51 protein-coding genes and 1 riboswitch (2 of these 52 cut by a window edge) are annotated in these 56,944 nt (G+C 67.3%); of the genes, 24 read left to right on the top strand and 27 right to left on the bottom strand.

The annotated features are described in order from the left end of the window. Positions 1-1,023: the 5' portion of a potassium-transporting ATPase subunit KdpA gene (kdpA, locus tag A3M1_RS0119910; RefSeq protein ID WP_018390750.1), read on the bottom strand. The gene continues 687 nt to the left of window position 1, outside the view; 1,023 of the gene's 1,710 nt are visible here — the first part of the coding sequence; its start codon is at positions 1,021-1,023; the stop codon falls past the left edge of the window. A 34-nt stretch (positions 1,024-1,057) separates the two neighbouring features. Then, entirely contained in the window at positions 1,058-1,174 is a 117-nt protein-coding gene (gene kdpF, locus A3M1_RS26040) for a K(+)-transporting ATPase subunit F (RefSeq protein WP_081620328.1), read from the bottom strand. Positions 1,175-1,461: 287 nt separating this feature from the next. Here kdpF and zigA point away from each other — a divergent pair, with 287 nt between their 5' ends. Together zigA and A3M1_RS0119890 are read left to right on the top strand one after the other, a co-directional pair. Beyond that, positions 1,462-2,676: a zinc metallochaperone GTPase ZigA gene (zigA, locus tag A3M1_RS0119895; protein WP_018390748.1), complete on the top strand. Its 1,215-nt coding sequence runs from the start codon at positions 1,462-1,464 to the stop codon at positions 2,674-2,676. Between the two features lie 189 nt (positions 2,677-2,865). After that, positions 2,866-4,554, top strand: a complete 1,689-nt coding sequence (locus tag A3M1_RS0119890; protein WP_018963993.1) for a methyl-accepting chemotaxis protein — start codon at positions 2,866-2,868, stop codon at positions 4,552-4,554. 67 nt (positions 4,555-4,621) lie between these two features. On the opposite strand, the gene A3M1_RS0119885 is transcribed toward A3M1_RS0119890, so the two are convergent. The 3 genes from A3M1_RS0119885 to A3M1_RS0119875 form a co-directional block, all read right to left on the bottom strand. Beyond that, positions 4,622-5,854 (bottom strand): ribonucleotide-diphosphate reductase subunit beta, encoded by a 1,233-nt coding sequence (locus A3M1_RS0119885; protein WP_371258765.1) that lies wholly within the window; start codon positions 5,852-5,854, stop codon positions 4,622-4,624. Positions 5,855-5,886: 32 nt separating this feature from the next. Beyond that, the gene (locus A3M1_RS0119880; RefSeq protein ID WP_018390745.1) at positions 5,887-8,766 is read right to left on the bottom strand and encodes a ribonucleoside-diphosphate reductase subunit alpha; all 2,880 of its coding nucleotides are present in this window, start codon (positions 8,764-8,766) and stop codon (positions 5,887-5,889) included. 107 nt (positions 8,767-8,873) lie between these two features. Beyond that, positions 8,874-9,088: riboswitch (cobalamin riboswitch) on the bottom strand. Positions 9,089-9,178: 90 nt separating this feature from the next. After that, positions 9,179-9,547, bottom strand: a complete 369-nt coding sequence (locus A3M1_RS0119875; RefSeq protein ID WP_018963994.1) for a response regulator — start codon at positions 9,545-9,547, stop codon at positions 9,179-9,181. 356 nt (positions 9,548-9,903) lie between these two features. Between A3M1_RS0119875 and rpsU the strand changes: the two genes are divergently transcribed. The 4 genes from rpsU (at position 9,904) to A3M1_RS0119855 (ending at position 11,167) form a co-directional block, all read left to right on the top strand. Continuing rightward, positions 9,904-10,185 carry a 30S ribosomal protein S21 gene (gene rpsU / locus A3M1_RS0119870; RefSeq protein ID WP_026221415.1) on the top strand — a complete coding sequence of 94 codons (282 nt, stop codon included), beginning with the start codon at positions 9,904-9,906 and terminating at the stop codon, positions 10,183-10,185. A 184-nt stretch (positions 10,186-10,369) separates the two neighbouring features. Next, positions 10,370-10,579 carry a cold-shock protein gene (locus A3M1_RS0119865; protein ID WP_018390742.1) on the top strand — a complete coding sequence of 70 codons (210 nt, stop codon included), beginning with the start codon at positions 10,370-10,372 and terminating at the stop codon, positions 10,577-10,579. Between the two features lie 112 nt (positions 10,580-10,691). Continuing rightward, positions 10,692-10,919: a hypothetical protein gene (locus tag A3M1_RS0119860; protein ID WP_018390741.1), complete on the top strand. Its 228-nt coding sequence runs from the start codon at positions 10,692-10,694 to the stop codon at positions 10,917-10,919. Positions 10,920-10,954: 35 nt separating this feature from the next. Further along, positions 10,955-11,167: a hypothetical protein gene (locus tag A3M1_RS0119855; RefSeq protein WP_018390740.1), complete on the top strand. Its 213-nt coding sequence runs from the start codon at positions 10,955-10,957 to the stop codon at positions 11,165-11,167. 12 nt (positions 11,168-11,179) lie between these two features. Here A3M1_RS0119855 and A3M1_RS0119850 read toward each other — a convergent pair whose 3' ends face one another. Beyond that, positions 11,180-11,776 (bottom strand): TetR/AcrR family transcriptional regulator, encoded by a 597-nt coding sequence (locus A3M1_RS0119850; protein WP_018963996.1) that lies wholly within the window; start codon positions 11,774-11,776, stop codon positions 11,180-11,182. A gap of 141 nt (positions 11,777-11,917) precedes the next feature. Here A3M1_RS0119850 and A3M1_RS0119845 point away from each other — a divergent pair, with 141 nt between their 5' ends. Next, the gene (locus A3M1_RS0119845; RefSeq protein ID WP_371258764.1) at positions 11,918-12,322 is read left to right on the top strand and encodes a RidA family protein; all 405 of its coding nucleotides are present in this window, start codon (positions 11,918-11,920) and stop codon (positions 12,320-12,322) included. A 25-nt stretch (positions 12,323-12,347) separates the two neighbouring features. Here the strand turns inward: A3M1_RS0119845 and A3M1_RS27220 are convergent, their stop codons facing one another. Next, positions 12,348-12,461 (bottom strand): hypothetical protein, encoded by a 114-nt coding sequence (locus A3M1_RS27220; protein ID WP_371258788.1) that lies wholly within the window; start codon positions 12,459-12,461, stop codon positions 12,348-12,350. Positions 12,462-12,678: 217 nt separating this feature from the next. Between A3M1_RS27220 and A3M1_RS0119840 the strand changes: the two genes are divergently transcribed. Genes A3M1_RS0119840 through A3M1_RS0119830 form a run of 3 tightly spaced genes read left to right on the top strand, consistent with a single transcriptional unit; the run spans position 12,679 to position 14,707 of the window. Continuing rightward, entirely contained in the window at positions 12,679-12,960 is a 282-nt protein-coding gene (locus A3M1_RS0119840; RefSeq protein ID WP_018390736.1) for a PqqD family protein, read from the top strand. Further along, positions 12,957-13,874, top strand: a complete 918-nt coding sequence (locus tag A3M1_RS0119835; RefSeq protein ID WP_018390735.1) for a hypothetical protein — start codon at positions 12,957-12,959, stop codon at positions 13,872-13,874. The genes A3M1_RS0119840 and A3M1_RS0119835 overlap by 4 nt, the downstream gene beginning before the upstream one ends. Then, the gene (locus tag A3M1_RS0119830; RefSeq protein ID WP_018390734.1) at positions 13,871-14,707 is read left to right on the top strand and encodes a sulfotransferase domain-containing protein; all 837 of its coding nucleotides are present in this window, start codon (positions 13,871-13,873) and stop codon (positions 14,705-14,707) included. Before A3M1_RS0119835 ends, A3M1_RS0119830 begins: the two co-directional genes overlap by 4 nt. Positions 14,708-14,735: 28 nt before the next feature. Here A3M1_RS0119830 and A3M1_RS0119825 read toward each other — a convergent pair whose 3' ends face one another. After that, positions 14,736-16,607 carry an asparagine synthetase B gene (locus tag A3M1_RS0119825; RefSeq protein WP_018390733.1) on the bottom strand — a complete coding sequence of 624 codons (1,872 nt, stop codon included), beginning with the start codon at positions 16,605-16,607 and terminating at the stop codon, positions 14,736-14,738. Positions 16,608-17,055: 448 nt separating this feature from the next. Here A3M1_RS0119825 and A3M1_RS0119820 point away from each other — a divergent pair, with 448 nt between their 5' ends. The 5 genes from A3M1_RS0119820 to A3M1_RS0119800 all read left to right on the top strand — a co-directional run bounded on the left by A3M1_RS0119820 (position 17,056) and on the right by A3M1_RS0119800 (position 19,654). Then, positions 17,056-17,610 carry a phage tail protein gene (locus A3M1_RS0119820; protein ID WP_018390732.1) on the top strand — a complete coding sequence of 185 codons (555 nt, stop codon included), beginning with the start codon at positions 17,056-17,058 and terminating at the stop codon, positions 17,608-17,610. A 9-nt stretch (positions 17,611-17,619) separates the two neighbouring features. Then, positions 17,620-18,165 carry a phage tail protein gene (locus A3M1_RS0119815; protein ID WP_018390731.1) on the top strand — a complete coding sequence of 182 codons (546 nt, stop codon included), beginning with the start codon at positions 17,620-17,622 and terminating at the stop codon, positions 18,163-18,165. 9 nt (positions 18,166-18,174) lie between these two features. After that, positions 18,175-18,726: a phage tail protein gene (locus tag A3M1_RS0119810; protein ID WP_018390730.1), complete on the top strand. Its 552-nt coding sequence runs from the start codon at positions 18,175-18,177 to the stop codon at positions 18,724-18,726. Then, positions 18,723-19,298 (top strand): GNAT family N-acetyltransferase, encoded by a 576-nt coding sequence (locus tag A3M1_RS0119805; RefSeq protein WP_018390729.1) that lies wholly within the window; start codon positions 18,723-18,725, stop codon positions 19,296-19,298. Before A3M1_RS0119810 ends, A3M1_RS0119805 begins: the two co-directional genes overlap by 4 nt. A gap of 98 nt (positions 19,299-19,396) precedes the next feature. Then, positions 19,397-19,654 carry a hypothetical protein gene (locus A3M1_RS0119800; RefSeq protein WP_018390728.1) on the top strand — a complete coding sequence of 86 codons (258 nt, stop codon included), beginning with the start codon at positions 19,397-19,399 and terminating at the stop codon, positions 19,652-19,654. 14 nt (positions 19,655-19,668) lie between these two features. Here the strand turns inward: A3M1_RS0119800 and A3M1_RS0119795 are convergent, their stop codons facing one another. After that, on the bottom strand, positions 19,669-20,901 hold the full coding sequence (locus A3M1_RS0119795) for an MFS transporter (protein WP_018390727.1): 1,233 nt from the start codon (positions 20,899-20,901) through the stop codon (positions 19,669-19,671). A gap of 103 nt (positions 20,902-21,004) precedes the next feature. On the opposite strand from A3M1_RS0119795, the gene A3M1_RS0119790 reads away from it, so the two are divergent. Next, positions 21,005-21,445: a helix-turn-helix domain-containing protein gene (locus A3M1_RS0119790; RefSeq protein WP_018390726.1), complete on the top strand. Its 441-nt coding sequence runs from the start codon at positions 21,005-21,007 to the stop codon at positions 21,443-21,445. 205 nt (positions 21,446-21,650) lie between these two features. Further along, the gene (locus tag A3M1_RS26765; protein WP_018390725.1) at positions 21,651-21,797 is read left to right on the top strand and encodes a hypothetical protein; all 147 of its coding nucleotides are present in this window, start codon (positions 21,651-21,653) and stop codon (positions 21,795-21,797) included. 89 nt (positions 21,798-21,886) lie between these two features. Here A3M1_RS26765 and A3M1_RS0119780 read toward each other — a convergent pair whose 3' ends face one another. From A3M1_RS0119780 to A3M1_RS0119740, 9 genes are all read right to left on the bottom strand, one after another. Continuing rightward, complete coding sequence (locus A3M1_RS0119780; protein WP_198291147.1) at positions 21,887-22,441, bottom strand: gluconokinase; 555 nt, start codon at positions 22,439-22,441, stop codon at positions 21,887-21,889. A gap of 8 nt (positions 22,442-22,449) precedes the next feature. Continuing rightward, entirely contained in the window at positions 22,450-23,493 is a 1,044-nt protein-coding gene (locus tag A3M1_RS0119775) for an L-idonate 5-dehydrogenase (protein WP_018963997.1), read from the bottom strand. Between the two features lie 66 nt (positions 23,494-23,559). Further along, positions 23,560-24,840, bottom strand: a complete 1,281-nt coding sequence (locus A3M1_RS0119770; RefSeq protein WP_018390722.1) for a TRAP transporter large permease — start codon at positions 24,838-24,840, stop codon at positions 23,560-23,562. Beyond that, positions 24,837-25,418 carry a TRAP transporter small permease gene (locus tag A3M1_RS0119765; protein WP_018390721.1) on the bottom strand — a complete coding sequence of 194 codons (582 nt, stop codon included), beginning with the start codon at positions 25,416-25,418 and terminating at the stop codon, positions 24,837-24,839. The genes A3M1_RS0119770 and A3M1_RS0119765 overlap by 4 nt, the downstream gene beginning before the upstream one ends. Before the next feature lie 104 nt (positions 25,419-25,522). After that, the gene (locus A3M1_RS0119760) at positions 25,523-26,554 is read right to left on the bottom strand and encodes a TRAP transporter substrate-binding protein (protein WP_018390720.1); all 1,032 of its coding nucleotides are present in this window, start codon (positions 26,552-26,554) and stop codon (positions 25,523-25,525) included. 53 nt (positions 26,555-26,607) lie between these two features. After that, positions 26,608-27,378 carry an SDR family oxidoreductase gene (locus tag A3M1_RS0119755; RefSeq protein ID WP_018390719.1) on the bottom strand — a complete coding sequence of 257 codons (771 nt, stop codon included), beginning with the start codon at positions 27,376-27,378 and terminating at the stop codon, positions 26,608-26,610. A gap of 14 nt (positions 27,379-27,392) precedes the next feature. After that, a complete protein-coding gene (locus A3M1_RS0119750) occupies positions 27,393-28,592 on the bottom strand; it encodes a mandelate racemase/muconate lactonizing enzyme family protein (protein WP_018390718.1) in 1,200 nt (399 codons plus the stop codon). Positions 28,593-28,755: 163 nt separating this feature from the next. Further along, positions 28,756-29,577: a FadR/GntR family transcriptional regulator gene (locus A3M1_RS0119745; protein ID WP_018390717.1), complete on the bottom strand. Its 822-nt coding sequence runs from the start codon at positions 29,575-29,577 to the stop codon at positions 28,756-28,758. A 134-nt stretch (positions 29,578-29,711) separates the two neighbouring features. Continuing rightward, a complete protein-coding gene (locus A3M1_RS0119740; protein ID WP_245261768.1) occupies positions 29,712-38,552 on the bottom strand; it encodes an autotransporter outer membrane beta-barrel domain-containing protein in 8,841 nt (2,946 codons plus the stop codon). Between the two features lie 233 nt (positions 38,553-38,785). On the opposite strand from A3M1_RS0119740, the gene A3M1_RS0119735 reads away from it, so the two are divergent. After that, entirely contained in the window at positions 38,786-39,673 is an 888-nt protein-coding gene (locus A3M1_RS0119735; protein ID WP_018390715.1) for a MarR family transcriptional regulator, read from the top strand. Positions 39,674-39,753: 80 nt separating this feature from the next. Here A3M1_RS0119735 and A3M1_RS0119730 read toward each other — a convergent pair whose 3' ends face one another. The 8 genes from A3M1_RS0119730 to A3M1_RS25200 all read right to left on the bottom strand — a co-directional run bounded on the left by A3M1_RS0119730 (position 39,754) and on the right by A3M1_RS25200 (position 48,360). Further along, on the bottom strand, positions 39,754-40,458 hold the full coding sequence (locus A3M1_RS0119730) for a helix-turn-helix transcriptional regulator (protein ID WP_018390714.1): 705 nt from the start codon (positions 40,456-40,458) through the stop codon (positions 39,754-39,756). A gap of 146 nt (positions 40,459-40,604) precedes the next feature. Continuing rightward, positions 40,605-41,600, bottom strand: a complete 996-nt coding sequence (locus A3M1_RS0119725; protein ID WP_018390713.1) for an oligopeptide/dipeptide ABC transporter ATP-binding protein — start codon at positions 41,598-41,600, stop codon at positions 40,605-40,607. After that, positions 41,600-42,598 (bottom strand): ABC transporter ATP-binding protein, encoded by a 999-nt coding sequence (locus tag A3M1_RS0119720; RefSeq protein ID WP_018390712.1) that lies wholly within the window; start codon positions 42,596-42,598, stop codon positions 41,600-41,602. Before A3M1_RS0119720 ends, A3M1_RS0119725 begins: the two co-directional genes overlap by 1 nt. Before the next feature lie 10 nt (positions 42,599-42,608). Further along, complete coding sequence (locus tag A3M1_RS0119715) at positions 42,609-43,496, bottom strand: ABC transporter permease (protein ID WP_018390711.1); 888 nt, start codon at positions 43,494-43,496, stop codon at positions 42,609-42,611. Continuing rightward, positions 43,496-44,512, bottom strand: coding sequence for an ABC transporter permease (locus tag A3M1_RS0119710; protein WP_018390710.1), 1,017 nt, complete (start codon positions 44,510-44,512; stop codon positions 43,496-43,498). Before A3M1_RS0119710 ends, A3M1_RS0119715 begins: the two co-directional genes overlap by 1 nt. A gap of 15 nt (positions 44,513-44,527) precedes the next feature. After that, the gene (locus A3M1_RS0119705) at positions 44,528-46,138 is read right to left on the bottom strand and encodes an ABC transporter substrate-binding protein (RefSeq protein ID WP_018390709.1); all 1,611 of its coding nucleotides are present in this window, start codon (positions 46,136-46,138) and stop codon (positions 44,528-44,530) included. 53 nt (positions 46,139-46,191) lie between these two features. After that, positions 46,192-47,424 carry an aminotransferase class III-fold pyridoxal phosphate-dependent enzyme gene (locus A3M1_RS0119700; protein WP_018390708.1) on the bottom strand — a complete coding sequence of 411 codons (1,233 nt, stop codon included), beginning with the start codon at positions 47,422-47,424 and terminating at the stop codon, positions 46,192-46,194. 288 nt (positions 47,425-47,712) lie between these two features. Beyond that, entirely contained in the window at positions 47,713-48,360 is a 648-nt protein-coding gene (locus A3M1_RS25200; protein ID WP_371258787.1) for a metallophosphoesterase, read from the bottom strand. Positions 48,361-48,729: 369 nt separating this feature from the next. Here A3M1_RS25200 and A3M1_RS0119690 point away from each other — a divergent pair, with 369 nt between their 5' ends. Beyond that, positions 48,730-50,325 (top strand): CYTH and CHAD domain-containing protein, encoded by a 1,596-nt coding sequence (locus tag A3M1_RS0119690; protein ID WP_018390706.1) that lies wholly within the window; start codon positions 48,730-48,732, stop codon positions 50,323-50,325. A gap of 138 nt (positions 50,326-50,463) precedes the next feature. Here the strand turns inward: A3M1_RS0119690 and A3M1_RS0119685 are convergent, their stop codons facing one another. Beyond that, the gene (locus A3M1_RS0119685; RefSeq protein ID WP_018390705.1) at positions 50,464-51,486 is read right to left on the bottom strand and encodes an NADP-dependent oxidoreductase; all 1,023 of its coding nucleotides are present in this window, start codon (positions 51,484-51,486) and stop codon (positions 50,464-50,466) included. Between the two features lie 125 nt (positions 51,487-51,611). Here A3M1_RS0119685 and A3M1_RS0119680 point away from each other — a divergent pair, with 125 nt between their 5' ends. The 5 genes from A3M1_RS0119680 to A3M1_RS0119660 all read left to right on the top strand — a co-directional run. Further along, a complete protein-coding gene (locus tag A3M1_RS0119680; protein WP_026221410.1) occupies positions 51,612-52,196 on the top strand; it encodes a TetR/AcrR family transcriptional regulator in 585 nt (194 codons plus the stop codon). 251 nt (positions 52,197-52,447) lie between these two features. Next, positions 52,448-52,945, top strand: a complete 498-nt coding sequence (locus tag A3M1_RS0119675) for an RNA polymerase sigma factor (RefSeq protein WP_245261766.1) — start codon at positions 52,448-52,450, stop codon at positions 52,943-52,945. A gap of 101 nt (positions 52,946-53,046) precedes the next feature. Beyond that, entirely contained in the window at positions 53,047-53,976 is a 930-nt protein-coding gene (locus A3M1_RS0119670; RefSeq protein ID WP_245261765.1) for a FecR family protein, read from the top strand. A gap of 159 nt (positions 53,977-54,135) precedes the next feature. Beyond that, entirely contained in the window at positions 54,136-56,514 is a 2,379-nt protein-coding gene (locus tag A3M1_RS0119665) for a TonB-dependent receptor (RefSeq protein ID WP_018390701.1), read from the top strand. Positions 56,515-56,630: 116 nt separating this feature from the next. Next, positions 56,631-56,944: the 5' end (the start) of a ferric iron reductase gene (locus A3M1_RS0119660; protein ID WP_245261763.1), read on the top strand. It continues 538 nt past the right edge of the window; the window shows 314 of its 852 coding nt (coding positions 1-314); the start codon lies at positions 56,631-56,633; its stop codon lies off the right edge, out of view.

Raw genomic sequence — 56,944 nt, 5'->3', positions numbered from 1 at the left:
AGCGAACAGCGCCGAGGCGGAGAGGCCGAAGCGGACTTCCTTGCCCTCCATATTGCCGCCGGCGGGGTCGATGCCGGCCGCGACCAGCGAGGGAGTGCCTGCGGCCTCGGCCCAATAGGTGATGGCGATGCCGGCGACGAGGATGAGGCCGATGGCCGCCACCAGCGCCCGCGCCTGCCGCCGGTCGCCGATCAACCGGCCGAAGGCGAAGATGAGCGCGGTGGAGATGACCAGCATCTGCCAGATCTCCAGCGCATTGGAGAGCGGGCTGGGATTCTCGAACGGGTGCGCGGCATTGACGTTGAAGAACCCGCCGCCATTGGTGCCGAGCTGCTTGATCGCCATCTGCGAGGCCACCGGCCCCATGGCGAGGGTCTGCTGCGCGCCGTCCAGCGTCGTGGCGGCGACCGCTGCCTGAAGCGTCTGCGGCACGCCCATGGCCACCTGTACCAGCGCTGTGACCACCGCCAGCGGCAGCAGCACATAGAGCACTGAGCGGGTCATATCGACAAAGAAATTGCCGACGCCCGGCGCGTTGGAACGGGCAAAGGCCCGCACCAGCGCCACCGCCAGCGCAAGCCCGGTGGCGGCAGAGAGAAAGTTCTGCACGGTGAGCCCCGCCATCTGGCTGAACAGGCTCATCGTGGTCTCGCCGCCATAGGACTGCCAGTTGGTGTTGGTGACGAAGCTGGCCGCCGTGTTGAAAGCGAGGTCGGGAGCGAGGCCGGCAAAGCCCAGCGGGTTGAGCGGCAGCACGCCCTGCAGCCGCAGCAGCGCATAAAGCAGCACCACGCCCGCCGCGTTGAAGGCGAGCATGGCGAGGGTGTAGCCGAGCGCGCTCTGCTCGCGGGCCGGGTCCACCCCGGCAAAGCGGTAGAGCACCCGCTCGAACGGTCCGAGCAGCGCGGAGAGCAGCGTGCGCTCGCCGGCATAGATACGCGCCATATAGGCGCCGAGCGGCACGGCGGCGACGAGCACGAGCGCGAGAATGATGGCTATCTGAAGCCAGCCTTGAACGGTCATGGCATGTGGACTTTCGCGAAGAGGGAAGAGCCGGTCAGAACTTCTCGGGCCGCAGCAGCGCGGTCACGAGGTAGCCGGCAAGAGCGAGGGCGACGGTGCCGCCGAGCAGAAGATCGAACATGGCCTCACCCCTGTGATGCGAAACGGGCATAGGCCGCCATCAGCAGGAAGAAGCCGATGGAGAGGGCGAGATAGACGAGATCGAGCATGATTCCAGCTTCCTGGTTGAGCTGGCACTTCATCTAGGCCGGACCGGATAAGCGTTCGATCCGGAATGCTGCGCCGCACCGTAAAGACCGCATAAAGACCGGCTGCCGACGCCGGCCGGGCTCGCGCCGAGTGGTGGCACGCGCTTTTCCGCCCCGATGCCGGGGGGTTGCGCCGCAGCACTCCCCATGCAACTGATACATTGTATCACTTCGCATGTGGAGCGTTCCTATGTCCGACACCCGCCTTCCGGTCACGGTTCTTTCCGGCTTCCTCGGGGCCGGCAAAACCACCCTGCTCAACCATGTTCTGGCGAACCGCGAGGGGCTGCGCGTCGCGGTCATCGTCAACGACATGTCGGAGGTGAACATCGACGCCGAGCTGGTGCGGGCGGGCGACGCCAATCTCTCGCACACGCAGGAAAAGCTGGTCGAAATGACCAATGGCTGCATCTGCTGCACCCTGCGCGACGACCTGCTCGCCGAGGTGAAGCGCCTCGCCGATGAAGGCCGCTTCGATTATCTCCTCATCGAATCCACGGGGATCGCCGAGCCGCTACCCGTCGCCGCCACCTTCGAGTTCCGCGACGAGGACGGCTTTTCGCTGTCCGACGTCGCCCGGCTCGACACCATGGTGACGGTGGTGGATGCCGCCAACCTGCTGCGCGATTTCGGCTCCCGCGACTTCCTGCGCGACCGCGGCGAAGTGGCGGGCGAAGAGGACGCCCGCACGCTGGTCGACCTGCTGACCGACCAGATCGAGTTTGCCGACGTGATCGTGCTCAACAAGGTCTCCGACGTCGCCCCGGCGCGCCGCAAGGAGGTTCGCGCGGTGGTGAAGGCGCTGAACCCGGATGCGGTCATCATCGAAACCGACCAGGCCAATGTGCCGATGAAGGACATTCTCGGCACCGGCCGCTTCGATTTCGAGCAGGCGCATGAGCACCCAACCTGGTTCAAGGAGCTCAACGGTTTCAAGGACCATGTGCCGGAAACCGAGGAATACGGCATTTCCAGCTTCGTCTACCGCGCCCGCCGGCCGTTCCACCCGGAGAAGTTCAACGCTTTCCTCGCCCGCACCTGGCCGGGGCTGGTGCGGGCCAAGGGGCTGTTCTGGCTGGCGACCCGGCCGCGCCGGGTGGGCGAGATGTCGCTGGCCGGCGCCATCTGCCGCACCGGCTCCATCGGCCAGTGGTGGGCGGCGATCCCCACCGAGCACTGGCCGACGCAGCCCGATTGGCGCTCATGGCTGCGCCAGCACTGGACGCCCGGCTATGGCGACCGCCGGCAGGAACTGGTGTTCATCGGCGTGAACCTGGACGAGGCCGCGATCCGCGCCGCGCTCGATGCGTGCCTTGTCGGCCCGCTCAAGCCCACCCTGTTCGATCCCGAGCCGCTTAAGCACCTGTCGGACCCGTTCCCGGACTGGGAGCGCGTGCCGGCCTGAAGGGGGAGTGGCGGCGCCGATCGGTGCCGCCGCCGCTCTCCGCCGGAGGGCATCATGCCGGCTGAACGATAATCACCCGAAACGGAGCCAAAAACCGCCGTCCATTGCCGGATCGGATCTAACTCCCTCAACTGATTTTCGCGGGAGGCCCTAAAGAGACCTCTCCAGAAGAAACTCGGTTCGCAGGCGATGGCACTCCCTCAGTATCGCGTGTCTCAATGGGCGGCTCTTTGCAGCGTTCTCATCGTCACCAGTACGCTCGTCACGTTCATCGTTGCCGCGATAGGCTTCAATGCGGCGCGTATCGGCAGTCCGACCTACGACCGAATAATCGCCGGCAAAGACATCATCGCCGACATATTGCCGCCGCCGCTTTACGTCGTCGAGGCCAACCTCGAAGCGCTGATCGCCTTGAGCAAGCCCCACACCGCCGCCGCCCGTGCAGCACGCTTTGCCCAGCTGAAGCGGGATTTTGATGGCCGTATAACCTATTGGGACGGTCAGGTGCTGCCGCCTGAGCTGAGCAGCGCCATCGACAAGATCGACGCGACGGCGGCGCCCTTCTGGAAGATCGGCGCGACGGAGCTGTTCCCCGCGCTTGTCGCGGGCGACACCGCGGAGGCGGCGGAGGCGGCGGAGCGGATGGGCGACGCCTACACTGTCCATCGCCTCGCGGTCGATTCCACCGTGCTCATGGCCGAGGGCTTCGCCGCCGCCAATCAGGCGGATGCGGAGACAACCATCCGCGAGACGATCCAGGCAAGCAGCGCCGCCGGCCTCGCTACGCTCGCGCTGGTGCTGTTTTCTCTGTTCGCCGTCATCTTCCGGCTCACCCGACCGCTCGCGGAACTCGCCGGCGCGCTGGCGGCCTTGGCATCGGGCAACCGCGCCGTCGCGATACAGGGTCTTGCCCGCAAGGACGAATTGGGCGAACTCGCCCGCGGTCTCGACGCATTCCGCCGCACCCTCGAGGAGGGTGACAGTATGCGGAACGCCCAGGCCGACGCTGCCAAGCGCAACGCCGCGCAGCTTACCGCCGAGCGTCACGCCCTGGCGGAGGCGTTCGAGGAATGCATGGGTGCTCTCGCCGAAGGCTTCGTCGCCTCCTCCAAGGAGGTTCACGGCGCAGCACAGCAACTGTCGCAGGCGGCCGAGGGAGCGGCCCTACAGGCGCAGATCGTGGCGAACGCCGCCGATGAATCGACCGGCAGCGTACGATCGATCGCCGCAGCCACAGAGCAAATATCCAGCTCGGTCAACGAGATACTGGGCCGGACGGCCGAGTCTTCGGGCATCTCCACTCAGGCGGCGCAGGAAGCTGCGATCATGCGGGCCAACATCCAGGGGCTCACGCAATCGGCCGAAGCCATCGGGCAGGTCATCCATCTCATCAGCGCCATCGCCTCGCAGACCAATCTGCTGGCGCTCAATGCCACCATTGAAGCGGCCCGCGCCGGCGACGCCGGACGCGGCTTCGCGATCGTGGCGACCGAAGTGAAGCAGCTCGCGGCTCAGACCGCAGCGGCCACCGAGGAAATCGGGCAGAAGATCTGCGACATCCAGGCCGCAACCGGACAGACCGTCGCCTCGGTCGAGACGATTGCAGCAACCGTTGAGAAAATTCGCGCGATTTCCGCCCTGGTGGGGTCGGCTGTTGAAGAACAGGGAGCGACCACCTCCAACATCGCGCTTAACACCCAGCGCGCCGCGCAACGAAGCGAGGATGTGAATGCCGGCATTGGCGGCCTGGGAACGGCCGCGCGCACCGTCGGCGCCGCATCCACGCAGATGATCGGCCTCTCCGACGCGCTCTCAAGCCGGGCGAGCCGGCTTCGGGACGAGGTGGCGACATTCGTGCTGAACCTGCGCGCAAGCTGACGCAGGCGCGCGGTGGCGCCGGCCTGAGGCCCCTCCCCGGCGGCGGCCCACGCCGCCGGAACCGCACTCAATCCCAGGCCAGCGCGCCGCCATTCTGGTACTCGATCACGCGGGTCTCGAAGAAGTTCTTCTCCTTCTTCAGGTCCATCGCCTCGCTCATCCAGGGGAACGGGTTCTCCACCTCGGCGAAGACCGGGGCGAGGCCCAGCTGGGCGCAGCGGCGATTGGCGATGAAGTGCATGTACTGCTCGCACAAGGCCGCGTTCAGCCCGAGGAACCCGCGCGGTATCGTATCCCGGCCATAGGCGGCTTCCAGCTCGGCGGCGTCGGCGAGCATGGCGCGCACCTCGTCCTGGAAGGCGGGCGTCCAGAGATGCGGATTTTCAGCCTTGATCTGGTTGATCACGTCGATGCCGAAGTTCAGGTGCAGGCTCTCGTCGCGCAGGATGTATTGGTATTGCTCGGCTATGCCGACCATCTTGTTGCGCCGGCCGAGCGAGAGGATCTGGGCGAAGCCGGTGTAGAACCACATTCCCTCGAACACGACGTAGAACGCCACGAGGTCACGCAGAAACTGCTGGTCGGCCTCCGGCGTGCCGGTGGCGAAGGCGGGGTCGTCGAGGCTCTGCGTGTGCTTCAGCGCCCAGGCCGCCTTGTCGGTGATCGAGGGCACCTCGCGGTACATGTTGAACAATTCGCCATCGTCGAGGCCAAGGCTCTCGACGATGTACTGGAAGGTGTGGGTGTGCACCGCCTCCTCGAAGGCCTGGCGCAGCAGATATTGCCGGCATTCCGGGTTGGTGAGATGGCGGTAGATCGCCAGCACGATGTTGTTCGCCACCAGCGATTCCGAGGCGGCGAAGAAGCCGAGGTTGCGCTTGAGCATGCGCCGCTCGTCCTCCGTCAGCCCGTCACGCGACTTCCACAGCGCGATGTCGGCCTGCATCGACACCTCGGTCGGCATCCAGTGATTGTTGCAGCCGGCGAGGTATTTCTCCCACGCCCATTTGTATTTCAGCGGGAGAAGCTGGTTCACGTCGGCGCGGGCATTGATCATCCGCTTTTCGTCGACGCTGACCCGGGCGGCGCCGCGTTCGATCGCGCCAAGTCCGGTGGCGTCGGCGGCAGGTGCCGCGATGTTGGGTGGAAGGGGCCGGGCGACGGGCTTGGTATCGGACCAGTCGAGCATGGATGTTCCTTGAGAGGGCGTCATGGCCGGGCTTGACCCGGCCATCCATGACCTTGCTGCTTGGCAGCGGGCGTCTCGCGAGGCGTGGATGCCCGGCTCAGGGCCCGGCATGACGTGGTGACAGGGGGAGGATGCCGGCCGACCTATTGGCAGGCTTCGCAGTCGGGATCGTTGATGGAGCAGGCCGAGCCAAAGGCGCTCTCGGGCACCGCGATGGGCGCCGCCGCCATCACCGCTGAGACGGCGTTGAGCTTGCCGTCAGTGCCCTTCAGCGTCGATTTCTCGACATGGCTGGCGGAGCGCGCCCGCAGATAATAGGTGGTCTTCAGCCCCCGCTTCCACGCCAGCCGGTAGGTCTCGTCGAGCACGCGGCCGGAAGGATTGGCGACATAGATGTTCAGCGACTGCGCCTGGTCGATCCATTTCTGCCGCCGGGCCGCCGCCTCGATCAGCCAGGCGGGCGCGATCTCGAAGGCGGTGGCGTAGAGCGCCTTGAGATCGTCCGGGATGCGGTCGATCGGCCCGACGCTGCCATCGTAATATTTGAGGTCGGACACCATCACCTCGTCCCACAGGCCGCGCGCCTTCAAGTCGCGCACGAGGGCCGCGTTCACCACGGTGAAGTCGCCGGACATGTTCGATTTGACGAACAGGTTTTGATAGGCGGGCTCGATCGACTGCGACACGCCGCAGATGTTCGAGATGGTGGCCGTGGGCGCGATCGCCATGGTGTTGGAGTTGCGCAGGCCGGTCGTCGTCACCCGTGCGCGCAGGCCCTCCCAGTCGAGCGTCGAGGAGCGGTCGAGGTCCAGCCCGCCGCGCGCGTCGCTTAGCAGCTCAAGGCTGTCGATCGGCAGAATCCCTTTCGACCACAGCGAGCCCTCGAAGGAAGGGTAGCGCCCGCGCTCAAGGGCGAGATCGCAGGAGGCTTGAAGTGCGTGGAAGCTCACTGCCTCCATGCTGGTATCGGCGAAGCGCACCGCCTCTTGCGAGCCATAGGGAATGCGCAGCGCCTGCAGCGCGTCCTGGAAACCCATAATGCCAAGCCCCACCGGACGGTGGCGCAGATTGGAGCGGCGCGCCTCGGGGATGGTGTAGAAATTGATGTCGATGACGTTGTCGAGCATCCGCATCGCCGTCGTCACCGTGCGCGCCAGCCGCGCCTGATCGAGCCCGTCGGGTGTGACATGCGCCAGTAGATTCACCGAGCCGAGATTGCACACCGCCACCTCGTCGGCGGTGGTGTTGAGCGTGATCTCGGTGCACAGGTTGGACGAGTGCACCACGCCGACATGGCCCTGCGGCGAGCGGATGTTGCACGGGTCCTTGAAGGTGATCCAGGGGTGGCCGGTCTCGAACAGCAGGGTCAGCATACGCCGCCACAGGTCGATGGCCCGCACCTGCCGGAACACCTTCATCTCGCCGCGCGCCGCCTTCGCCTCATAGGCCTCATAGGCGCTCTTGAACGTCGGTCCGGTAAGGTCGTGCAGATCAGGCGTCTCGTCGGGCGAGAACAGCGTCCACGGCCCGTCCGCCTCCACCCGCTGCAGAAACAGGTCCGGCACCCAGTTGGCGGTGTTCATGTCGTGGGTGCGGCGGCGGTCGTCGCCGGTGTTCTTGCGCAGGTCGAGGAATTCTTCGATGTCGATATGCCAGGTTTCCAGATAGGCGCAGACCGCCCCCTTGCGCTTGCCGCCCTGGTTCACCGCGATGGCGGTGTCGTTGGCCACCTTGAGGAAGGGCACCACACCCTGGCTCTCGCCATTGGTGCCCTTGATATGGGCGCCGAGGCCGCGCACCCGGGTCCAGTCATTGCCGAGCCCGCCGGAATATTTCGCCAGCAGGGCATTGTCCTTGATCGCCTTGAAGATGCCGTCGAGATCATCCGCCACGGTGGTCAGGAAGCAGGAGGAAAGCTGCGGGCGCAGCGTGCCGGCATTGAACAGGGTTGGGGTCGAGGCCATGAAGTCAAAGGAGGACAGCAGGCGGTAGAACTCGATCGCCCGCGCCTCGCGATCCACCTCGCGCAAGGCGAGCCCCATGGCGACGCGCATGAAGAAGGCCTGCGGCAGCTCGAAGCGAGTGCCGCGCGCGTGCAGGAAATAGCGGTCATACAGCGTCTGCAGGCCGAGATAGTCGAATTGCAGGTCGCGCTCGGGGAGCAGGGCCGCCGCGATGCGGTCGAGGTCGAATCGGCCGAGTTCGGGGTCGATCAGTTCCTCGGCGATGCCGCGCTGGAGATAGGCGCGGAAATAGTCGGGGTAGCGTGCCCCCATCTCGCGCTGCGTCGCCTGCGCCGGCCGGCCGTCGAGAAAGCTCAGCGCCTCGCGGCGCAGCTTGTCGCCGAGCAGGCGGGCGGACACCTTGGCATAGTTCGGCTCGGTCTCGATCAGCGTGCGGGCGGCGAGAATCGGGGCCAGCGCCAGCTCATCGACGCTGATGCCGTCATAAAGGTTGCGACGGGTCTCGTTGAGGATGGTGGCAGCGGAGACATCGGCCAATCCCTCCGTCGCCTCGGCCAGCACCGCCTCCAGCCGGGCAGCGTCGAGCGGCACCCGCGCCCCGTCGGCCGTGGTCATCGACAGCGCCGCCGTCAGCGTCGGAACCGAGAGGGAGGCCGCCTTGGCCGCCGCCCGCTCGCGTGCCCGCTCCTCGCGGTAGAGCACATAGGCGCGCGCGACCTTGTGGTGTTCGCCGCGCATCAGCGCCAGTTCCACCTGGTCCTGCACGTCCTCGATGTGGAAGCTGCGCCCGGAATCGGCGCGGCGGGTGAGGCCGGCAACGATCTGGTCGGTCAACTCGGCGACGATGTCGTGCACGCGGCGCGAGGCGGCCGCGCCGGAGCCTTCGACAGCGAGGAAGGCCTTGGTCAGCGCCACGGCGATCTTCGAGGCATCGAACGGCGTCACCGCGCCGTTGCGGCGGATGAGCTGATAGCCCGGTGTGCTGGAAGGGGCCGCCGCCGGCGCGGCGGAAACCGGCACGTGGCCGGGCAGGTTTTCGGCGTCGAGAGAAAGAGACATCGGCTAACCCCAAGATCGATGGGGGCAAAGGCCGAGCGGACGCAGGCGCGGGCCATGGCAGAACCACCGGCGGACGCGCGAACGCACCACCGGGACACCCCGCCCAGGGACGATTATGTTGCTACGGCAGGTCTCCTGGCTCGCGGGTCCACGCCTCTCGTCCGGCCTTCCCGAAGCGCGCGGCCTCAGTGACACGGTATGGACGATAGGCTCGCCGCTGACAGTTGCGGGGGCAGCGCCGGCCTCGCCCCGAAGAGCTCACCGGCTTCCCTCTTAGCCCTCTCGCCTTGCGACTCGAAGGACCGTAACGCCTACATATAGGCAGCCAGCGCCTCGCGACGTCAAGATATGGATGACTCTTGTCCTCAGCCGCATCTCGGCGCGCGGCCATCAGCGGCGCGCGGTCTCGCGCTCACCCCGCCCCGCCGGCCAGCAGGCCCTGCATGGAGCGGGCGATGTCGGCGGGCATGTAGGGCTTGGTGAAGAACAGGCTGCCAGCGGGAAGCTCAGCCTTGCCGGCGATCCGGTTGCCTGAAGTGACGATGATATGCACCGGGGGCCAGCGGTCGCGCACTGCGGCGGAGAGCTTCAGCCCATCCATGCTGCCGGGCATGTCGATATCGGTGAACACCAGCCGGATTTCCGGGACGGCTTCGAGGATTTTCAGCGCCTGGTCGGCACTGGCCGCCTCATGCACCTCGAAGCCGTTTTCGGCGAGGTAGTCGGCGATGTCGAAGCGCAGGAGCGCCTCGTCCTCGACCACCAGCACTGCGATTGGCATACTCAAAACCCCGGTGCCGGCGCACGATTCACTGCCACAATGACAGGCAACGCCGCATGCGGGAGAACGATCCCGGATTATTTTCCAAACCACCTTTTTGTGAGCCGGCGCCACATGCGCCGGCGACGGCAGACGCAGCGTCAACGCGCTCGCCCGCCGTTCCCGCACCGCACCGCGCGGGAAATCACGCGCGACGCTTGTCGGCCATGGCGTGATGGCGCTATGTAGGGCCTGACGATGTCGCGACCCGCCGGGCCGCACTTCCCATCGCTGCGTCTTGCTCCGGCGAGATGCAGCCGTGTCGGCTCCCACGAGCCGCCCAACCAGCAGCCGTGCTGCATGTGATCGGACAAGAATTGCAGGTCCTCGTTCGCGACAACAATGTCGAACAAGCCATGAGGGTTTTGAAGAAGAAGATGCAGCGCGAAGGCATCTTCCGCGAGATGAAGGCGCGCCGCGCTTACGAGAAGCCCTCCGAGCGGCGCAATCGTGAAGACGCCGAGGCCATCCGCCGGACCAAGAAGGCCGCGCGCAAGCAGGCCATTCGCGACGGGCTCATCGCCGCGCCGAAAAAGAAGCCGTTGATCGGCCGTGGCCTGCCCCGCCCTGGCGCCCCCAGCGCCCCGGCCGCCGAGTAAAAATAAATCTTGCGGGGGTTGTGAGAACATCACATCCTCTGTACGATAAGGCATCGATCTTGGACGTTGAACTTTGTTTTGCGCACCCGTGCGCCGTAGCGAACTTCCTCTCAAATCGATGTCAACCTGATGTTCGCATGCGTGCGAGCACTCAAATCACTATGTCGACTGAAAGGATTTAGTCATGGCTACGGGTACTGTGAAGTGGTTTAACGGCCAGAAGGGCTTTGGTTTCATTCAGCCGGACAACGGCGGGCCGGACGTGTTCGTTCACATCTCTGCTGTCGAGCGCGCGGGCCTCATGGGCCTGAACGAAGGCCAGAAGGTGTCCTACGAGCTCGAGACCGACCGCCGCAGCGGCAAGAGCTCGGCCGGCAGCCTCAAGGCTGCGTGAAGACGTTGCTTCCGGTCTTTGACCACGGATGTACTGGCAACGGCCGTTGAGGCAGTAATGGAAAGGCCGGGGAAACCCGGCCTTTTTTTGCGTTTACGAAGGGAAGTTCAGCATGCCCAAACGAGCGCAGGAGACACCCTTCAAGCCGAAGATGTCTCAATCTGAAAGCAAGGCCGATTCCGTTTCCCGGATCGCCATGTCGATGATCGAGCACGAATCCGTGGCGCGCGAAGCCAAGATCGCCCGCCTGCGGCAGGCGCGTCTGGCCCAGGAGGCCGCCGAGCGCAGCCTCGCCGCCTCAGCGCCCCCCAAGCCCACCCGCCGCACCGTCAAGCGTTAATCTCCCGCAAGCGTTAGTTTCCCGCGAAAGCTGCCATGCCTGCTGCCCTGAACGACCCCATGACCCTGAAGCTCAAGACGCTGCGCAACCGGCTGCTGGCCGAGCAGCGCGATCTGATTTCCATCGCCGCCGAGATCAACGCCCTGCCCTCCGACAAGACGATCCAGAAGATCGCCAGTCTAGAAGTCGCCATCGGTGCCGTCGAATCGATGCTCGATGAGGAAGCCGGCGAGCGGACGGCGAAATAGCGCCCGGCCGGTTCAGCCCGGCTTTGCCAGCAGCCCCTGCGCCAGGCAGCGGAACGCCTCGATCGCCTTTGGCAGCGCCTGTTCCGGGGAGGGGCTCGCAGCCGTCCACAGCGCCGCGTTCAGCGCCGCACCATTGATCAGCCACGCCGTCGCCGCCGAGTCCACCGGCTTCAGCACGCCGTCGGCGATCAGCCTTTCCACCGTGCGACGGGTGGTCTCCAGGCAGGCGTTCTGGCTCGGCCATTGCGAGGGATCGCCAAGCACGGCTGGTCCATCGAGCAGCACAATGCGCTGCACCTCCGGCTCCAGCGCCATCTCGATATAGGCGGCGCCCTCGGCCAGCAGCCCTTCCCATGGCGTGCCGGCGCGGGCGGCGATCGCCTGGGCGCGGGCGGCCATTTCGGCATCGATCTGGTGCACCACGGCGGCCAGAAGCCCGCGCTTGTCGCCGAAATTATGATAGAGCGCCCCGCGCGTCAGCCCGGCCGCCGCCGTCAGATCATCCATCGAGGCCTCGGCATAGCCCTTTTCGGCAAAGGCCTTGCGCGCCGCCGCCACCAGGCTGGCGCGGGTCGCCTCCATCTTTTCCGCCCGTCGTCCCACGGCCATGTCGTGCTCATCTTCCTTAAGGGCCCGAGCGCCCATTGACATACGTCACGTATGCGAACACTCTCACATACGAAACGTATATCAGATCGTGCCGCCCTCGGAATAGCCGGCGGCGGCATGGCCAACCGAAAGGACACGATGATGCGCGACGCCGTATTCCCCGCTGGCCGGCACGCCCTTTATGAGAAGCATGGCTATTCCGCCGCTATACGGTCGGGAGACCTTCTGTTCGTGTCGGGACAGGTGGGCAGCCGCCCGGATGGCAGCCGCGAGCCTGAATTTCCCCGCCAGGTCGAGCAGGCCTTCGCCAATTTGCGGGCGACGCTCGCCGCCGCCGGCTGCAGCTTCGACGACGTAATCGACGTGACCACCTTCCACACCGACCCCGAGAATCAGTTCGACACCGTCCTGGCGGCAAAGGCGCAGGCCTTTCCGGCGGCGCCCTTTCCCGCCTGGACCGCCATCGGGGTGAACTGGCTTGCCGGCTTCGACTTCGAGATCAAGGTGATCGCGCGACTGCCCGCACAGGCCGCGCCGTCGAACTGAACGGCCGCGTTGCGCCGCCAATGCCTCAGCTGAAGATCGCCTGATAGGTGAAGCGGTTCCCGTCACCGGCGATGGGGACGAGAAACATGTCCAGCTCGCCCAGCGCCGCATGGTGCGGGCGATGGGTGAGCTGGGCCAGGCACTACACGCAGGACGATTCGCAAGGGCACGGGCAAGACCTAGCCTGACCGCGAAGCCGTCGCCACGCGCGGCTCGAACGGCTGAAGCGTCCATGCGGGGCCTGCCCAGGCGATTCCTCTCTCCCTGCGTCATGCACTTCAAGGTTGACATACACTGGACGATACCACCCCGGCAGGATAGGTGTAGAGATAATGGCGACAACTTGAGCGTGACCCATGCCCCTCTCGCCCAATTCGGAGGTCGTTCGGCGGCCCCATCCGCTTGAAGCTGCCATTGGCGACACGCAGGTTCTGCTGGATGTCGAACAGGGCCTTTATTTCGGGCTGAACGCGGTCGCCAGCAGCATCTGGCAGCGTCTGGAGCAGCCCATCCGGGTCGGCGACCTCTGCCATTCGCTGATGGCGGAATATGAGGGCGAGGAAGCGCGCATCGAGGCCGAGGTGTTTGCCTTTCTGGCACAGCTTGAAGCCCAGAACCTGATCGATATTCGCGCGTGAGTGTGGCGCCCCTGACCGATGGCCTCCTCTGCGGCTGGCGCATCCGTTCCGCCATCGCATTGCCCGAACTCCTGGAATGGCAGGGGGACGACCGGCCGCCTGACCTCACCGTCCGACTCGGCGACGTTGACGAGCACCTGCCCGAGGGCCGGACACTGAGCCCGTTCCTTGAGATCGACGGCACCGGCACCGGCCTGTTGCAGGTGCCGGAGGTGGGGCGGTTCCTTGTGCGACCATCCGGCGGCATCACCATCGCGCCGCAGCCGGAGGCGAGCGCCGCCGAGATTCGGCTGTTCCTGCTCGGCTCGGTGCTCGGCCTAGTCTGCCATCAGCGCGCCCTGCTGCCGCTGCACGCCTCCAGCGTCGTGATCGATGGCGGTGCTGTGGCCTTCTGCGGCCCGTCGGGCATGGGCAAGTCCACCCTGGCGCTTCGCTTTGCCCGGCGCGGCCACGCGGTCGTCTCGGACGATGTCTGCGTCCTCGACAGCGGTGGGCCTGCCAGGGTGCGGCCCTCCTTTCCGCGGCTGAAACTCTGGCGTGATGCGATCGAGGATGCGTCGCTTTCTCCCGAGGGACTGGAGCGCAACCGGCGCGGGCAGGAAAAGTACCATTTCCTGGAGCCGGAGGCGGGCGTGCGCGATTCCCTCCCCCTGCGTGCCATCTTCCTTTTGCGCCGGCCCGAACGCGGCGAAGTGGAAGGCATCGAGCGGCTGTCGGCGCCGCTCGACATCCTCGCCGCGCTGGAGGCCGAGACGTTCCGGCTGCCGGTCGGGCGGGCGCTGGGGACCGAGAAGGCGCTGTTTCAGGCGCGCACGCTCATCGCCAGTACGGTGCCCGTCTATCAGCTTCGGCGCCAGCCGGATGCACCGCCCGAGCGCTGGCTCGACGCCATCGCGGCGATCGTGCGGGGATGAGCGGCCTCGCGCTCATCGCCTCCTATCCCAAGTCCGGCAACACCTGGCTGCGGGCCTTCCTCGCCAGCCATCTGCACGGAGGCCAGCCGATCGATCTCAATGGCGACCTCGTGCGCATCAGGAACGTGACCGGCCGTAGCCTGCAGGACAGGCATGCCGGCCTGGAGCATTCGGACCTCACTCCCAATGAGGTGGCTCTGCTTCGGCCCCTCTCCAGCCGCCGCATCGCCCGGCAACAGCCGGGCCTCTACAAGACGCACGATTCCAATCTCGTTCCGCCCGGCGCGCGCGAACCGGCGATCCCCGCCGACGCCATAGACCGCGTCGTCTACATCGTCCGGGACCCGCGCGATGTGGCGATCTCAATGGCGCATCATTTCGGCTGGTCGCTCGCGGCCAGCGTCGATCGGATGGGCGACACGGCGTTCTGCATCGGGCTCTCCTCGCCGGGGCTCAACATGAATATCGAGCAGTGGGTCTCCTCCTGGAGCGCCCATGTGGAGAGCTGGCTCGACGCGGGCGATCTGCACCTGCTGCCGCTGCGCTATGAGGACCTGCTGGCCGACCCGCCGGGGCATTTCACCCAGCTCTGCCGGTTCCTCGGTCTCGACGACACGCGCCACGCCGTCAGTCGCAGCCTGGAAGCGAGCAGCTTCACCGCTCTCGCCGACCAGGAGGCCCGCACGGGGTTCCGCGAGCGGTACGCGGCCTCAACCGCGCCCTTTTTCCGCAAGGGAGGCGCGGGCGGGTGGCGCGGGGAATTGCCGCCGGAACTGGCCGAGCGCGTAGCCTGCACGCATCGTCGGGTCATGGCGCGCTTCGCCTATCGCTGACGGCCCGCCGCCGGGACACGAGGGAGCGCTACCCGTTGCCGCCCTCGACCCGGCGGATGAAGCGGCCGGCGGTGAGCGCACGGCTGAAGGCGCAGAGATAGTCAAAAGTCGCCCGCTCACTTGCGTTCTCGACACCGGGCCAGGCATCGAGGAGTTGGTCCATGCGGTCGAGATCGAGGCACTCGCTGGCGAAAGGGCTGTTGCGCAGCCGCGCCACTTCCGCCCGCAGGCCGGGGAGCGCTTCCTGGAAGCCTACCCGCCAGTCGGCCGCCTGCAGCCCCTTGCGCCGCTCATTCAGCACGACGTCCGGCACCAGCCCGCGCATCGCCCGGCGGATGAGCGAGCGCGGCACGCCGCCCAGCGCAAACTGCTCGTCTGGAATGGAGAGGCACAGTTCGATCAGCCGCCGGTCGCTGGTGGGATCGCGCACATCGATGCCGAACAGACGGCGGGTCGCCATAGCGGAATGGCCGCGATGGTCGGTGCGGTCGAGCACCGCCAGGCGCAGCGCGCGACTGTCGCCACGTGCGAGGTTGCCGAGGTTGCAGGCCATGTCGATGGCGCGCTCCTCCATGCCGGAGCGGTGGAGAAACGCGGGATGGATGGCGGAATAATCGAACAGCCCCGGCGCCCCGCGCCCAAGGGCAGCGCGCAAGCTGCGGCTGAGACGCTTCGGCAGCAGGCTGTCCGCCGCCTCCCCGGCAATGCCGAGCCAGGAGCGCCCGCCACCGCGCCGCATGTCGCGCATGGTTCGCAACGCGCCGAGCAGATCGCCACTTCGCACGCGCGCCGCCAGTGGATCGCCGCTGCCATGGCTGATGGTCATATTGCCCATCGTCCCCTGCAGAACGACATCGAGCCGTCGGCGCTTCGCCTCGCGGAAGATGGCGGTGATCCAGACATTGTTGGAGGCATTCAGCACCGGCCAGTCATTTCCCATCTCGCTCCGGTCCAGCGCGTCGAGAATTGGCTCGGAATCATTGTCGATCCGCACATGGGCGATGTTGGGGTAAAGCGCCGCCACCGCGGCGGCGCGGGGCCATTCATCGGTGAAGCGGTTGCGGCTGGCGGGCTGCGCATGGCGCGGCGCGGCGGTGAAGGCGGTCAGCTCCCGCCCCTGCGCCGAAAGCTCCCGCGCCGCCAGCGCGGTGACGCTGGAACTGTCGAGCCCGCCCGAGAGTTCGCTGCCGATCCGCTCGCCGGGGCGGATGCGGGCACGCACCGCCTCGCCGAGCACCTCGCGCAGCGCGTCTTCGTAGTCCGCGTCGCGCGGCAGGTGAAGCGTCGCCAGGTTCTCCGGCTGCCACCAGCGCTCCAGCGCGAACTCACCCGCCGCCCAGCGCACGCAATGGCCGGGCGGCACCCGGTTGATGCCGCGAAAGAAGGTACGCAGCGGCTCGCGCGGCAGCATGCTCAGCCAGGCGGCCATCTGGTCCGGGTCGATCTCGCGCGGCACCTCGGGGCAGGCGAACAGGCCGCGCTGCTCGGTTGCAAAGAGGAGGCGCCCACGATCGGTCCAGAAGAACAACGTGCGCAGGGCGCCGGGATCGGTGGCGAGGTAGAAGGCGCGCTCGTCCCTGTCCCAGACCGCGCAGGCATAGTCGCCGATAAGATGGGTGAAGCAGTCCCTCCCCCAGCGGTGATAGGCCGCCAGCAGGAGCGCGCCGGTATCGATGGAGGCGGCGAGGCAGAGATGCCGCAGGAGCGCGTCGCGGTTGTCCAGCCGGCCATCGAAGGCAAGAGCCGCGCGGCTGTCCTGCGCGGCGATCGCGTCCTCGCAGGCGGCGAGAACGCACTCGGCGGCTACCGCCGCAGAAAGGCCGCGTGCCGACCGCCGGAGAGCGGCGAGGCACCGCTCGGCTGTTCCAGGCGCCAGGTTCAGCCCGCCGCAGAATCCCATCAATGGAGCCTTATGGCCGCCAGCGCCGCCGTTCAGGGCCGCAGCCGACGGCGCCACTCCCCGGTCGCGCTCTAGGAGGACACGCCGGAATCCGTGCTACCAGAATTATTCGCCTCTGCGCTGTGCAGAGGAGCCACCTCGATCACCGGCGTCTCCCAGCGGGGCTTGCCGGCCCGTGTCTCCGCCACTGCGGAAACGGATGTGGTCTCGTCCAATGCAGTTTTCACCGTTACAGCCCCTCGCGTCGGCCTCAACCAAGGATAGGAAGTTATGTTGCCCCACACGCGCGCGCGCGTCAAACGGCAGGGCCCGCAGAGGCGGTAAAAGGAATGCAACCAAGACGGTCACGTAGGCTCTTTACATTCTAAAGTTGCCCTCATAGGTTACATACAACCTTTGAGTGTATGCGCTTCGCATGCACGCCGCTTTCCGGTTGGGGCATTGAAAGATGGCTGAGGCATATCTGGGCGAGATTCGCCTTTTTCCCTATGACAGGGTTCCCTACGGCTGGCTTCCGGCAGACGGCCGATTGCTCAGCATCGCGCCAAATCAGGCGCTGTTCGCCCTGCTCCAAAACACGTTTGGCGGGGACGGAAAGACTCAGTTTGCCCTGCCGGACCTGCGCGGCCGGGTTCCGCTCTGCGCTGGTGCCATTCGGGATGGAACTGACAGATTCTATGCACTCGGGGAGGCGGCAGGCGCGGAAACCTTCACCCTCGCCGTAAAGCATCTTCCGGCCCACACACATACGTTCAGGGCCTGCACCAAGGAGGGGACGACCGGCAACAGCACGAACGGTCACGTCGCCACCGTCAAGAAAGACGATCTGACCCCGCCAAACGAACGTTTGCTCTATGGCGCCGCCGTTCCCGGCCAGACGGTGGCTCTGCACCCGCAATCCCTGTCACAGGTGGGCAGCGCTGGGGCGCACGAGAACATGCAGCCATTTGCCGTGGGCAGCTACTGCATCTGTCTGCGGGGAATTTGGCCCGAAAGGGAGTGAGGAGCGACGATGGAATACTACGTCGGAGAAATCAGGCTGTTCGCCGGCACTTACGCGCCGCAGGGTTGGGCCGTTTGCGAGGGCCAGACCTTGGCGATCAACGAGTATGAAGTCCTGTACGCGCTGGTGGGAACAACATGGGGCGGCGACGGCGTCTCGAACTTCAACCTGCCGGATCTGCGCGGCCGCGTGGTGATCGGCCGTGGGCAGGGCCCAGGCCTCATCTCACGCTCCCTCGGCGAGACCGGCGGCAGCGAGACGGTGAGTTTGGTGACCGGGCAGATCGCTCACAATCATCAACTGAACGCCTCCAAACAGCCAGCCAATTCCATAACGCCCGCCCAGACGCACATTTTCGCGGCGGCCGCATCAACTACGGCGCCCACCGGCTTTGACGGCTTGCCCTATGTCAAGTCAACGGCTGGCCTGGATCCCCGCATACTCCAGGTGGACACGCTCACCGTCAGCGGCTCAGGCGAACCCCATGTCAACGTGATGCCCTCCCTCGCGATCAACTACATTATCGCGCTGGCAGGGATCTTTCCTTCAGATTGAGGACGATTCATGGAGCCCTTTATCGGTGAAATCCGTCTCTTTCCACTGCACTATCCTCCCAAGGGCTGGCTGATCTGCAATGGCAATTTGCTCGAGATCCGCAGCCACACGACACTGTTCTCCATCATCGGCGTCAACTACGGTGGCGACGGCACCATCAACTTCGCCCTGCCCAATATTCAGGGCCGCGCCGTGCTTGGTGCTGGCACCGGGCTGGGCCTTTCCACGTATTCTGTCGGAGACGATGCCGGAATGGAGAGCGTGATGCTCACCAGATCGAATCTCCCTCCGCACAATCATATGGTAACGACCTACGCCAGCAATACTGACGGCGCACTTGACGGCTTGCCGGCCGAAACGAACTTTCTGGGACGCTACAAGGTGCGCGGGAACCCATCGGTGGCGGAGCATTTTCTGCCGGGAAGCGAAAACCTGGACACGGAACTCTCTCCCATCACTGTGGGCCTCGCCGGAGGCAATGAGCAACATAGCAATATGCAGCCTTACTTGACGCTGCTCTACTGTATCGCAACAGAGGGAATATACCCGATGAAGCCATGAACCCCGCTCTGTACGGCCTCGTCGTGCCGACACCCGCGTCGGCGCTGCCGGACACCTGGGCCGATGGCGGCCTCGCCCTCCGCCCGCAGACCGAACAGGATATGCCTTTCCTGCAGGCCCTGTTCGCCAGCGTGCGCGGGTCGGAATTCGAGGGCAATGGCTGGCCGGACGCATTCCGTTCGGCCTTTCTCGACCAGCAGTTCCGCTTCCAGCTCGCCCATTACGCCCAATACTACGCCGATGCGGACTTGCTGATCATCGAGCGGCAGGGCGCCCCGATCGGCCGGCTCTATCTCCACCGCAGCCCGAGCGAGCATCGCATCGTCGATATCAGCCTGCTGCCGGAGGCGCGCAATCAGGGGCTCGGCGGCGCGCTGCTGGACATCGCCTGCGCCGAGGCCCACCGGCTCGGGCGGGTTGTCTCCCTCCATGTCGAAAAGAACAATCCCGCCCAGCGGCTCTATCGGCGCAAGGGCTTCGTGCAGGTGGGCGAGAGCGGGCCCTATTGGCTGATGATCCGCGCGCCGGGGCAGGATGTGCCGGCCGAAGAGCATACCGAGGCCGGCACCTGAGCCAGCCTTTCACCACAGGTTCTGGAACGAGGCCCGCGCCTGCTCTATAGGGAACGCCTGTGCACTTTCCCTAAAGGCACCTCGCGCGGAACCTCTTGATGATCGACCTGTTCGCCCTGTTCTCCGGCCTCGCCATATTGTGCGTGTCGGCCCTCATCGCCTTCACGCTGCGCCGGCTGGTGCCGGCGGTGCTTGTCATCACCGCCCTCACGGTGCTGGCCGCGGTGGCAGCGGTCGATTTCGGCCTGTTCGCCGCGCTCACGCCGCTGCTCGTCATCTATGGCAATGGCGCCCTCATGGGCGGCGTCGGCGGCGCGCTCTATGCCCGCAAGCTCGCCGAGGAACGGGCGCGCTAGACCGGCTCGGCCACTCACCTTCCGATGGCGCCTTTGCCGCAGGACATGCCGAGCGCGACGATCATCAGTCCGCCGGCGAGCAGAAAGGTCAGCTGCATGCCGGCCGCGATGGCCGCAGGTTTGGCGTGCAGCAGATCCTCCGTGCCGGCGCCGAAGGCGAACACGCCGCCGAGCAGCGAGGCACCCAGTATGAGGCCGATATTGCGCGACAGGTTGAGCAGGCCCGACACCGTGCCGCGCCGGTCGGCGGGAACATCGGCCAGCACGGCCGTGTTGTTGGCGGCCTGGAACAGCTGATAGCCCGGCGTCAGCACGATTATCGCGCCCACATAGCCCGCAACACCCAGCACGCCCGGCAGCACCGCCAGGAAAAACGCGCCCGCCGCCAGCAGCGCGAGCCCGAGCACGAGCACCCGGCCGCTGCCCCACGCATCGACCAGGCGCCCCGAGGGCACGCCGCTGACGATGGAAATTGCCGGTCCGATCGCCATCACCGCTCCCACCAGCGCGTCCTTCAGTCCGAGGCCGAGGCCGAGATAGAACGGCCCGACCACCAGCGTCGCCATCAGCACGGCGGCGACCAGCGTATTGACGATCAGATTGGGCGCCAGGCGCCGGTTGAGCACCGCGAACAGGGGCGGCGACGCTGCCCTCTCCCGGCGCGGCGTGTCCGGCAACGCCGTTCGCGCCAGCACCAGGGCGAGCACGGCCAGCGGCAGTTGCACCCAGAACAGGCCGCGCCACCCCGTCAGCGGCATCAGCAGCCCGCCGAGCGCCGGGCCGAGCGCGGTGCCCAGCGCCGAAACCGTGCCGAGCAGACCCATCGCCCGGCCCAGCCGTGCCTCGCCGGCGCTCTGGCGCATCAGGGCCATGGCGAGCGTCATCAGGAAGGCGGCGCCGACGCCCTGCAGCAGCCGGGCGGCGACCAGCAGCCAGAGGCTCGGCGCCAGCGCGCACAGCAGCGAGGCGAGAGCGAACACGGTGAGGCCCGCCATCAGCATGGGCTTCAGGCCGTAACGGTCGCCGAGCCGGCCGGCGACGACGACCGAGACCGTCAGCGCGGCAAGATAGGCGACCACCACGACCTGCACCTGCGCGAAGGGTGCCGCGAACGCCTGGGCCAGCGCCGGCAGCGCGATATTGGCGATGCTGGTGCCGAGCGCGGCCAGCAGCATCGCCAGCGCCAGCGCCACCGTCAGCCCCCGCGGCGTCGTGCGCGCGCCGGCCGTTACCGTTCCCCCGTCCATTGCCGCGTCGATTGGCGCTTGCCTGACTGTCATCGCCTTCCCTCTCTTGTGCAATTGCCTGTCGGGGGGCACACTGCCACTTCAAGTCGAGTTGAGGTCAAGCGTGAAATTCCTGGATATTGGCGAGGTGTCGGCCCGGAGCGGAATCGCGCCCTCGGCGCTGCGCTATTACGAGCAGGCCGGGCTGATTTCCTCGGTCGCCCGCCACGGGCTGCGCCGGCAGTTTCCGCCCGAGGTGCTGCTGCAGCTCACGCTGATTTCCATGGGCAAGTCGGCGGGGTTCTCGTTGGAGGAGATCGCCGGCATGTTCGGCGGCAACGGCACGCCGGACCTGCCGCGCGCCGTCCTCCATCGCAAGGCTGACGCGATCGACCGGCAGATCCTGGAATTGAAGGCGTTGCGCGACACGCTTCGCCACGTCGCCGACTGCCCGGCACCCTCGCATATGGAGTGCCCGACCTTCCGGCGGCTGGTGGAAGCAACGGCCCGGCGCGCGGCAAAGCCAACACGCACCGAAAAGCCGAAACCCCGCGCCCCCCGTTGACGTTCGCGCGCGCGGCCCGCCCCTCGCCCGACCGCCGCAAAGGCGCGTGCGAATTACGGCCAGCGGATTCCGGCAGATCTTGCCGACCGCGACGGCGCAACGCTGGGGAACCCGACATCCCCACGCAGGGTTACAGCCTGATGGCGGTGCTTGCCGTTCTCTCCCCACCGCTCAACGACGGTCACAGCAATCGGAGAAATGCACCATGACGTGGGAATATCATGTGGTCGAAACGACGCTGGATTCCGCCGCGCTGGGGGAATTGGGGGCTGAGGGATGGGAACTCGTCGCGGTCGTCTCCCCCGGGCATTTCGTGCTGCATTACTTCTTCAAGCGTCCGGCGCGCGCCTGAGCGATCTCGGCCGTTTCCAGCTGGCTCGATCCGGTCGGCTTCGGCCTTGTCGGACCTGCTGGCCTATCGGGCGGAAAGCCCGACAAGACTCAGCCGTCCTTGCTTGCCAACAACGTGACAGCGGACCGGCCGGCCTGCGCCTGGCTTATCGCCTCCCCGGCGAGGGCAATGACGTCGGCAAGCGGGCGGTCGATATCGACCGTCACCACGTCCGCTTCGCCGGTGGGGACTTCAAGTGTGGCGAGCTGGCTGTCGAGAAGCGCGAGCGGCATGAAATGCCCGGCACGCCGGCTCATGCGCTCGGCCAGCACGGCCCGCGAACCGCTGAGGAAGACGATGTCGAGCGGCCCGGCCGTACGGAGCTGGTCGCGATAGGCGCGCCGCAGCGCCGAGCAGGACACCACGACCCCGCGCCCGGCAGCACGGCTGTCGGCGATCGTCCGGCAGATCGTCGCCAGCCAGGGACGACGATCCTCGTCGTCCAGCGGCTCGCCACGGGCCATCTTGGTGATGCTGGCGGGAGGGTGGAGCGCGTCGCCCTCGATGAAATCGGCACCGAACCTGTCGGCAAGCGCTTGCCCGACCGAGGACTTGCCGCAGCCGGAAACGCCCATGACCACGATGGCGGGAGGTGCCTGCCGCATCACAGGCGTCACGAAGCCGCGCCGAAGCGGAACTGCACCTTCATCGCCCGCCGCCGGTCCGAGGCCAGCGCGAACGCCGCGTTCGCCTCCTCGATCGGGAAGCTGCCCGTCAGCAGCGGCGCGAGGTCGACACGGCCGGTGGAGATCAGCTCAGCGGCGCGGGCGAACTCGGCGTCGAAGCGGAAGCTGCCGCAGAGGTTCAGCTCCTTGGCGACGATCGCATTCATCGGCAGGGACAACTCGCCGCCGAGCCCTACCAGCACGAGTGTGCCGCGCGGGCGGGTGAGTTCGATGGCGCTCACCAGCGCACGCCCATTGCCGGAACATTCCAGCGCCGCGTCGACACGGCCCTTGTCCCGGGCGAGATCGGCCAGTTCGTCCGTGCCGCCCGAGACATCCACGCAGCGCGTCGCCCCCAGCCGGGCGGCGATGGCGAGGGCTTCCGGCGCGATGTCGGTGGCGATGATGGCACCCGCGCCGGCGAGCTTCGCGGCGGCGATGACGAGGCAGCCGATCGGGCCGCAACCGGAGACCAGAACGGTCCTGCCCGCGAGATCGCCCGCCTGCGCCACCGCGTGCAGCGCCACGGCGAAGGGCTCGCACAGCGCGGCGAGCGACAGGTCGACATCGTCGGCGACTTTCACGGCCTGTGCTTCCGGCACGGTCATCTCCTCGCGGAACGCTCCCTGTACATGGGGGAAACGCATCGCGCTGCCGTAAAAGCGCATGTCGAGGCACTGGTTGCGCAGGCCGCGCCGGCAATATTCGCACTCACCACACGGCCCCGAGGGATTCACCGCCACCTTGTCGCCGACCTTGACCGAGGTCACGCCCGCCCCCACCGCGCGCACCGTGCCGGCCACCTCATGGCCGAGCACCATCGGCTCGCGCAGACGCACCACGCCGAAGCCGCCCTGGTGGAAATAGTGCAGGTCCGAACCGCAAATGCCCCCCGCCCCCATTTGCACAACGACATCGTGCGGGCCGGGCGCGGCAGCCGGCAGCACCTCGAGGCGCAGATCGTGCGGGGCGTGGATGACAATGGCACGCATGGTGGGCAAGTCCTTGGAGAAAAGGGAAGGCATGGGAGAAAAGGGAAGGCAGGAATGGGGTCGGCGTCACCGGGTCATCCAGTGCAGCGGCCACAGCACGATCTGCGGGAAGGCGACCAGCAGAACCATCACGAAGGTCTGGGCGATCAGGAAGGGCAGCACCCCGCGTATCACCCCGCTCATCGGCACCTTGGCGACGCCGCAGACCACGTTAAGCACGGTGCCGACAGGCGGCGTGACCAGGCCCAGCGCGTTGTTCATGATGAACAGCACGCCGAAGTAAACCGGGTCGATGCCCGCCTGCTTCACAACAGGCATCAGCACCGGGGTGAGGATCAGCACGGTGGGGGTGAAGTCGAGCGCGGTGCCGATGATGAACACCAGCACCATCAGGATCGCCATAAGCAGGATCGGGCTGTCCATGAACGGCTCGACGAAGATGGCGAGCTGCTGGGGAATGTCGGCGGTGGTGATCAGCCAGGCCGACACGCCGGCCGCCGCCACCAAAAACATGATGACCGCCGTCGTCTCCGCCGCCCGGTAGATCAGGCGGAACAGGTCGCGCGGCTTGATCTCGCGGTAGATGAACAGGCCGACAAAGAGCGAGTAGACGGCAGCGATGACCGCCGCCTCGGTGGGGGTGAAAATGCCGAACTTCAGACCGCCTATGATGACCAGCGGCAGCAGCAGCGCCCAGAAAGCGTCGCGGGTTTCGATCGCGCGCTCCCGCATCGAACGGCGCGGCTCGACGCGGGGGTTGTCGCGCTTGATGCACCAGCGCCACGCCACCATGATGGCGATGCCCATCAGCACGCCGGGCACGATGCCGGCGATGAACAGCTTGGTGATCGACACGCCACCGGCGACGCCGAAGATGATCATGCCGATCGAGGGCGGGATGACCGGGGCGATGATGCCGCCGCAGGCGATGAGGCCGCAGGAGCGGTTCACATCATAGCCGGAGTTGCGCATCAGCGGCACGAGCACCGAGGCGAGCGCGGCGGTGTCGGCGACGGCGGAGCCCGAGAGCGAGGCCATGATGACCGCCGCCATGACCGCGACATAGCCCAGCCCGCCACGGATATGGCCGACCCAGGCCATGGCCATGGTGATGATGCGCCGGGTCATGCCGCCGGCATTCATGAACTCGCCGGCGAGCATGAAGAAGGGCACGGCAAGCAGCGGGAAGCTGTTGGCACCGTCCCACATGTTCTGGATGATGATCTGCGGATCGGTGATGCCCATATAGAACATCATGGCGAGGCCGCAGCCGATCAGCGCGAAGGCGACCGGCATGCCGAGCGCCATCAGGCCCAGCAGCGAACCGACGAAGATAAGGACGATCATGACGCGGTCCCCTTGCGGGAGGTCTGGTCGGCGAGCTCGTGCTCGATGTCGTGGATTTCCGACATCCCCTCCTCGTTGACGTCGATCAGCTCGTCTTCCGCGACATGGCCGAGGGCGAGGCGAATGAGGTTGGAGAGGCAGATGAGGCCGATGGCGGTCGAGGTGATGTAGCTCACGCCATAGACCCACAGCGTCGAGATCTGCGCGACGGGCGAGGAGTTGCCGGCGATGATGTCGTGCTGCAGCCAGGTGCCGTAGAGCATGTACAGGGCGCACACGAGCATGATCGCCTGGCTGATGCCCCAGCACAGCTTGCGGCCGAGCAGAGGCAAAGCGCGCACCACCAGGTCGACACCCAGATGCGCCCGCCGGTGCAGGCCGACAATGGCGCCGAGGAATGTGAGCCAGACAAAGGCGAAGCGCGGCAGTTCGTCGGACAGGTCGATACCGGTGTTGAAGCCGAGCCGCAGCACCACATTGCCGAAGACGGTGACGAGCATGACGACCATGCACAGCACCATCACCGCTTCCAGCACGCGGTAGAACGCGGCGATCGCCAAGCTGAGCAGTTGGTTCATCGGGACACCTCGCGAAAGCCAGGCGCCGCTCCGTCACCGAGGAAGGGGTGCGCCGTGGGAGGAAGGCCGGCGACCCGCGCAGGCGGGCCGCCGGAGGCGATCGCTCAGTTGGCGCTGCGCGCCTTCTCGATTTCGGCGTAGAAGCCGTCAACGAAGGCGTCGCCGATCTGCGGCTTGAACTTCGCCACCACCGGCTTCACCTGGGCCTGGATGCGGGCCAGCTGGTCGGCGGGAACCTCGTCGACTTCCACGCCCGCTTCCTTGAACTTGGCGATGACGTCGCGATCACCCTCGTCCAGCAGCTTGCGCTGGAGCAGACCAGCCTCGACCGCCGCCTTGCGGATGCCGGCCTGGTCGGCCGGGGTCAGCTTGTCCCAGAACTTCTGCGAGGCCACCAGCGCCACCGGCGTATAGACGTGGTTGGTAAGCGAGATGTACTTCTGCACTTCCTGCATCTTGTTGGCGTACATATGCAGGAGCGGATTCTCCTGGCCGTCGATCGCCTTCACCTCAAGCGCCGGGAACACTTCCGAGAACGGCATCGGGGTGGCGTTGGCGCCGATGGTCTTCCAGGTGTCGAGCGCGACCGGGTTGGCCATCACCCGCAGCTTCAGGCCGGTGATGTCGTCCAGCTTGGTCACCGGGCGGCGGCTGTTCGACAGGTTGCGGAAGCCCATGCCGGTCCAGGTGAGGCCGACAATGCCCGAGGGCTCGACCTTGGCGAAGATTTCCTTGGAGGAGGCGCCGTCGAGCACGGCGTACACTTCCTTGGTGTTCTGGAACATGAAGGGCAGATCCCAGACCTGCACTTCCTTCACTCGCGACGACAGCGGCGCCAGCGTGCCGATATAGAATTCCTGCGTGCCGGACTGCACCGCCTGCAGCTGCTTCTCGTCGCTGCCCAGCAGGGCGCCGTGATAGGTCTGCACCTTCACATTGCCATTGGTGTAGGTGCCGACCAGCTCGGCGAACTTGTTCATCGCCGCCGCCTGCGGGTGGCTTTCCGGCATGGCGTGGCCGGCCTTGGCCTTGATTTCCGCCATGGCGGGGCCGGTCGCGAACAGCGCGGCAGCCGCCAGCAGCGCGGCGGTGGCCGCGCGCAGGCTGGGAGTCTTCATCGTGAAAGCGGTCTTCATGGGGCTTCTCCTTGGTCGGTGTTGTTTTCTTGTGGAAGCCGGCGGCGAGCCGGCTAGAGAACGGCCAGCATGCCGCCATCGACATAGATGAGCTGGCCGTTGACGTAGTTGGAGGCGGGCGAGGCGAGGAACACCGCCGCGCCGACCAGTTCATCGGGCTGGCCCCAGCGCTTGGCCGGGGTGCGGCCCTTGACCCAGGCATCGAAGGCCGGATCGTTCATCAGCGCCTCGTTCATGTCGGTCGCCATGTAGCCGGGACCGATGGCGTTGGCCTGGATGTTGAACTGCGCCCATTCCGCGACCATGGAATGGGTCAGCGTCTTGATGCCGCCCTTGGCCGCCGTGTAGGGGGCGACCGTCGCCCGCGCCGCTTGGCTCATCAGCGAGGCGATGTTGATGATCTTGCCGCCGCGCCCGCGCGCGATCATGCGGCGCGCCGCCTGCTGGCTGACCAGGAAGGCGCTGGTGAGATCGACTTCCAGCACCCGGCGCCAATCGGCCGGGTCGAGATCCACCATCGGCTTGCGGAACTGGATGCCGGCATTGTTGACGACGACATCCACCTCGATGCCCTCGGCATCGAGCGCGGCGAAGGCCTCGGCCACCGCCACGTCATTGGTCACGTCGAAGGGCAGCGCATGGGCGTTCAGGCCCTCCCCTTCCAATGTGCGGCAAGCCGCTTCGGTGGTGTCAGCCTTGGTGCCGTTCAGCACGACACGGGCCCCGGCCTGGGCGAGGCCGCGGGCGATGCCATAGCCGAGGCCGCGGGCCGAGCCGGTGATGAGCGCCGTGCGGCCTTCGAGGGAAAAGAGCTTCGTGGACATGGAGATATCGCTTTCTAGAGAGCGCTGCGGCGGGTGCTGACGTCGGGACGCTTGAACACGTCGGGGCGCAGTTCGAGGCCGAGTCCGGCGCCTTCCATCGGGTAGGCGTAGCCGTTCTCGATGCGCGGCAGGTTGGTCACCAGCTCGGTGTACCAGCCGCGATAAAAGGCGCGGACCGACTCCTGGATCAGCGTGTTGGGCTGGCTGAACGAGCAGTGGATCGCCGCCGCGAAGGCCACCGGGCCGGTGCAGTCATGCGGGGCGAAGGGCCGGTGATAGGTGTCGGCCTGCGCGGCGATCTTGCGACCCTCGGTGAGCCCGCCGGTCCAGCACAGGTCGACCATCACCACGCCGACTGCGTCAACATTCAGGAAATCCTGATAGGCGAAGCGCGAACCCAGCGTCTCGCTGGCGCAGACCCACACATCGGTGGAGCGGGCATATTCGGCCAGCGCCTGCGGCGAGTTCATCCGAATCGGGTCTTCGTACCAGGTCGGCGCATAGTCTTCGAGCGCGCGGGCGATCTTCTTGGCGGTCGGCAGGTTCCACAGCGAGTGGAACTCGACCATGATCTCCATCTTGTCGCCGACCGCCTTGCGGATCTTCTCGAAGGGCTGGATCGCCGTCTTCATCTGCTCGGCGGTGATGTAGTTGCCGCCGGTCTCGATCGCGGCGGGATCGAACGGCCAGATCTTCATGGCGGTGATGCCTTCGTCGAGCAGGCTCTCCGCCACCTCGTCGGCACGGTTCATGAAGCCGTCGAGATCCTCATAGGGCCCTTCGGCCTCGCCGAGGCCCCAGGTGGACACCGGCTTGATGCTCATCGAGCGGACATATTTGTAGCCGGCGCAGGTGTTGTAGAGCCGCAGCTTGTCATGGGCGAGGCCGCCCAGCATCTGGTGGACCGGCTGGTTGCAGACCTTGCCGAAAATGTCCCACAGCGCGAAGTCGATGGCCGAGGCGGCGCGGTATTCGACACCGGTGGAAGCCTGCGCCAGCGGCAGGTTCACCATCTCGCGGTTGAGCGCCTCGATGCGCAGCGGGTCGCGGCCGAGCAGCCGGCCGGCCAGCGTGTCATGAATGTGCGCCTCGACCGCGCCGGCGCCATAGAATGTCTCGCCGAGGCCGATCACGCCCTCGTCGGTATGGACGTGCACCCAGAGCAGATTGGCGAACTCGGCGACGCGGATGGTCTCGATGGCTGTGATTTTCATGAGATCTTGCAAGCGGCTTTGAGGACATGACGGAGCATTGCCCGTCCGCGAGGACGAAGCTGGTCGAAGGTTCGATGATGGTGCGGGCGGCCCACCCGGCACGCTCGCGCGGCACGCTTACGTGGCGGGCAGCAGGGCGCGGGCGGTCAGCTGTGCGGCGGGCCTAGGTCAGGGCAATCCGGTCATGGCGTTCCTCCAGCATTTCCTCATTGTTCTTCTGGTCGAGCTCTCTGTCGGCTCGTTGTTGAATCTGCGCCACGCTGGCCGTCTGGGCCGGGGTGCGAAAGGCTTCGGGGTCGGCGCGCAGCAGCTTGCGCATGTCGCGCTCGGCATCGTCCAGCAGCTCGATGATGGCGTCGCCCGCCTCGGAGGGCCGGCGCTGCTCGATCGCCTCGCACACGCGGCGGTGCATGGGCAGCGAATGCGCCCGCCCGCCGGGGACGGCGGCGACCCGCTCGAAACAGATGCGCAGCACCGTCGACATCACGCTCTGCAGCTGGGTGACGAAGGGATTGGCGCAGGCGCGGATGATGGTGCTGTGGAATTCGAGGTCGGCGGCGACATAGTCGCCCTGCCCGTCCACGGCGGCCGCCATCGCCTCATAGGCCGCCCGAAGCGTCTTGAGCTCCTCCGCGCTGGCCCGCTCGGCGGCGAGGCGGGCGGCGGCCGGCTCGATAATGCGGCGCAGCTCCATGATGTCGGAACCGAGCGCGAGATCGACGCCATTGGCATCGGCGCGCCAGATCATCACTTCCTGATCCAGCAGGCTCCACCGGCTCTGCTCCAGCACCACCGTGCCGGTGCGACGGCGCGCCTCCAGCATGCCCTTCGACACCAGCCCCTTGATCGCCTCGCGCAGCACGATGCGGCTGACGCCGAGCTGCGCGCACAGCACCGGCTCGGCCGGAATCACCTGTCCCGGCCGATAGCGGCCGGCGCAGATGTCCTTACCCAGACGGTCAAGGGTGTCATGGTAGAGCGTCATACCAATCATCATACGTATGATGATTGGATCGTCAATGGTCGCCGCTGCCCCGGCCGATCGATATTCAGGCTTTCCCGAGATCGAGACGGCGCGTGCCTATGCCAAGGGGCGAGAGGGCCGCGGCCCCCTGCGGTTCACCACCGGAACCGCAGGCTGCCACTGGCGCCGAGGACGGAATAGCCGTCCGCGATCTGCGCGTCGAAACTGGCGGAAAGAATCATCGTGCCGGCAAGCGTCACCTGCAGCCCCGCACGCAGGTCCAGTGCGTCCTCAACAATGGGGATGGGCGATCCCACCAAGGTAAAGCCCGGCGCTTCCGCGAAGCTGCGCGACACATCCCGCTCCGGGCTGAAATCGTGCATCCACGCCGCGCGCAGGAAGGGCGCATAGGTCGTGCCGTCCTGGCCCTGCCAGAGGCCGTCGAACTGCACGCCGACATAGGTCGGCAAAGCGGTGATCGTGCCGGAATGATAGGTCAGCCCCTCCCCCAAATAGCCGAAGCTCTCCGTGTCCGAGCCGAGCCAGAGCTGCATCGGCTGGAACGCGGCGAAGGGCGTCAGCGTCGCGTTGGTATCGCCAAGCGCGAAGCCATAGCCGATCTCGATCCGGCCGCCGAGCAGCGTGCCGTCGCGTTCCCCGCTGGTCGCGAGATCGAGGCCGAGGCCATAGAGGTTGCGGTCAAAATCGGCCCGGCCATAACCGAGCGTGGCGATCGCCGAGAGATAGGCCGCCGCGTCCTGATAGACGCCATAGGCGCTCAACCCGCCATAATTGGTCGAGGTGCCGGCGCCATATTCGCTCGCCGACAGGTCGGTGGTGGAAAAATGGCCCGCCACACCCACCAGCATCGGCAGGTCAGGCAGTTCCCCGTCGGCACCCATGGTCAGCCCGAGAAGGTTGCCGGAGATGCCGCCGCCCGTGGTCGAGCTGCCCATCGCCGCGCCCCAGAAATAGCTCGCCGCCGCGCCGTCAGGGCCGGCCGGCGCATTGCCGGTGGCCGCCGCGCCCGGTCGACGCTGGCGCAGGCGCCACTGGTCCATCTGGTCCGTCACGCTGGCGATCGCCGCCGAGCTGGCGTTGATCATGCTCTGAGGGACAAGGGAGGCCGCCCCGCCGCCGATCGTCTCGTAGGCGGTCTCAAGCGAGGCAATCGTCGGCATATCAAGCAAGGCGGGGACGATGGTCTGGAACAGGGCGGAGGAGCCTCCAGTCTGAATGAACCCGACGACATTGGCGATATCGCGCGTGCCGGCGGAAAGACCCTCGGGCGTGAAGTCGATGCGGGTGTCGAGGCTGAGCCCGCCTGACGATCCCGACAGCGAGAAATCGAGGATCGCCGTGTCCCCCACCGCCGTCAGGCTGGACCAGCCCATCTCCCCCGCAACGGAAAGGAAGGGCACCGAGAACGACCCGGGCATGGCGAGATCCGGGCGGTAGAGGCTGCCCTGCACGGCGCCGGAAATGTCGGCGCTGCCGCTGATGCCGAACTGGTCCGCCTCCAGCGAGATCTGGTCGGTTCGCACGATCAGGCGGCCCGTCGCGGTCTGGGTGAGGCTGCCGTCGATCGCCGTTGCGCCAAGGCTGTTCGCGCCCCGGCGCAGCGTGCCCTCATTGCTCAGCACGCTCTGCGCGCCGCCGAGGTCGAGCGACGACCCCGCATAGATTGTGCCGCTGGACAGGTTGACCACGCTGTTGGCGATGCCATCGGCCAGCGACAGGTTGCCGATCAGGCCGCCGCCATTGGTGATGGCGCTATACCCGCCGGTGGTGCGGACCGCCATGCCCTCCGCGCCATCGACCGTGGCGATCCAGCCATAGCTGTTCACATAGTTCTCGGTGCCGTCGCTGACGATGCCGACGCCGCCAACGCCGCCGATGACGCTCGCGCCCTGCGCGATGTTAATGAGCGGATCGCCGCTACCCTGCATCAGCACGCCGACCGCGCCGGCGCCGGTCGCGGTCACCGCCGTCTGGCTTGCCAGATTGACCACCACCTTGCCGGAGGCCGCTGTGCTGCCATTCACCAGTTCCATGCTGGTGCCATTCATCACCAGGCCGCCGCCATTGCTGACGGACTGGGCGATGACGCCATAGGCGCCGGCGCCTGTCGTCGAGACGCTGCCATTCACGTTCACCGTCACCGCCCCGCCGGTGCCCGTGCCGCCCGTGGAGGTCCAGCTCGCCGCCTGACCGTCGGATATCGCCGCCCCGCCGCCGCCGCCGATCGACTGGGCGAGAACGCCAACCGCATTGGTGCCCGACGTGGTGAGCGCTCCGCCGACCGTCACCTCGACCGCTCCGGCGTCGGAGGCGGTGGAAGGTCCGGCAAAGGTGACATTCGCGCCGGCATTTGCCACGCCGCCGCCGCCGCCAATGCTCTGCGCCAGAATGCCGATCGCCGCGTTCCCGGTCGTGGCGATCGTGCCGGACGTGGACAGCGTAACCGTGCCGCCCGCCCCGCTACCCGCCCCGCCGAGCGTCGTGGCGAGGCTGTTGGGGAGGGCCGCGCCGGTGCTGACGCTGGCGACACCGCCGCCGCCGCCGATGGACTGGGCAAGGATGCCGAAGGCCGCGCCGCCTGACGTCACGAGGCTGGCCGCCGTGACGGAGACGTTGCCGCCGTCATTGCCGGTGCCGCCCGTTCCCGCCAGGGTCAGCGTGCCGGTGACACCGCCGCTGGTCAGGCTGGACGAACTCGCCGCTCCAAGGCCGCCGCCGCCGCCGACCGACTGGGCGAGAATCGCCACCGCCGCCATGCCCGCGGTGGTGATCGTATCGGCGGTGGTTACCGTCACCGAGCCGCCGGTCTGGCCGATGCCGGCGCTGCCGCCAAGCGCCATGTCGAAGGAGGCCTCCGTGCCGCCCGAGGCGCCGCCGCTGGAAGCCCCCGCCGCTCCACCGCCGCCGCCGACCGATTGGGCCAGCAGGCCATAGGCGAGTACACCCGATGTGGTGATGGCCTCATTGGCCGTCGCCGTCACGTCGCCGCCCGCGCCGCCCGTGCTGCCCGATCCGCCGAGGCCGAATGCCAGCGCATAGGTGCTGTTGCTGGCATTCACTGTGCTCGCCCCGCCCGCGCCGCCGCCGCCGCCGACGGATTGCGCGAACAGGCCGGTGGAATGGGCGCCCTGGGTGAGGATCTGCGCGTTCGAGGTGACCTGCACCGTGCCGCCGGCGCCGCCACCGGCGCCGGACCCGCCAAGACCCATTGCCAGCGCCACGCCGTCACCAGCGGAGGTGGAGGTGGAACTGCTCGATGCCGAACTGCTGCTCGCGCTGCTGCTGCTGCCGCCGCCCCCGCTCGGCGCCGTCGCCGCGGAAACCAGCGCGCCGCCCGAGCCGCCGCCACCGCCCACCGACTGGGCGAAGATGCCGTAGGAACTGTCGCCCTGCGTGGTGATCGCGGAGGAAAGGCCGCTCCACGCCACCGCCGCGTTGACGGTGACGGTCACGTCCCCGCCAGCGCCGCCGCCGGCGCCGCTGCCGCCGAGGCCGAGGGCGATGGAGGCGGTGCCGCCGTCACCGGATGTGCTGGAGGAAGCGCCGCCCGATCCGCCGCCGCCACCCACCGATTGGGCGAAGACGGCGCTGGAATTGTAGCCATTGGTCGACAGCGTGCCCTGGGTGGTGACGCCGACCGTGCCGCCGGCTCCCGCGCCCGACCCCGCCCCACCGATGGACAGCGCCACACTGGTTTCGCTGGCCGAGGCATTGGTGGTGCTGGCGCCGCCATTGCCGCCGCCGCCGCCCACCGATTGCGCGAAGATGGCGGCGGAATGGTCCCCCGCCGCGACCATGGTGTCGGAATCGTAGAGGTCGACGCCGGTGGCGATCACATAGGCATTCGTGACCGAGACATCGCCGCCCGCGCCGCCGGTGCCGCCACTGCCGCCCAGGCTCAGGGCGAGCGAGGTGCCGCCATCGCTGCCGGACTGGCTGCCCTGCTGTCCCCCGCTCGTCCCGGCCGAGGCCGAGGTCGCGCTGCCGCTGGCCGAGCCCGACAGGCTGCCGGTGGAACTGGAGGAGGAGCCGCCGGAGCCGCTGGAGGACGACACGCTGGCACTGGCGACGCTGGAGCCGCCATTGCCGCCGCCCCCTCCGACCGACTGGGCGAAGATGCCCGCCGAATTGGGTCCGAGCGTGCTGACATAGGCGAGCTGGGACGCGCCGACCGTCACCGTGACCCCGCCGCCATCGCCGCCATCGCCGCCGGAAGCGCCGAGGCTCATGCTCACCGCCGCCTGGCCGCCGCTGCCGGCCGTGCTGGACGAGGAGCCGCCATTGCCGCCACCCCCGCCGACCGACTGGGCGAAGATGCCCGCCGCCATCAGGCCGGAGGTCTGGATGTAGCCATAGGAGGAGAGATTGACGCTGCCACCATCGCCGCCGTCGCCGGCGCCGCCGCCGAGGCTGAACGAGGCGGCGTAGGAATCCCCGTTGGCATTGGTGCTGCTGGCGCCGCCATTGCCGCCGCCGCCGCCGATGGATTGGGCGAGGATCGCCGTGGCCTGATCGCCAAAGGTGTAGATGGACCCGGTATTGTCGATGCCGACGCTGGCAGCGTCGCCCCCGGCGCCGCCGAAGCCGCCAATGGTGAGCGCGGCGGCGATACCCGCGCTCGCGCCGTCATTGCTGCTTTCTGGCTGCGCGTCGGAACTGCCCGAGACGGCCGAACTGACATTGGCGGCGTCTTGCCCCGCCCCGGCGCCCGCCACGGACGTGACGCCGCCCTGAAGCTCTTCCCCGTCGCCGGCATTGGTGGTGGTGGAAGCCGCGCCGCCATTGCCGCCGCCGCCGCCGATGGATTGGGCGAGGATGCCGTAGGAGAGCGCGCCATAGGTCACCAGCGTGCTGCCATTGTCGACGGTGACGGCGCCGGCATCGCCGCCGCCATTGCCGAAGCCGCCAATGGCGAGGCCCGCCGCGTAGTCGTTGCTGGAGGCGGTGGCCTGCGTCCAGCCGCCATTGCCGCCGCCGCCGCCGATCGACTGGGCGAGAATGGCCGAGGCATGCGTGCCCACCGTGGTAATGCTGCCTGATGTGTCGGTGTTGCTGGACACCGTCACGGTGTTGCCCGCGCCGCCGCTGCCGCCGCCGCCGCCAATGGCGAGCGCCACCGAGGCGGTGGTGGAGGTCGCAATGGAATCAGCCGAGCCGCCATTGCCGCCGGAACCGCCGATCGATTGGGCGATGATGCCGGCGGACTGGTCGCTGAAGGCGCCGGAGGAGCCGGTCCGGATCGCGCCGTTCTGCGTGACCGCGACCGTATTGCCATCGCCGCCCGCCGCGCCGCTGCCGCCGATGGCGACGCTGGCCGCCGCGCCGTCGGTGCTGTCGCTGGTGCCGGAAAGGCTGAACGCGCGGCTCGACCCGCCATTGCCGCCGGCGCCGCCGATGGATTGGGCGAGAATGCCGGCGGAGAGATAGCCATTGGTGCTGATGTCGGCGGCGGTGACGGTGACGCCGCCACCCGACTGGCCGGAGCCGCCGCCCCCGCCAGTGGCGCTGGCCCCGCCCACCGAGACGTTCGCGTCGCCCCCGCCGGTGGCGCCGGAACCGGCAATCGCCGAGCCGCCATTGCCCCCCGAACCGCCGATGGATTGCGCGAGAATGCCGATCGACTGGTCGGCGCCGGTGCTGACCGTGTCGGACGCGGTGACGGCGACATCAAAGGAGCCGCCGCCGGTGCCGCCGCTGCCACCGACGGTGACGCTGGAGGCGAAAACGACTGAACCCGCCGCCGAGGCGGTGAAGCCGCCATTGCCGCCATTGCCGCCAATGTTCTGCGCGATGATGCCGGGCGAGAACAGGCCGTTGGTCGAGGTGGTGCCGTTGGCCGTCACCTGGACGGTGCCGTTACCGCTGCCGCCCGCGCCACCGGTGCCGCCGATGCTGACGGGCGCGCTGGCGCCGGAGCCGAGCGCGCCGGCGATGTCCCAGCCGCCATTGCCGCCATTGCCGCCGATGGACTGCGCGATGATGCCGGCCGACTGGTTATAGCCATAGGACGTCACATCCTGCGTCTGGATGGTGACATTGGCCGAGGTGCCGCCGGCGCCACCCGCGCCGCCCAGATTGACGCCGGCCGACAGCCCCTCGCTGAGGCCGCCCGCCACCGCGAAGCCGCCATTGCCGCCCTGCCCGCCAATGCTCTGGCCCACCACGCCCGGCGCGAGCGGGCCGTTCATCGTCACCGCCGCATAGAGGGTGATGGTGGCTGAGGACGCCGCCCCGCCGCTGCCGCCCTCGCCCCCGATATCGAGGCTCCCCGAGGCGGCACCGGTAAAGTCGCCGCTGGCGGCGAAGCCGCCATTGCCGCCGCCCCCGCCAAGCGACTGGGCCAGCACGCCCGGCGCGGTGCCGCGCGCCTGGTCGCCATAGGTGCCCGCCGCGCCGATGATGGCGCCATAGCTGGTGACGGTGACGTTGCCGGAATTGGAGCCCGCGCCACCGCCGCCGCCGACCGCCAGGGTGAACGCCCCGTCGCCGGAAAAGTCGCCTGTGGTGACGAAGCCGCCATTGCCGCCGCCGCCGCCGATGGACTGCGCGAGCAGGACCGGCGCGCCGCCATAATTGGAGGTGAGCGCGCCGTAGTTGAGCACCGTCACATCGCTGGAGCTGTTGCCGCTGCCGCCGCCGCCGCCAATGGTCATTCCAGCCGAGGCGGAGATGCTGAGATCCGCGTCGAGGCTGAAGCCGCCGCTGCCGCCGCCGCCACCGATCGACTGGGCGATAATCGCGCTCGATCCCGGCCCGTTGACGGTGATGTCGGCCGAGCCATAGGCGCTGTTGACCGAACTGTCCTCATTATAGACCCAGACATCGCTGGCGGTGCCGCCCGAGCCCCCCGTCCCGCCGATGACGAGGCTGGCGGAGATGGCGTCCGCGTCGACGCTGATCGTGTTGCCGCCCGCGCCGCCGCCGCCGCCAATCGCCTGGGCGACAATGCCGTGCGAGCGCTCGCCATTGGTGGTGATGACGCCGCCGGAATTGTCGGCGATGACCGATCCCGAATTGCCGCCGCCGCCGCCGGATCCGCCCACCCCGATGCCGATGACGGTCCCGGTCGTGACAGTGCCGGAAACCGAGGCGCCACCCGCGCCACCGCCGCCGCCGATGGACTGGCCGACAAGGCCGGAGGAATCGTCGCCAGTGGTGGTGATGCTGACGCCGTTGCTGCCGGTATAGACGTCACCACCATCGCCGGCGCCGGCGCCCGATCCGCCGAAGGACATGGTGAAGCTGCCGACATCCGAGCCGGACAGCGACACCGCATAGCCGCCCGCGCCGCCGCCGCCGCCGATCGACTGGGCGACGATGCCGGGTGAACTGTCGCCTTGCGTCGAGATCAGCGCCGTGCTCGCCGGCGCGCTGAAGGTCGGCTGGCCGCTGATGGACGTGCAGGCGCCGTCATTGCCGGAGTTGCCCGAATAGGAATTGCAGTTGACCGCCACGGGGCTGGTGCCCCCGCCGGAACCGCCGCTGCCGCCATGGGCGATGGCGGCGGAGACCCCGCCCGACAGGTCGAAGGCGAGGCTGCCGCCGCCGGCCCCGCCCCCGCCGCCGATGGACTGGGCGAGAATGCCGGCGGAGTTGATCTCCGTCGTGGTGATGCTGCCGCTATTGCCGACATAAATGCTAGCGCCGCCGCCGCCCTGGCCGCCGGTGCCGCCGACGGTGAGGGAGACGCCCGTCACCAGCGAGGCCGAGCCCGACAGGCCGAACCCGCCCGCGCCGCCGCCGCCGCCGATGGACTGGGCGAGAATGCCATAGGCGCCGCCCGCCGTGGTCGTGGGCGACCCGGCATAGCCGCACCCGCCCGTGCACAGATCGCCGGAATTGATGACGATGACCTGGTTGCCATTGCCGCCATCACCGCCGGTGCCGCCCAGCGCGATGGCGAGGTCGGGGGCGCCGCTGAAGGCCATGCCGCCCGAACCGCCGGCGCCGCCGACAGACTGCGCGAAAATGGCGGCGGAGGACGCGCCTGCGGTGCCAATGCTGGCGTAATTGCTCACCGTGACCGCCGCGCCCTGGCCGGCCGGTCCGCCGGAACCGCCCAGCGCGACCAGCCCCGCCGCCACGCCGGCATTGCCACCGCCGCCGCCGACGGACTGGGCGTAGATGCCATAGGACCCCGCGCCGCCGGTCAGGATGTCCGCGCCGGCGTAGTTGGTTACGGTAACCGTGCCGCTGTCGCCGCCATAGCCGCCGCCGCCGCTGACGCCGCCATACCAGCCATTCGTGCTGCCGCCGTCGCCGCCATTTCCGCCGATGCTCTGTGCAAAGATGGCAGATGCCCGCGAGGTGATGATGGCGGCCGCGTTCGACACCGTGACCGTGCCGCCGTTTCCGCCAGTTCCCGCCGCACCGCCGTTGCCGCTGCTGACGGAACTGTTCTCATTGCCGCCATTGCCGCCCTGGCCACCCACGCTCTGTGCCCAGATACCGTAGGAATCGGTGCCGATAATCGCCAAGGCGATGTTGTTGCTGACCGTGACGCTGACCGCGCCGCCATCGCCACCATCGCCGCCGCCCCCGCCCTGGAAGTCCACCGACGAGGTCGAGCCGCCATTGCCGCCCCGGCCGCCCTGGGAAATCACGACGACGCCGGAATAGACGAAGGCAAAGGCGCCCGACGCCACACTGACGGTGGCGTCGGCTGTCCCGCCATCCCCGGCAGCGCCACCGGGCTGGCCGCCATAGCAGCTGCCGCCACTTCCCCCCGCCCCACCCTGCCCGCCGGTGACGTTCATGAGGAGGAGCGTTGCGAAGTACTCGGTGCCGGACGTTAGGCCGGTGCTGAAGTTCGTGAAGACGCTGTCGGATGGACTGCCAATGGTGCCGCTATAGGGCGGGTAGGTGCAGCCATCCGCGTTCTGGCCGCTGAGACCATTGCTTCCCGTGTTCTGGAAGGACGAAATGGCCGGCCCGATCGACGGGGCCGTGCTCTGGGCGGCGGCAGGAACGGTCAAGGCGCAGACGGCCACCGACGACATAAGGACTGGCAGGGACAGCCGAAGAGTGCCGGAAACCGCACGGGCCTTCCGCGAGAGCAACGTCAGACCGGCCATGCGCATCCCCCGCAGGAAAGCAAAACGGCAGGCGCCTCGTCGGCGCCCACTGTGTGGGATGGGCATCCCACTCCCGGGTTTGCCGGCCGGACGTGCTATAGGCAACGAAACTTTTTGGAATCGTTGGGCGATTTATGCAGAAGGCGGGCGCGTGCATGAGCGGGGAATCGGGGCCGGCCGCGTCCTTCCCCGAGCCCGTCCTCCGGCTGTTCGGCGCGAAAGCGATCAACGACCTCATGGCCGCGCCGGGATTTCCAGCCGCCGTCGAGGCCGCCGCCGCCAATGCCGTCCGGCTGTATGACGGCAGCTGGATCCGCAACCGGCTTCTGAACGATCGCGGCCGCCTCCTCGCCGTGCTGCTCATTCTGGATCTGCATTTCACCGAGAGCGGCGGCAGGGGCGTGACCGGGGCGCGGCTGCGCCGCGAGGTCGTGGAACTGGATGTCTGCAGCGCCGGCCGCGCCACCGCCTTCCTCGCGGCGCTGCGGTTCAAGCGCCTGCTGGCGGACTGCCCCGTTTCCGGGCCGAAGGAGCGGCGGCTGATGCCGACGGCGGCCCTTTTGCAGACGCATCGCGAGCGCTGGAACGGCATGTTCGCCGCCATCGCTCATGTCGACGCGCCGGCGGCCGAGGCGGCCCGCGCCTTGCCGGATGAGCTGCTGTTCGGCCCCTGCACCCACGCCATGGCCGCGTGTTTCCGGCAGGGCCTGCGGGTATTCGCGGCCGCGCCGGAACTGCAGGACCTCGCAGAGCGCGATGCCGGCCTCGTCATGCTGGTGTCGCTGATCGCCCGGGACGGGCCCGTCTCCGTCTCCCAGCTGGCGCGGCAATTCCACATCTCGCGCGCGCATGCGACCAATGTCCTGCAACGCGCCGAGGCCCGGGGCCTCGCCTGCAGCGCGCCGGGACTGAGCGGATACCGCGCGAGCCCGGCGCTGCAGCCCGTGCTCGCGCGCTTCTACGCCGTCATTTTCCTCACCTTCCTGACCGCCCTCAGGGAAGGTCGACCGAGCGGGGGCTGAAGCCGCGCCATGCCGGCATGGCGCCAACCCGGCACCACGGCCCGGACCACCGCCGGCACGCGAACGGGGATGCCGTCGCCTCAGCGCCGGCTGGCGGGGCCCGTTTCCGCGAGCGGCGGCGGGATCGCCGATTCCGCGTCATTATCGGCGAGGCGGATCGAGAGCATCGTGCGGTTGGACACGTCCATTTTCTGGAAAATGTGCAGCAGATGGGTTTTGACCGTGCCCAGCCCGATGTTGAGCGTCTCGGCGATATGACGGTTCGTGAGGCCGTCGCGAATGAGGTCGGCGATCTCGATCTCGCGCGCCGTCAGCCCATAGACCAGCTGCAGCATGCGCTGGCGCTGGCGCCGGCGGTCGCGCGGCCGGGGATGGCTGCCGATGTGATACTCGATATAGGGCTGCATGGACTGCGCCACCCGCAGCGTCTCCCCCGAGATGAGCGGGTCGTCGCGGCGCTTGAGGATGCCGAGGCCGGCAATGGGTTGGTTGTCCTGCCAGAAGACGAAGTCGAGCACGTCGACGATCTCGCTTTCGGTCAGATAGCTGCTGTAGCGCTCGAAGGCACTGCGCGGGGCCAGCGAGCGATCATGGCTCATCGTCGCCACGCGCTTGCGGGACGCGACCAGGCGATCGATGTTCAGCGGATCGAATGCCTGCATGTCGCGCACATAACGCCCGATGTGGCGGCAGCACGGGCCGGTTGTGTCGGCGACGACCATGGAGCGGCCCTCGTCGATCCAGTAGAAGACCGCCGAGTTTGCCTGGAAGACGGACAGCGCCACGCTGCGGATCCGCGTGATCTGCTCATCCGTTCCAGGCCTTGGTTGAAACTCCGGAAGCTGAAGCATGGCAGCGGTCCCGCGTCGCGAATTGGGCTTCCCATACGCAAGAAGGCTGCCAAACCCGTATCCGTTATCCTGCCACCGTGTCAGCTCGGGTGATGGCAGCACACCGTGTGGCCGGGCGCGAGTTCCCGGGCCGGCGGATCCTCAACGGCGCAGAGCGCGCTCGCCCGGAAGCAGCGGGTGCGGAATCCGCAGCCGGAAGGCCGGTCGGCCGGATTGGGCACGTCCCCTGTCAGGACGATGCGCTGGCGCGCCTGTTCGCGCACCGGATCGGGAATCGGCGCGGCCGACAGCAGCGCCTGCGTGTAGGGATGAGCGGGGCTCCGATAGAGATCGTCCCGCGCCGCGGTCTCGACGATCCGGCCGAGATACATCACCGCCACGCGGTCCGACATGTGCCGGATGACCGCGAGATTGTGGGCAATGAAGATGTAGGCGATGCCCGTGCGCTGCTGGATATCTTTCAGCAGATTGAGCACACCGGCCTGGACCGAGACGTCGAGCGCCGAGACAGGCTCGTCGAGGATGATGATATCCGGCTCGACCACGAGCGCGCGCGCAATGCCAATCCGCTGGCGCTGGCCGCCGGAGAAAGCGAAAGGATAGCGGTCCGCCTGCTCCGGCAGCAGCTGCACCTGCTGCATGGCCCGCAATGCCCGCTCGCGTCGCTCCGCCCGGCTGAGCGGCAGCATGCGCAGGGGCTCGGCGATGTTCTCCAGCGCCGTCATGCGCGGGTTGAGGCAGGCATAGGGGTTCTGAAACACCAGCTGAATGGTGCGCCGGTGGGGCCGCATGGCCGCAGGCGACAGGACGGCCAGTTCGGCGCTGCGCAAGCGGATATGCCCGCTGGTCGGTTTGATCAGCCCCATGATCGCACGGGCCAGCGTGGATTTCCCGCAGCCGGATTCTCCCACGACGCTCAGCGTCTCGCCCGGATGGACGTGGAGCGACACGCCGGCGACCGCGCTGATGGCGCCAACCTGGCGGGCGAACACGATGCCGCGCCGGACGGGAAACGCGACATGCAGATCCGCGACATCGAGCAGCGGGCCGGGGGCGGCGGCGACAGCGTTCGTCATCACGCCTCCTTTCTCGGCAGATCGCCGAGCGACAGTTCCTCCGCGCGATGGCAGGCGACCACGGCGGAGCCGAAGCGCAGCAGGGCGGGCTCGCTCATTCGGCACAGCGGCACGGCGAAATCGCAGCGCGGGGCGAAGGCACAGCCCGGCGGACGGGCGCCGAGCGAGGGCGGCGTGCCGGGGATGGCGTAGAGCCGTTCGGCCACGTCGTCGATCGACGGCACGGCGGCAAGCAGGCCTGCCGTATAAGGATGGCGCGGCGCGGTGAAGACAGGTCCCACGGGACCGCGCTCGGCGACACGCCCGGCATAGAGCACGCTCATGCGGTCGGCGAGGCCGGCAACGAGGCCGAGATCATGGGTGATCAGCACCACCGCCATGCCACGCTCCGCGCGCAGCCGCGCGAAGATCTCCATGATCTGCGCCTGAATGGTCACGTCGAGGGCGGTGGTCGGCTCGTCGGCGATCAGCAGCTCGGGATCGTTGGCAATGGCGATCGCAATCACCACGCGCTGGCGCATGCCGCCGGAGAACTCGTGCGGGTATTGGTCGAACCGCCGTTCCGGCGCCGGGATCGCGACGGATTCGAGCAGTGCGAGCGCCCTCTCCTTCACCTCCGCCCGGCCAAGCTTGGGGTTGTGCAGGCGGATCATCTCGCTGATCTGCGCCCCGATGGTCTTCACGGGATTGAGCGCCGTCATCGGGTCCTGAAACACCATGGCGATGCGCCGGCCACGCAGGGAACGCATCTGCCGCTCCGGTGCGCCGCAGATCTCGACGCCGTCGAAGCGGATGGAACCGGAGACGTGGAGGTGCCGCGGCAGCAATCCCATCACCGCGAGCATGGACAAGCTCTTGCCGGAACCCGACTCGCCGACGAGGCCGACGACCTCGCCCCGGTCGATCGTGAAGTCGACATTCGAGACCGCCGCCTGCTCGCCGTCGCGGGTGGGAATGGTGACGGCGAGGCCGCGTATGTCGAGAAGGGGCAGGCTCATGGTCCTCTCCTCACTGCCGCCCGCGCGGGTCGGCGACATCGCGCAGGGCATCGCCGAGGAAATTGGAAGAGAGAGAGACGAGAAAAATGGCCATGCCCGGGCCGAGCGCGATCCACCAGCAATAGAAATTGGAGGCGCCCTCCGCGATCATCTGTCCCCATTCTGGGGTGGGCGGCTGGGCGCCGAGGCCGATGAAGCTCAGGCCCGCGGCAAGCAGGATCACCTGGCCGACATCCATCGTCATATTGACGAAGATCGGACTCCAGCACAGCGGCATGATGTGCCGGACCAGCAGCCGGCCCGGCCTGACCCCGGCGACGATGGCCGCATCGACATGGTCGAGCTTCCTCACATTCAGCACCTGCGCCCGCATGAGGCGCGCATAGATGGGCCACCAGACGATGATGAGCGCGAGTGCCGTATTGACCAGCCCCGGCCCCAGCGAGGCGGCGATCGCCATGGCGAGCAGGACCGGAGGAAAGGCCAGCGTGATGTCGGCCAGCCGCATCAGCACATTGTCGACGAGGCCGCCGAGAAAGCCGGCGAGCGCGCCCACCAACACCCCGAGGCTGACCGCGACCAGCAGCACGCCGGCGGCGATGGGCAGCGAATAGCGCGCGCCATAGAGCGTGCGCACCAGCACGTCGCGGCCGAGCGCGTCAGTGCCCAGCCAATGCGCCGCGCTCGGCGGCTGCAGCCGCCGGCCGGCAAGGCCGATGGGATCGTAGGGCGTCCACCAGGGAATGGTGATGGCGATGATGACGAGGCCGACCAGCACGACCAGCGCGAAGATCACCGGCAGATGCGCCCAGCCCAGCCGCCGGAAGGCACGGCCGATGCTGGCCGAGAGGCGCGGCCGGGGGCGCTGGATGGTGCGGGCGGGAGGACTGAACAGCATCAGCCGGCCTCCCGCATGCGCGGGTCGGCCGCGGCATAGGCGATATCGGTGAGCAGGTTGGCGAGGAGGAAGCCGAGCCCACCAATGATGGTCACGCCTGTAATGGCGGGATAGTCGAGGCTGCGCGCCGCGTCGACCGCGTAGGAGCCGATGCCGGGCCAGGAGAAGATCGTCTCCACCAGCACCGAGCCGGTGATGAGATAGGCGAAGGTGAAGCCCAGAATGGTCAGCGCCGGGATCAGCGCGTTGGCGAGCGCGTGGTGGATCAACACCCGCAGCCGCCCTGCCCCCTTGGCCCGCGCCATGGTGATGTAGTCCTGCCCCAGCACGTCGAGCATCGAGGCGCGCACCATGCGGGTGATGATGCCCATGACCGACCAGCCGAGCACCAGCGCCGGCAGGATCAGGTGGCGCAGCGCGTCGACGAAAGCGCTCCAGTTGCCGGCGAGCAGCGTGTCGACCAGCATGAAGCCGGTCACGGTGGGGGGCGCCACGGCACGGATGTCGAGCCGCCCGGGGCCGGGCAGCAGCTTGGTCTGCACGGTGAAGAGAAAGAGCGCGATCAGCCCGAGCCAGAACACCGGCAGGCAGGAGCCCAGCAACGCCACCAGCCGCGCCAGATGGTCGGCGAAGCTGTCCTTGAATTCGGCGGAGACGATGGCGAGCACGATGCCGCCGACGGCGCCGACGAACATCGCGCAGATGACCAGTTCGAGGGTCGCCGGCAGTCGCTGGGCAAGATCGGTCAGCACGGGCTGCTTGGTGCGGAAGGAGGTGCCGAGATCGCCATGGGCGAGGTTCCACACATAGGTCGCGTAGCGTTCCGGCACCGAGCCATCGAGGCCCCAGCGGGCCTTGGCGGCGGCGACGATCTCGGCATTGTCGAGATTGCGGGCGCCGATGATGGAGATGAGCGGGTTGCCCTTGGTGAACTGGGCCAGCAGGAAGGTCGCCGTGACGATCCCGAGAAGCAGGAACGGCATCACCAGCAATCGGCGCAGGACGACCTTCAGCATGGCCGGTTCAACCCCTCACTTCTTCTCGATTTCGCCAAGCGGCAGGTTGCAGCAGGCGCTGTAGCGCACGCCGCTCACATCGTTGCGGTAGGCGAGGACAAGGTTCGGGCTGACCAGCGGCAGGATGATCTTGTCGTCGATCATCTTCATGGCGAGGTCGTGATAGGCCTTTTCCTGCCCGGCGGCATCAGTGGCGGCAAGCGCCTTCTGGTACATCGCCAGCTGCTCCTTGCCGTCGAGGCCGGGCACCTTGCCGACGCCGGCGCGCTTGGCCCACGGCATGTCCGGCATCATGCCGAAATACTGGACATATTGAGCGCTGCCGAAATAATCCGGCGCGAAGAAGCCGAGGGCGAAGGGCACGCCGGGATTATCGATGTCGCTCGCCCACACGGTGAAGGGCACCGGCTTCAGCGACAGCTTGATGCCGACCTTGCCGAGATCCTGCTGCACCTTCTGGGCGAGCAGGGAGAGATCGACGCCATAGACATTCATCGCCGGAAATTCGAGCTCCATCGCGAAGCCATCGGGATGGCCGGCCTTGGCGAGCAGTTCCTTGGCCTTCTCGACATTGAACACCGGGGCGGGCAGATCCTTGGTGCCTGGATAGCCGTTCGGGATCGCCGAGGACTGTTCCTTGCCTTCCCCGCCGACGGTGAAGTCGATGAGGCCCTGATAGTCGAGGGCCAGCGCAATGGCCTCGCGCACCTCCTTGGTCAGCGGCACCGGGGCGCCCTTGGCCGCCGGGCTGATGGCGGCATAGACATAGTTGAACGAGGGCACCGCCTTGAAGGTGGCGTCGGGCGCCGAAACCGTCTTCGCCGTGTCGGGATCGACCTGCATGGCGATATCGGCGGCGCCGGACTGGAGCATCTGCGCCTGCGTCACCGCATCGGCGGTCTGCTTCAACACCACGCCGGAAATCGCGGGCTTCTTGCCCCAGTATTTCTCGTTGCGGGCGAGGCGCAGCTGGTCATCGGCCGTGTATTTTTCCAGCACGAAGGGGCCGGCACCGGCCGAATTGGCGAGGAACCAGGTGTCGGAGGTGTCGGAGGTCGCCGCATCGGCCTTGGCGTTGGCGCCATTGGCGGACGCGACCTTGGAATTGATGATGCCGGTATAGGGTGCGGCCAGAATGCCGAGGAACTCGGAATTCGGCGTCGAGGTGGTGATGACGACGGTCTTGTCATCCTTGGCCTCGACCGACTTCAGGCTGTCCATCAGATAGGACGGCCCACCCTTGACGTTCTTCAGCCGCTCCAGCGACCACTTCACATCCGCGGCCGTCACCGGGCTGCCGTCGGAGAAGGTGGCCGCCGGGTCGAGATGGAAGGTGAAGGTCGTCACGTCCGGGCTCACCTCCCAGCTTTTGGCGACGGCGGGAATGATGGTCTGGTTGTCGGCGGCGAGCGTCAGCAGCGTCGCATAGACCGCCGAGAGATAGATCTGGCAGGTATCGCAATAGCCGCGCGCCGGATCGAGCGAGTTGATGTCCATCGCGCGCGCCACGACGAGCGGGCCGTCGGCGGCCCTCGCCTTCTGCGCAGCCATCGGCATGAAGAAGACCGCCCCCAGCAGCGAGGCGGCGACGCGCGTGGAGAGGGCAAGGCGGGAGAGGCGGGCCATGGGCAAATGTCTCCGGACGAAGGGGGGCGAGGATCGGGAACGTTGCGGGCCGCTCAGGCGGTGGCCGGCGCCAGGGCGCGCACGGCGCGGAAGCCGAGCTCGGCGGCCTCCAGCGCCCGGTCGATGTCCTCGGGCGTGTGCGCCGCGCTCAGGAACATGTTGTGCTGCGGGTGGAAGTACACGCCCGCCTTCAGCGCCGCCGCGCAGAAGGCAAAGCCCTTGCGGCAGTCCGCATCGTCGTCCAACAGCACCATGGGCATCTGCACCGGGCCGGTCTGGCGGATCGGGATGCCGTGGGCGAGGCTCAACGCCGCCAAGCCCTCGCGCAGCATGGTACCCATCTTCTCCATATGCGCGACGGCATCCTCGCGGCGCAGGATGTTCAGCGTCGCCACGGCGGCGGCCATGGACATCGCCCCGCACCAGAAGGAGCCGGTGGTGAAAATGGACTGCGTCGCCGCGCGGAAGCGGTCATTGCCGGTGACGGCCGAAAGGGCGAAGCCATTGGCGATCGACTTCGACCAGGCCGAGAGGTCGGGGCGCACCCCCACCCGCTCCCAGCTGCCGCCGAGCGAGAGCCGGAAGCCGGCGCGCACGTCGTCGACGATCAGTGCGGCGTCGGCAGCGTCGGCGGCGGCACGGGCAGCCTCGGCGAAGGCGATGGTCGGCAGTTCCTGGTCCTTGCCGTAATCGTGCTTAAAGGCGCTGACGATGATGCCGGCGAGGTCGCCCTCGGCCTGGGCCACGGCGGCGTTCAGGCTGTCGATGTCGTTGTAGTCATAGGTGAGGATATGCGCCCGGTCCTCGGAGGTGACGCCAATGAGGGAGGGCGAGCACCAGGGCACGGCGCCATGATAGGCGCCCTTGGCGACCAGGATCTTGCGGCGTCCGGTGCCGGCGCGGGCGATGGTCACGGCGGTGGTGGTGGCGTCGGTGCCGTTCTTCTCGAACTGGGCCCAGTCGGCATGGGGGATGAGTTCCACCATCAACTCGGCGAGTTCGACCATCGCCTCGCCGGGGCCGTTCATGGCGTCGCCCTGCTGGTATTGCGCAAAGGCGGCGGCATCCACTTCCGGGTGATGATGGCCGAGGATCACCGGGCCCCAGCTGCACATGAAGTCGAGATAGTCGTTGCCGTCGACATCCCAGAGCTTTGTGCCCTCGGCGCGGGCGAAAAACTGGGGGTAGCCCTCGGGCAGATCCTTGGCGTGCATGTGTCCCCACATCCCGCCGGGAACCACACGCAGCGCGCGCTGGCGCAAGGCGTGATCCAAGGAATTGCTCATGAATGCTTCCCTCTTATGCGTGCCTATTTTTCAGACGCGAGGGTGTAAGAGCCGGGGGCGACGGTCAATCTACCGAAAGTAAGAGACATCGCCCGCCAGCGTGAACGCGCCGGCCGGACCCCGCCGCCGCGACGGACACGGATGAGACCGGCCGAGGGCGGACAGCAACGGGAGGCAGGCGACATCCAGCTCGCGCGGCCATTCCCGACCCCGCCGAACCCTCACGCCGATTTCCACCAGAGTGGAGACCAAAGCGGCAAACAGAAGCCTGCGGGCCGGTTGCCGCGCCTACGCCTTTGTCGACAGAAAAGCCCTGTGGTCGCCGTCAATGACCAGCGCGGTGAGGCGGCCGGTGCGATAGGCGCCGGTATCGATGCCGATGCGGTTGATCCGCTCCTCCGGCTTCGCGCTGATCGTGTGTCCGTGCACCACCACTTTTTCCAGCGGCATCAACGAATCCAGGAAGGGAGCGCGCATCCACAGCAGGTCATCGGGGTCCTGCCGGTCCAGCGACGTTCCGGGGCGAACCCCGGCGTGGCAAAAGAAATAGTCGCCGAACGACACCGCGTGCCGCAGCCCTTTCAGAAAGTCCACATGCGCGGAAGGAACCGCCGCCACCAGCTTGCGATGCACCTGGTCGAGATCGGCGTCCGTCTTCAGCTTCGCGCGGTTGAGCTTCACGCCATAGGAACGCGCCGCGGCATTGCCGCCGCTATTAACGAACACGCCGTCACTGCTGGGGTGATCGAGAAAGGCGAGAAATTCCACGTCGTGGTTTCCCGCCAGCATGATGTAGCGGGAATCCGCGCCCTGAAGCGCGATCAGACGGTCGATGACGCCGCTGGAATTCGGGCCGCGATCGACGTAGTCGCCGAGGAAAATGATCCGCCAGTCGCCCGGCTTGGAGCGGGCGATATCCTCCTCGATCTTCTGCAGAAGCTTGTCGAGAAGCGACAGGCAACCATGGATATCGCCAATGGCGTAGATCCGGATTCCCTCAGGGCCGCGCGCCTCGGAAAGGGTGACGAGGGGTGTTTTCCAAAGTCCAAAAATTCTGTGGCGACTCCAAACCGGGGCGTCAGAATGATCGAAGGTGCCGTGGAATACAATATCCTGGTAGCCGACCGCGGCAGCGCTTCCCCCGGAGATCCGCGACCCGTGCGTGGCGTCGTCGCAGGGCTACCTGACGGCGAATGCTACTTTTATGTGACAATGCGAGCCGCTATCGGTGGCTCATCAAGCTGACGGGAGGTGGCCTCTTCGTAGCGGCAAACGGGCTTTTGCCCGGACAAGCGGAGAGACGACATGTCGGAGCAAACGACCGAAATTCAGCTGCACGCCGAGGTGGACGCGCCGGAATCTGCCGGTGCCGGGCGCGAGGTCGAGCTCAAGCTGCTCACGGATCCCGCCACCCTGCAGCGCCTGCTCGCTACCGCCGTGATAACCCGAAACGCCACCTCGAAGGGCGTCGTCCGGCGGCTGGAGGCGACCTATTACGATACGCCCGATGCGGTCCTCGCCCGGCTGGGTGCCTCGCTGCGGGTCCGGCGCAGCGGCAAGCAGTTCATCCAGACGCTGAAGCTGGCATCCGAGGCAAGCCCGCTTCAGCGGCGCGAGATGGAAGCTCGGGTGCCCGATAGCGCCCTTCAGCTTGAGGCGCTGCCCCTGGCCGATCTGGGCGCGCCCTTCGCGACGCTGCCGGGCGCGGGGCTGGCGCCGGTGTTCACCACCAAGATCCGCCGCCACATTCAGATGGTGGAGTTTGGCGGCGCCGTCATCGAGGTCGCGTTCGACGAGGGAACGCTGAGCGCCGGCGACAAGGCGGAAGCCGTCTGCGAGATCGAGCTTGAGCTGAAAGCCGGCGGGGCGGGTGCGCTTTATGACCTGGCCCTGTCGCTGCTGGAGCAGGGTCCGGTCCGGATCGGGCTGCAAAGCAAGGCCGAGCGCGGCTATGCGCTCGCCTTTGGCTCGTCGCCCACACCGGAAAAGGCGTTTGCGACCGGCATCGGGCCGGCCGACACCACCGACGAGGTGATCGCCAAGGTCTTGATCGCCTGCCAGCGCCATGTGATGGCGAATCTGATGGCCGCGCATCACGGCCAGGACCCGGAGGGCGTGCATCAGCTGCGGGTCGCGCTGCGGCGTCTGCGCACCGCGATCTCCCTGTTCAAGAAGGAAGTCCCCGCCTCGGCGCTCCAGGCCCTCGGCCTTGACGCCAAGAGGCTGGCCAGCGCCCTCGGGCCGGCCCGCAACTGGGACGTGTTCGCCACCTCGACCATCGCCGAGATCGAGCGGTCCAGTCTGCCCGGCGTCGACTTCACCGCGCTCAGATCCGCCACCGTCTCGCCGCGTGCGCTCAGCTATCAGGCCGTGCGGGTCGATCTGATCGATCTCGAATGCACCCGCTTCCTGCTGTCGCTCGGCAGCGTGATCGAGCGCCGAAGCTGGCGCAACGATATCGGCGTCGAGGCGCTCGCCGTGCTCACCCAGCCGGCGCACGAATTCGCCGGGCGCGGACTGACGCGCCTGCACCGCAAGGCGCTGAAACAGGGCCACAATTTCCGCAAGCTGCGGCCGACGGCCCGGCATGAGCTGCGCCTGACGCTGAAGAAGCTGCGCTATGGCGCGGAGTTCCTGCTGCCGCTGTACGACCGTGACGGCGCCGCCCGGAAATATCTGAAGCGGATGTCCCGGCTGCAGGACATTCTCGGCATCGACAACGATATCACCACCACCCAGGCGCTGCTGCGCGAGGTGGAGGAGAGCACGTCGCTGCCGCAGGTGCACAAGGCGATCGGCGCCATCACCGGCTGGCAGGGACGCGACCGCATCGAGACCGCCGAGGCACTGCGGCGCAGCTGGCGCAAATTCATCGATGCCGAACCGTTCTGGCTCGGCTAGTGACGTCGCCCCCGTCACATCGCTTGCCGCCGGCCTCGCCAACGTCACCCAGTTCGTCTGTCGTGCCGTAACGCCTGAGCGCGGTCAGGCCGATGCTGGTTTCGGCGATGGGCCCGGCCGACAAGCCGGCGGAGTGGGTCAATCGGCGCTCACGATCAGCTTCTTGCCACTATGGCTGCCGTCGAAGAGCGTCAGGAGCGTCGCGGGGAGCTTCTCGAAACCATCGATGAGTTCCTCGCCGAATTTGATCTTGCCATGCGTGACCAGGGGCGTCATCTCGGCCAGGAACTCGGGGAAGGTGTCCATGACATAGGGGGTCGCGAAGGCCTTGATATCGATGAACCGGTAATGGATCAGCGTAATCAGCCGCGGCAAATAGTTCGTCCCGGTCGGCAATTCGGTGTCGCTGTAGTCAGCGATCGTGCCACAGATGACCATCTTCGCCTTGGTATTGAAATATTCCATCAGGACCGGAAAAAGTGGTCCACCGACATTCTCGAAGAGAGCGTCCATCCCGTTGGGGAGCGCGCGCTTGACCTGTTCGGCGAAGTCGTCGGCCTTGTAATCGATCGCATCATCCAGGCCGAGCTGATCCTTGAGGTAAGCCCTCTTCGCGGCACCACCAGCGATGCCGACAACGCGGAGCCCGCGCAGCTTCCCTAGCTGCGCGGCTGCGGAGCCGACCGAACCCGCCGCTCCCGTGACCACCAGCGTGCCGCCGGGCTTGAAGTCATGGAGCTTCGTCATGCCGTACCAAGCGGTGAAGCCGGTGAGACCGAGCGGTCCGAGCGCGGTCGTCAGTGGCGCGAGGCCGACATCCAGCTTGCGAAGATCGGCACCGTCCGAGACGGCATAGTCCTGCCAACCCGACCACGTCTGAACGTGATCGCCGACGGCGAAATCCGAGTTTCGGCTTTCTTCGACCACCGCGACCGTCGGCCCGCCCATCGGCTCACCGATCTCGATCGCGGGCCATTCGGAAGAGCCGTTGCCCATCAGGTTGCGCTGGTAGGGATCGACCGAGAACAGCGTGTTGCGGACGAGCACCTGCCCCTCAGCCAGCGGCGGCACCGGTGCTTCCACAAGCTTGAAGTCGCTGAGTTTGGCCGCCCCCTTCGGGCGCGCGGCGAGCGTAAACTGGCGGTTCAGCGTTTGGGTCATCTTGGGTCCTCAGCCTCCATCGCGGAGATATCGTAACGATCATTATGTAACGTCCATTACGTATCTGGACTTTGGCTGTCAAGGGAATTAACTAACGCTCATTATGAAACGGAATGGACGCCGGCATGGGACGCCCAAGGTCATTTGAGGTGGAGGAAGCGCTCGAAGCGGCGCTCGGCGTCTTCTGGCGCAAGGGCTTCGAGGGAACCTCCTATGCCGACCTCGTTGCCGCGACCGGTGTTGAGCGGCCGGCGCTCTATTCGGCCTTTGGCAACAAGGAGGCGCTGTTCCTCAAAGCGCTCGATCGGTACGCAAGCCACTACGGCAACTATGTCTGGGAGGCTGTGGCTCTGGAAACCGCCCTGGCGGTGGCGACGCGGGTGCTTGAGGGGGCGATCGAGCTCAACACGCGGTTTGCCGATCGTGCCGGATGTTTCGGAATCAACGGTGCTTTGGCCGGATCGGACGACTCCGAGGCCAGTCGTCAGGCGCTGATCAAATGGCGGGCCGATGGTGAGGCGGTCCTGCGGGATCGATTTGAAAGGGCAAAGACCGAGGGAGACCTGGCGGCGAACGCCGATAGCGCCGTGCTTGCCGCGTACATATTGACGATCGCGCATGGCCTGGCCGTTCAGGCGAAAGCGGGCTTTTCCAGAGAGAAGCTCACAGCCATTGCCCGGCTCGCTTTGTCGGCCTGGCCTCAAGCCTGACGCACCGAGTGGCTCCGGTGCACGCACGACCTCAAACAGCGGCCGCGCAGCATCTTGCCACAAGCACCCACAGGCTGGTGTCGACGCTCTACACAGAATGGATAGACGAAACTCTCCCTCTTCCGCAACCGTGACCCATCAGATCAAGAACAGTTCTAATATTTCTGAGCCGCATTGATGCATTCGACCGTTTCGCGCTACTGCGTTGCGTCACCCATTTGGGCCGTGAACTGGTGAGGCGGATCGAGCCAATGTCTCGCAATGACGCATTGCGTGAGCTATTTGATGCCGAGCGATCGTCGATCCTGCGTTTCTTCCGGCGCATGACGGGTTCCGCGACTCAGGCGGAGGATCTGTCGCAGGACGTCTTCGCGCGCCTCGCGGCGACCAATCTCGCCGGCGTCGCCAATCCGCGGGCGTATATGCGCAGCATCTCCGCCAATGTCGCCACCGATCTCATTCGCCGCGAAAGCCGGCGGCGGCTGAGCCATGCCGAGATCGACGATCTGCTCGACGCGCCCGACCCTGCGGCGGACCCGGAGGCGACGCTCATCGCCAAGGACCAGACCGAGCGTCTGCTGGAGATGCTCGCGGAACTGCCGCCACGCCGGCGCACCATCCTGCTGGCGGCCCGGCTCCAGCGCACCCCGCACCGCGACCTCGCGCGCGAGCATGGGGTGAGCGTGCGCACCATCGAGATCGAGATCCGGAAGGCGCTGGCGCACTGCTCCCGCGCGCTGACCGACTGAGCGCTCCCATATTGTCCGCGCCCCTTTCCATGACGCATATAGGCTCCTGGCCGCGCCTGCCGGGCGCGCGCTTGGCCGGCCATCGGGAGCAAGGCGCGGGCATGACGAACAGTGACGGCATCAGCGGTGCCCCCGGAGCGCTGCAGGATGAGGCGATGGCGTGGGTGGTGCTTCTCACCTCCGGCGAGGCAACGCGCGACGACGCGGCGCGCCTGAAGGCCTGGCGTGCCCGCAGCTATGCGCACGAACGCGCTTTTCGCCGGGCGAGCGCCGTCTGGCGCGGCCTGGGTGCCGCCTCTGCCCCGTCCCGCCTGTCGCGACGGCTTTTCCTTGCTGGCGTCGGTGCCGGCACCGCGCTCGCAGCCGGCTGGGCCGGCACGATGATCGGCGTGCTGCCCGGCCTCGACCAGCTTCTGTCCGATCATGCCACGGCGGTTGGCGAGCAGGCCCGCATTGATCTGCCGGACGGCTCGTCTGTCGATCTCGACGCGGCCAGCGCGCTGGATGCACGGTTCACGGCGGATTATCGCGCGGTCACGCTGGTCACGGGCGCCGCCGAGTTCGAGATTGCCGCCGATCCGCGCCCGTTCCGCGCCTCGATAGGCCCGGGGGAAGTGACGGCGGCCAAGGCCCGCTTTGCCGCCAGCGTCGGCGCGCGCCAGACGGTGATCGACTGCATCGAGGGGAGCATCGAGGTGCAGTGCGGCGGCGTGACGACCCTGAAGGCGGGCGAGCGCGCCCGGCTGGCCGGGGGATCGCTTCTTGCCGGGCGTGAGACGCTCGCGCCGAACGCGGCCGCTCCGTGGCGGCGGGGCCTGCTGGTGTTCACCGATCAGCCGCTGGCCGATGTCGTCGCCGACATCAACCGGCATCGGCGCGGCCGTATCGTGCTGGCGCGGCCAGGGCTTGGCGAGCGGCGCGTCGACGGCGTTTTCCATCTCGGCCGGACGGACGAGATCGTCACCAATCTCGCGGCGGCACTGAAGCTGCGCGACACCTGGCTGCCGGGCGGCGTGGTGCTGCTGAGTTAAATTTTTCGCCCCACCGGATTCGGGTCCGTCGATCCTCGTCGTCTTGTTCTCATAGCGGATGCCTCGACGCATTCGGAGCTCACGACGGGGACGGCAGGAATGACGGGGACGGGGAACGGTCGCACGCTGCGCGCGGCGCTGCTGGCAGGATGCGCGCTCATGGCGCTCGCGCTGGGTACGGAGGGCATCTCGGCGCAAGGGGCGGTGTCGGTCGCGGCGGTGTCGGTCGCGGCGGCGCCGTCGGTGACCTATGCCATTCCGCCCGGTCCGGTTTCGCGCGCGCTCGCCTCCTTCGGGGCCGCCAGTGGAATCCAGATCGTCTATGACAGCGCCATCGCGCGCGGCCTCGCCTCGCCGGGCGTCTCCGGCACGCGCTCACCAGAGCAGGCGCTAGCCGCGCTCCTCGCCGGCACCGGCCTGAACGGGCGCTTCACCTCGCCGCGTTCCGTGACCATCGAAGCCCCGGCGCCGAGCACCGCCTCGGTCGTCGTCGGCGAGGACATGATCGAGCTCGACGCCATCACCATTTCCGGCGAGAAGCTCACCCGCGACCTCGCCAATGTCTATTCCAGCGTCGGCGTCGTCACTGGCGAGCAGTTCTTCGACTACGCGATCGAGGATCTGAGCGGCGCGCTCAACAAGCTGGCCAACACCCGTGTCTCCTCGGCCAATCGCGGCAATAGCGGCATCGTCATTCGCGGCCTGTCCTCCGACGGCCTGACCCAGCCCACCAGTTCCTCGCCCGCCATCGCGGTCATCGTCGACGGCGCCTCGCAGAATGGCGAGGGCATCAGGCGCGGCAATCGCGGCACCTGGGACGTGGCCGATGTCGAGGTGTTCCGCGGCCCGCAATCCACCCTGCAGGGACGCAACGCCATGGGCGGCGCGGTGATCGTCAACACCAACGATCCCAGCTGGACCTATGAGGCGGCGCTGGAGGGAGACCTCGCCACCTCCTCCGATTCCGGCGCCTTCGCCAATGGCGCCTTCATGCTGTCGGGCCCGATGATCGAGGACCAACTCGCCTTCCGCATCGCCGGCCAGTACTTCCAGGACGATGCCGGCATCACCTATTCCGACCCGCTCAACAACACGCTGGACGACGGCTATTTCGGCCAGATGCGGGCGAAGTTCCTGTTCACGCCGTCGGCGCTCGACGGCTTCGAGGCGCTCGTCACCATCAGCCACACCGAGGACAAGCCGGGATCGGCGACCGCGACGGGCCCCAACTATTTCGCGCGGCGCTTCGACGGCGACAATTCAGCGGTCGAGATCCGCGATACGAACGTCACCAACGTCGTCGCCAACCTCTCGCAGCGGCTCGGCGATGGCGTGACGCTGCGCTCGATCACCGCCTATATCGACACCGATGCCGCGATCAACAGCCCCGCCGGCGCCTCCACCTTCGTCCGCGACGAGCTGCGCTCCGGCGGCGACATCACCGAGGATCTTCGCCTCGAGATGGAGGACGGCGCGCGCGCGATCAGCGGCGTGCTCGGCTTCAATTTCGGCCGCTTCAGCCTCGACCGCGATTCCAGCATCACGGTGAACTACCCCGGTCTGGGGCTGAACAACATGCTTTATCAGGACCTCGCCAGCACCAATGTGCTGACCTCCTACGCGCTCTACGCCGATCTGCGCTACGCCATCGCCGACCGCTGGGCGCTGATGTTCGGCGGACGGCTCGGCTATGAGGAGGTCGATGTCACCAATCAGGGCGAGGTGCTGAATCTGGGCACCTTCGGCTATGACCAGATCAACCAGAATGCCTCGACGGACTATCTCGTCGCCCTGCCGAAGCTCGGCATCGCCTACGAGATCGATGAGAAGCAGAACATCGCCGTCACCCTGAGCGAAGGCTTCCGCGCCGGCTTCGCCGCCATCGACACCTACGGCAACCCTTACGACGTCCAGCCGGAAACGCTGTGGGCCTATGAGATCGCCTATCGCTCGAAGTGGTTCGGCGACCGGCTCGAAGTCAACGCCAACGCCTTCTATTACGAATATGACGACCTGCAGATCGCGGTGGAGGACCCCAACCCGCTGAACCGCCAGTCCATCACCCGCAACGCCGGCAAGGCGCACGCCTATGGCGGCGAGCTTGAGCTGCGCGCCCGGGTGACGCAGGAATTCACCGCCTTCGCCTCGCTCGGCCTGCTGAAGACCAAGCTGGACAGCGCGGTGATGGCGACCGGCGACTACACCGGCAACGAATTCCCCGAGGCGCCGGCGGTGACGTTCAACATTGGCGGCGTGTATCGCCATGCCTCCGGCGTCTTCGTCTCGGCCGACCTCGCCTATACCGACAGCTATTACTCCGTGGGCGACATCGCCAACAGCGCCGCCGAGCAGGTCTCCGCCTTTACCATCGTCAATGCGGCGATCGGCTACGAGGCCGAGACATGGTCGCTGACGCTCTATGCCAAGAACATCTTCGACGAGGAGTATCTCACCGGCATTTATGCCGACAACACCGGCTCGGAAGCCACGCTCGGCGATGGGCGGCTGATCGGCGTGCGGGCGCGCGCGACGTTCTGATGCCTGAAGGAGACGAGCCTGTGGGCATGGGGGCGCCGCCGAGCGGCACGTTGGCGAAGATGGAGGCGGCGCGGATCATCAGCGCCGCCTTTGGCGTTCTCGCACGCCATTGGACCTTGCCGCTGGCCGACATAGGCCCGATCGAGCCCGGCTTCACGCCGCTGGCGACCCTGTTCGGCGCCGAGCGCTTCCTGACAGCGATGCTCGCGCGCCAGCAGGCGGCAACGCCCGGCCTCGACGAGAAGGGGGCCGCAGCCTTCTTCATCACCGAGTATTCCAATCTGCTCGGCATCCTGGCGGCGGTGCCGTTCCTCTCGCACGGTCTTGTTCCGGACCTGTCGGCGCGGAACTGCGCGCTCGCGGCGCAGCCTCCACCGGGCGAACCGCCCGACGTGCGGCTGCGTCTCCTGAACGCGGCCGGCGTGACGGA

The sequence above is a fragment of the Ancylobacter sp. FA202 genome (genome assembly GCF_000380205.1).
Lineage (GTDB): Bacteria > Pseudomonadota > Alphaproteobacteria > Rhizobiales > Xanthobacteraceae > Ancylobacter.
Note: the sequence above shows the minus strand (reverse complement) of the source record. Positions and strands in the feature narration are given on the sequence as shown.

Coding starts and splice junctions, on each gene's coding strand:
- A3M1_RS0119850 (WP_018963996.1), bottom strand. CDS start 11,776: ATGGCCGTGGGACGACGGGCGGAAAAGATGGAGGCGACCCGCGCCAGC.
- A3M1_RS0119750 (WP_018390718.1), bottom strand. CDS start 28,592: ATGAAAATCACAGCCATCGAGACCATCCGCGTCGCCGAGTTCGCCAAT.
- A3M1_RS0119810 (WP_018390730.1), top strand. CDS start 18,175: ATGGAGCCCTTTATCGGTGAAATCCGTCTCTTTCCACTGCACTATCCT.
- A3M1_RS0119705 (WP_018390709.1), bottom strand. CDS start 46,138: ATGGCCCGCCTCTCCCGCCTTGCCCTCTCCACGCGCGTCGCCGCCTCG.
- A3M1_RS0119845 (WP_371258764.1), top strand. CDS start 11,918: ATGCGCGACGCCGTATTCCCCGCTGGCCGGCACGCCCTTTATGAGAAG.
- A3M1_RS0119715 (WP_018390711.1), bottom strand. CDS start 43,496: ATGCTGTTCAGTCCTCCCGCCCGCACCATCCAGCGCCCCCGGCCGCGC.
- A3M1_RS0119885 (WP_371258765.1), bottom strand. CDS start 5,854: ATGCCGGGCCCTGAGCCGGGCATCCACGCCTCGCGAGACGCCCGCTGC.
- A3M1_RS0119755 (WP_018390719.1), bottom strand. CDS start 27,378: ATGTCCACGAAGCTCTTTTCCCTCGAAGGCCGCACGGCGCTCATCACC.
- A3M1_RS0119665 (WP_018390701.1), top strand. CDS start 54,136: ATGGCGCTCGCGCTGGGTACGGAGGGCATCTCGGCGCAAGGGGCGGTG.
- A3M1_RS0119765 (WP_018390721.1), bottom strand. CDS start 25,418: ATGAACCAACTGCTCAGCTTGGCGATCGCCGCGTTCTACCGCGTGCTG.
- A3M1_RS0119830 (WP_018390734.1), top strand. CDS start 13,871: ATGAGCGGCCTCGCGCTCATCGCCTCCTATCCCAAGTCCGGCAACACC.
- A3M1_RS0119780 (WP_198291147.1), bottom strand. CDS start 22,441: ATGCGGCAGGCACCTCCCGCCATCGTGGTCATGGGCGTTTCCGGCTGC.
- A3M1_RS0119745 (WP_018390717.1), bottom strand. CDS start 29,577: ATGACGCTCTACCATGACACCCTTGACCGTCTGGGTAAGGACATCTGC.
- A3M1_RS0119760 (WP_018390720.1), bottom strand. CDS start 26,554: ATGAAGACCGCTTTCACGATGAAGACTCCCAGCCTGCGCGCGGCCACC.
- kdpF (WP_081620328.1), bottom strand. CDS start 1,174: ATGCCCGTTTCGCATCACAGGGGTGAGGCCATGTTCGATCTTCTGCTC.
- A3M1_RS26765 (WP_018390725.1), top strand. CDS start 21,651: ATGACGTGGGAATATCATGTGGTCGAAACGACGCTGGATTCCGCCGCG.
- A3M1_RS0119820 (WP_018390732.1), top strand. CDS start 17,056: ATGGCTGAGGCATATCTGGGCGAGATTCGCCTTTTTCCCTATGACAGG.
- A3M1_RS0119725 (WP_018390713.1), bottom strand. CDS start 41,600: ATGACGAACGCTGTCGCCGCCGCCCCCGGCCCGCTGCTCGATGTCGCG.
- A3M1_RS0119690 (WP_018390706.1), top strand. CDS start 48,730: ATGTCGGAGCAAACGACCGAAATTCAGCTGCACGCCGAGGTGGACGCG.
- A3M1_RS0119875 (WP_018963994.1), bottom strand. CDS start 9,547: ATGCCAATCGCAGTGCTGGTGGTCGAGGACGAGGCGCTCCTGCGCTTC.
- A3M1_RS0119670 (WP_245261765.1), top strand. CDS start 53,047: ATGACGAACAGTGACGGCATCAGCGGTGCCCCCGGAGCGCTGCAGGAT.
- A3M1_RS0119720 (WP_018390712.1), bottom strand. CDS start 42,598: ATGAGCCTGCCCCTTCTCGACATACGCGGCCTCGCCGTCACCATTCCC.
- A3M1_RS0119700 (WP_018390708.1), bottom strand. CDS start 47,424: ATGAGCAATTCCTTGGATCACGCCTTGCGCCAGCGCGCGCTGCGTGTG.
- A3M1_RS0119800 (WP_018390728.1), top strand. CDS start 19,397: ATGATCGACCTGTTCGCCCTGTTCTCCGGCCTCGCCATATTGTGCGTG.
- A3M1_RS0119795 (WP_018390727.1), bottom strand. CDS start 20,901: ATGGACGGGGGAACGGTAACGGCCGGCGCGCGCACGACGCCGCGGGGG.
- A3M1_RS0119685 (WP_018390705.1), bottom strand. CDS start 51,486: ATGACCCAAACGCTGAACCGCCAGTTTACGCTCGCCGCGCGCCCGAAG.
- A3M1_RS0119855 (WP_018390740.1), top strand. CDS start 10,955: ATGCCTGCTGCCCTGAACGACCCCATGACCCTGAAGCTCAAGACGCTG.
- A3M1_RS0119880 (WP_018390745.1), bottom strand. CDS start 8,766: ATGTCTCTTTCTCTCGACGCCGAAAACCTGCCCGGCCACGTGCCGGTT.
- A3M1_RS0119865 (WP_018390742.1), top strand. CDS start 10,370: ATGGCTACGGGTACTGTGAAGTGGTTTAACGGCCAGAAGGGCTTTGGT.
- A3M1_RS0119710 (WP_018390710.1), bottom strand. CDS start 44,512: ATGCTGAAGGTCGTCCTGCGCCGATTGCTGGTGATGCCGTTCCTGCTT.
- A3M1_RS0119675 (WP_245261766.1), top strand. CDS start 52,448: ATGTCTCGCAATGACGCATTGCGTGAGCTATTTGATGCCGAGCGATCG.
- A3M1_RS0119825 (WP_018390733.1), bottom strand. CDS start 16,607: ATGGGATTCTGCGGCGGGCTGAACCTGGCGCCTGGAACAGCCGAGCGG.
- A3M1_RS0119775 (WP_018963997.1), bottom strand. CDS start 23,493: ATGCGTGCCATTGTCATCCACGCCCCGCACGATCTGCGCCTCGAGGTG.
- A3M1_RS0119770 (WP_018390722.1), bottom strand. CDS start 24,840: ATGATCGTCCTTATCTTCGTCGGTTCGCTGCTGGGCCTGATGGCGCTC.
- A3M1_RS0119840 (WP_018390736.1), top strand. CDS start 12,679: ATGCCCCTCTCGCCCAATTCGGAGGTCGTTCGGCGGCCCCATCCGCTT.
- zigA (WP_018390748.1), top strand. CDS start 1,462: ATGTCCGACACCCGCCTTCCGGTCACGGTTCTTTCCGGCTTCCTCGGG.
- A3M1_RS0119680 (WP_026221410.1), top strand. CDS start 51,612: ATGGGACGCCCAAGGTCATTTGAGGTGGAGGAAGCGCTCGAAGCGGCG.
- A3M1_RS0119890 (WP_018963993.1), top strand. CDS start 2,866: ATGGCACTCCCTCAGTATCGCGTGTCTCAATGGGCGGCTCTTTGCAGC.
- A3M1_RS0119735 (WP_018390715.1), top strand. CDS start 38,786: ATGCAGAAGGCGGGCGCGTGCATGAGCGGGGAATCGGGGCCGGCCGCG.
- A3M1_RS0119805 (WP_018390729.1), top strand. CDS start 18,723: ATGAACCCCGCTCTGTACGGCCTCGTCGTGCCGACACCCGCGTCGGCG.
- A3M1_RS0119815 (WP_018390731.1), top strand. CDS start 17,620: ATGGAATACTACGTCGGAGAAATCAGGCTGTTCGCCGGCACTTACGCG.
- A3M1_RS0119860 (WP_018390741.1), top strand. CDS start 10,692: ATGCCCAAACGAGCGCAGGAGACACCCTTCAAGCCGAAGATGTCTCAA.